Source organism: Stenotrophomonas sp. YIM B13575 (assembly GCF_042787595.1).
In the GTDB taxonomy this organism is placed as follows: Bacteria; Pseudomonadota; Gammaproteobacteria; order Xanthomonadales; family Xanthomonadaceae; genus Stenotrophomonas; species Stenotrophomonas lactitubi_B.
Genome location: NZ_JBHZOP010000062.1, coordinates 1 through 57,064 on the forward strand (window position 1 = coordinate 1; position 57,064 = coordinate 57,064).

At 65.0% G+C, this 57,064-nt stretch carries 48 protein-coding genes and 1 riboswitch; of the genes, 21 read left to right on the plus strand and 27 right to left on the minus strand.

The window, feature by feature from the left end; translation table 11 throughout:
* Positions 1-28 precede the first annotated feature (28 nt).
* The 4 genes from ACFX4F_RS11335 to ACFX4F_RS11350 all read right to left on the minus strand — a co-directional run bounded on the left by ACFX4F_RS11335 (position 29) and on the right by ACFX4F_RS11350 (position 5,509).
* A complete protein-coding gene (locus tag ACFX4F_RS11335; protein WP_380655245.1) occupies positions 29-919 on the minus strand; it encodes an alpha/beta fold hydrolase in 891 nt (296 codons plus the stop codon).
* Positions 920-1,060: 141 nt separating this feature from the next.
* Positions 1,061-2,077, minus strand: a complete 1,017-nt coding sequence (locus tag ACFX4F_RS11340) for a 3-oxoacyl-ACP synthase III (protein WP_025875853.1) — start codon at positions 2,075-2,077, stop codon at positions 1,061-1,063.
* A 102-nt stretch (positions 2,078-2,179) separates the two neighbouring features.
* On the minus strand, positions 2,180-2,497 hold the full coding sequence (locus ACFX4F_RS11345; RefSeq protein ID WP_025875855.1) for a DUF4156 domain-containing protein: 318 nt from the start codon (positions 2,495-2,497) through the stop codon (positions 2,180-2,182).
* Between the two features lie 162 nt (positions 2,498-2,659).
* The gene (locus ACFX4F_RS11350) at positions 2,660-5,509 is read right to left on the minus strand and encodes a M16 family metallopeptidase (protein WP_380655249.1); all 2,850 of its coding nucleotides are present in this window, start codon (positions 5,507-5,509) and stop codon (positions 2,660-2,662) included.
* A gap of 404 nt (positions 5,510-5,913) precedes the next feature.
* Here ACFX4F_RS11350 and ACFX4F_RS11355 point away from each other — a divergent pair, with 404 nt between their 5' ends.
* Positions 5,914-6,390 carry a hypothetical protein gene (locus tag ACFX4F_RS11355; RefSeq protein ID WP_380655251.1) on the plus strand — a complete coding sequence of 159 codons (477 nt, stop codon included), beginning with the start codon at positions 5,914-5,916 and terminating at the stop codon, positions 6,388-6,390.
* Positions 6,391-6,460: 70 nt separating this feature from the next.
* Positions 6,461-6,940 (plus strand): tRNA (cytidine(34)-2'-O)-methyltransferase, encoded by a 480-nt coding sequence (locus tag ACFX4F_RS11360; RefSeq protein ID WP_205406435.1) that lies wholly within the window; start codon positions 6,461-6,463, stop codon positions 6,938-6,940.
* A 118-nt stretch (positions 6,941-7,058) separates the two neighbouring features.
* Here ACFX4F_RS11360 and ACFX4F_RS11365 read toward each other — a convergent pair whose 3' ends face one another.
* Entirely contained in the window at positions 7,059-8,222 is a 1,164-nt protein-coding gene (locus ACFX4F_RS11365; protein ID WP_100461852.1) for an acyl-CoA dehydrogenase family protein, read from the minus strand.
* Between the two features lie 303 nt (positions 8,223-8,525).
* Between ACFX4F_RS11365 and ACFX4F_RS11370 the strand changes: the two genes are divergently transcribed.
* Together ACFX4F_RS11370 and ACFX4F_RS11375 are read left to right on the plus strand one after the other, a co-directional pair.
* Positions 8,526-10,202 carry an electron transfer flavoprotein-ubiquinone oxidoreductase gene (locus ACFX4F_RS11370; protein WP_099819553.1) on the plus strand — a complete coding sequence of 559 codons (1,677 nt, stop codon included), beginning with the start codon at positions 8,526-8,528 and terminating at the stop codon, positions 10,200-10,202.
* A 65-nt stretch (positions 10,203-10,267) separates the two neighbouring features.
* On the plus strand, positions 10,268-10,669 hold the full coding sequence (locus tag ACFX4F_RS11375) for a c-type cytochrome (protein WP_380655256.1): 402 nt from the start codon (positions 10,268-10,270) through the stop codon (positions 10,667-10,669).
* Here the strand turns inward: ACFX4F_RS11375 and ACFX4F_RS11380 are convergent.
* Entirely contained in the window at positions 10,663-14,271 is a 3,609-nt protein-coding gene (locus ACFX4F_RS11380; protein WP_380655259.1) for an ATP-binding protein, read from the minus strand. The two genes, ACFX4F_RS11375 and ACFX4F_RS11380, sit on opposite strands and share 7 nt — an antisense overlap.
* A gap of 75 nt (positions 14,272-14,346) precedes the next feature.
* On the opposite strand from ACFX4F_RS11380, the gene ACFX4F_RS11385 reads away from it, so the two are divergent.
* The 7 genes from ACFX4F_RS11385 (at position 14,347) to pnuC (ending at position 23,245) form a co-directional block, all read left to right on the plus strand.
* On the plus strand, positions 14,347-14,985 hold the full coding sequence (locus tag ACFX4F_RS11385) for a response regulator (protein WP_380655262.1): 639 nt from the start codon (positions 14,347-14,349) through the stop codon (positions 14,983-14,985).
* Positions 14,986-15,347: 362 nt separating this feature from the next.
* Positions 15,348-16,124: a hypothetical protein gene (locus ACFX4F_RS11390; RefSeq protein ID WP_380655265.1), complete on the plus strand. Its 777-nt coding sequence runs from the start codon at positions 15,348-15,350 to the stop codon at positions 16,122-16,124.
* 107 nt (positions 16,125-16,231) lie between these two features.
* The gene (locus tag ACFX4F_RS11395; RefSeq protein WP_380655268.1) at positions 16,232-18,253 is read left to right on the plus strand and encodes an XVIPCD domain-containing protein; all 2,022 of its coding nucleotides are present in this window, start codon (positions 16,232-16,234) and stop codon (positions 18,251-18,253) included.
* 244 nt (positions 18,254-18,497) lie between these two features.
* Positions 18,498-18,908, plus strand: coding sequence for a glycine zipper 2TM domain-containing protein (locus ACFX4F_RS11400; RefSeq protein ID WP_380655271.1), 411 nt, complete (start codon positions 18,498-18,500; stop codon positions 18,906-18,908).
* A 129-nt stretch (positions 18,909-19,037) separates the two neighbouring features.
* Complete coding sequence (locus tag ACFX4F_RS11405) at positions 19,038-20,165, plus strand: phosphotransferase enzyme family protein (protein WP_380655274.1); 1,128 nt, start codon at positions 19,038-19,040, stop codon at positions 20,163-20,165.
* A gap of 155 nt (positions 20,166-20,320) precedes the next feature.
* A riboswitch (TPP riboswitch) is annotated at positions 20,321-20,416 on the plus strand.
* A gap of 70 nt (positions 20,417-20,486) precedes the next feature.
* Complete coding sequence (locus ACFX4F_RS11410; protein WP_380655277.1) at positions 20,487-22,667, plus strand: TonB-dependent receptor; 2,181 nt, start codon at positions 20,487-20,489, stop codon at positions 22,665-22,667.
* Complete coding sequence (pnuC, locus tag ACFX4F_RS11415) at positions 22,664-23,245, plus strand: nicotinamide riboside transporter PnuC (protein ID WP_099819546.1); 582 nt, start codon at positions 22,664-22,666, stop codon at positions 23,243-23,245. Before ACFX4F_RS11410 ends, pnuC begins: the two co-directional genes overlap by 4 nt.
* Positions 23,246-23,352: 107 nt before the next feature.
* Here pnuC and ACFX4F_RS11420 read toward each other — a convergent pair whose 3' ends face one another.
* The 7 genes from ACFX4F_RS11420 to ACFX4F_RS11450 all read right to left on the minus strand — a co-directional run bounded on the left by ACFX4F_RS11420 (position 23,353) and on the right by ACFX4F_RS11450 (position 27,558).
* On the minus strand, positions 23,353-23,772 hold the full coding sequence (locus ACFX4F_RS11420) for a hypothetical protein (protein ID WP_380655373.1): 420 nt from the start codon (positions 23,770-23,772) through the stop codon (positions 23,353-23,355).
* 163 nt (positions 23,773-23,935) lie between these two features.
* Entirely contained in the window at positions 23,936-24,910 is a 975-nt protein-coding gene (locus ACFX4F_RS11425) for a Dyp-type peroxidase (protein WP_380655280.1), read from the minus strand.
* Between the two features lie 91 nt (positions 24,911-25,001).
* Positions 25,002-25,268 (minus strand): hypothetical protein, encoded by a 267-nt coding sequence (locus ACFX4F_RS11430; protein ID WP_380655283.1) that lies wholly within the window; start codon positions 25,266-25,268, stop codon positions 25,002-25,004.
* Positions 25,269-25,283: 15 nt separating this feature from the next.
* Positions 25,284-25,610: a hypothetical protein gene (locus ACFX4F_RS11435; protein WP_380655286.1), complete on the minus strand. Its 327-nt coding sequence runs from the start codon at positions 25,608-25,610 to the stop codon at positions 25,284-25,286.
* 54 nt (positions 25,611-25,664) lie between these two features.
* A complete protein-coding gene (locus tag ACFX4F_RS11440; RefSeq protein WP_380655289.1) occupies positions 25,665-26,033 on the minus strand; it encodes a VOC family protein in 369 nt (122 codons plus the stop codon).
* A gap of 69 nt (positions 26,034-26,102) precedes the next feature.
* Entirely contained in the window at positions 26,103-26,870 is a 768-nt protein-coding gene (locus ACFX4F_RS11445) for a DUF6597 domain-containing transcriptional factor (protein WP_380655292.1), read from the minus strand.
* 115 nt (positions 26,871-26,985) lie between these two features.
* A complete protein-coding gene (locus ACFX4F_RS11450; protein WP_176022450.1) occupies positions 26,986-27,558 on the minus strand; it encodes an Ax21 family protein in 573 nt (190 codons plus the stop codon).
* Positions 27,559-27,988: 430 nt separating this feature from the next.
* Here ACFX4F_RS11450 and ACFX4F_RS11455 point away from each other — a divergent pair, with 430 nt between their 5' ends.
* From ACFX4F_RS11455 to ACFX4F_RS11470, 4 genes are all read left to right on the plus strand, one after another.
* The gene (locus ACFX4F_RS11455) at positions 27,989-28,252 is read left to right on the plus strand and encodes a helix-turn-helix domain-containing protein (RefSeq protein ID WP_380655295.1); all 264 of its coding nucleotides are present in this window, start codon (positions 27,989-27,991) and stop codon (positions 28,250-28,252) included.
* Positions 28,249-29,622 (plus strand): HipA domain-containing protein, encoded by a 1,374-nt coding sequence (locus tag ACFX4F_RS11460; protein ID WP_380655298.1) that lies wholly within the window; start codon positions 28,249-28,251, stop codon positions 29,620-29,622. The genes ACFX4F_RS11455 and ACFX4F_RS11460 overlap by 4 nt, the downstream gene beginning before the upstream one ends.
* Before the next feature lie 306 nt (positions 29,623-29,928).
* The gene (locus tag ACFX4F_RS11465) at positions 29,929-30,198 is read left to right on the plus strand and encodes a hypothetical protein (RefSeq protein WP_099819538.1); all 270 of its coding nucleotides are present in this window, start codon (positions 29,929-29,931) and stop codon (positions 30,196-30,198) included.
* Positions 30,199-30,354: 156 nt separating this feature from the next.
* Positions 30,355-31,056, plus strand: a complete 702-nt coding sequence (locus ACFX4F_RS11470; RefSeq protein WP_251477467.1) for a hypothetical protein — start codon at positions 30,355-30,357, stop codon at positions 31,054-31,056.
* Between the two features lie 58 nt (positions 31,057-31,114).
* Here ACFX4F_RS11470 and ACFX4F_RS11475 read toward each other — a convergent pair whose 3' ends face one another.
* Both ACFX4F_RS11475 and ACFX4F_RS11480 read right to left on the minus strand, forming a co-directional pair.
* Positions 31,115-32,311: an ATP-binding protein gene (locus ACFX4F_RS11475; RefSeq protein WP_380655302.1), complete on the minus strand. Its 1,197-nt coding sequence runs from the start codon at positions 32,309-32,311 to the stop codon at positions 31,115-31,117.
* A 201-nt stretch (positions 32,312-32,512) separates the two neighbouring features.
* The gene (locus ACFX4F_RS11480) at positions 32,513-33,277 is read right to left on the minus strand and encodes an EAL domain-containing protein (protein WP_380655305.1); all 765 of its coding nucleotides are present in this window, start codon (positions 33,275-33,277) and stop codon (positions 32,513-32,515) included.
* Positions 33,278-33,924: 647 nt separating this feature from the next.
* On the opposite strand from ACFX4F_RS11480, the gene ACFX4F_RS11485 reads away from it, so the two are divergent.
* Positions 33,925-34,293, plus strand: coding sequence for a hypothetical protein (locus tag ACFX4F_RS11485; RefSeq protein WP_380655308.1), 369 nt, complete (start codon positions 33,925-33,927; stop codon positions 34,291-34,293).
* Positions 34,294-34,323: 30 nt separating this feature from the next.
* Here the strand turns inward: ACFX4F_RS11485 and ACFX4F_RS11490 are convergent, their stop codons facing one another.
* Positions 34,324-35,010: a hypothetical protein gene (locus ACFX4F_RS11490; protein ID WP_380655311.1), complete on the minus strand. Its 687-nt coding sequence runs from the start codon at positions 35,008-35,010 to the stop codon at positions 34,324-34,326.
* A 108-nt stretch (positions 35,011-35,118) separates the two neighbouring features.
* Between ACFX4F_RS11490 and ACFX4F_RS11495 the strand changes: the two genes are divergently transcribed.
* Positions 35,119-35,580, plus strand: coding sequence for a YybH family protein (locus ACFX4F_RS11495; RefSeq protein WP_380655314.1), 462 nt, complete (start codon positions 35,119-35,121; stop codon positions 35,578-35,580).
* A gap of 94 nt (positions 35,581-35,674) precedes the next feature.
* Here the strand turns inward: ACFX4F_RS11495 and ACFX4F_RS11500 are convergent, their stop codons facing one another.
* From ACFX4F_RS11500 to ACFX4F_RS11520, 5 genes are all read right to left on the minus strand, one after another.
* Positions 35,675-36,700 carry an NAD(P)H-dependent glycerol-3-phosphate dehydrogenase gene (locus tag ACFX4F_RS11500; RefSeq protein ID WP_025875929.1) on the minus strand — a complete coding sequence of 342 codons (1,026 nt, stop codon included), beginning with the start codon at positions 36,698-36,700 and terminating at the stop codon, positions 35,675-35,677.
* Positions 36,701-36,720: 20 nt separating this feature from the next.
* A complete protein-coding gene (gene secB / locus ACFX4F_RS11505) occupies positions 36,721-37,239 on the minus strand; it encodes a protein-export chaperone SecB (protein ID WP_025875931.1) in 519 nt (172 codons plus the stop codon).
* A 99-nt stretch (positions 37,240-37,338) separates the two neighbouring features.
* Positions 37,339-37,776 carry a rhodanese-like domain-containing protein gene (locus tag ACFX4F_RS11510; RefSeq protein ID WP_025875933.1) on the minus strand — a complete coding sequence of 146 codons (438 nt, stop codon included), beginning with the start codon at positions 37,774-37,776 and terminating at the stop codon, positions 37,339-37,341.
* A gap of 57 nt (positions 37,777-37,833) precedes the next feature.
* On the minus strand, positions 37,834-38,265 hold the full coding sequence (locus tag ACFX4F_RS11515) for a hypothetical protein (protein WP_099819532.1): 432 nt from the start codon (positions 38,263-38,265) through the stop codon (positions 37,834-37,836).
* 32 nt (positions 38,266-38,297) lie between these two features.
* Positions 38,298-38,765, minus strand: a complete 468-nt coding sequence (locus tag ACFX4F_RS11520) for a YiiD C-terminal domain-containing protein (RefSeq protein WP_089242022.1) — start codon at positions 38,763-38,765, stop codon at positions 38,298-38,300.
* Between the two features lie 33 nt (positions 38,766-38,798).
* Between ACFX4F_RS11520 and ACFX4F_RS11525 the strand changes: the two genes are divergently transcribed.
* The 3 genes from ACFX4F_RS11525 (at position 38,799) to ACFX4F_RS11535 (ending at position 41,986) form a co-directional block, all read left to right on the plus strand.
* Positions 38,799-39,587, plus strand: coding sequence for a uroporphyrinogen-III synthase (locus ACFX4F_RS11525; protein ID WP_099819531.1), 789 nt, complete (start codon positions 38,799-38,801; stop codon positions 39,585-39,587).
* A 104-nt stretch (positions 39,588-39,691) separates the two neighbouring features.
* Positions 39,692-40,672, plus strand: a complete 981-nt coding sequence (locus ACFX4F_RS11530) for a uroporphyrinogen-III C-methyltransferase (protein ID WP_099819530.1) — start codon at positions 39,692-39,694, stop codon at positions 40,670-40,672.
* Between the two features lie 6 nt (positions 40,673-40,678).
* Positions 40,679-41,986 (plus strand): heme biosynthesis HemY N-terminal domain-containing protein, encoded by a 1,308-nt coding sequence (locus ACFX4F_RS11535; RefSeq protein ID WP_380655322.1) that lies wholly within the window; start codon positions 40,679-40,681, stop codon positions 41,984-41,986.
* Between the two features lie 160 nt (positions 41,987-42,146).
* Here the strand turns inward: ACFX4F_RS11535 and ACFX4F_RS11540 are convergent, their stop codons facing one another.
* Positions 42,147-43,442 carry an acetyl-CoA C-acetyltransferase gene (locus ACFX4F_RS11540; protein ID WP_088100805.1) on the minus strand — a complete coding sequence of 432 codons (1,296 nt, stop codon included), beginning with the start codon at positions 43,440-43,442 and terminating at the stop codon, positions 42,147-42,149.
* 93 nt (positions 43,443-43,535) lie between these two features.
* On the opposite strand from ACFX4F_RS11540, the gene ACFX4F_RS11545 reads away from it, so the two are divergent.
* A complete protein-coding gene (locus ACFX4F_RS11545) occupies positions 43,536-44,423 on the plus strand; it encodes a hypothetical protein (RefSeq protein WP_380655326.1) in 888 nt (295 codons plus the stop codon).
* A 141-nt stretch (positions 44,424-44,564) separates the two neighbouring features.
* Here the strand turns inward: ACFX4F_RS11545 and ACFX4F_RS11550 are convergent, their stop codons facing one another.
* The 5 genes from ACFX4F_RS11550 to ACFX4F_RS11570 all read right to left on the minus strand — a co-directional run bounded on the left by ACFX4F_RS11550 (position 44,565) and on the right by ACFX4F_RS11570 (position 56,354).
* On the minus strand, positions 44,565-45,197 hold the full coding sequence (locus tag ACFX4F_RS11550; RefSeq protein WP_380655329.1) for a superoxide dismutase family protein: 633 nt from the start codon (positions 45,195-45,197) through the stop codon (positions 44,565-44,567).
* A 33-nt stretch (positions 45,198-45,230) separates the two neighbouring features.
* Complete coding sequence (locus tag ACFX4F_RS11555) at positions 45,231-45,800, minus strand: superoxide dismutase family protein (protein ID WP_100554361.1); 570 nt, start codon at positions 45,798-45,800, stop codon at positions 45,231-45,233.
* Between the two features lie 93 nt (positions 45,801-45,893).
* Positions 45,894-47,342, minus strand: coding sequence for a nitrogen regulation protein NR(I) (gene ntrC, locus ACFX4F_RS11560; RefSeq protein ID WP_380655332.1), 1,449 nt, complete (start codon positions 47,340-47,342; stop codon positions 45,894-45,896).
* Positions 47,335-48,396, minus strand: coding sequence for a nitrogen regulation protein NR(II) (locus ACFX4F_RS11565; RefSeq protein WP_099819524.1), 1,062 nt, complete (start codon positions 48,394-48,396; stop codon positions 47,335-47,337). Before ACFX4F_RS11565 ends, ntrC begins: the two co-directional genes overlap by 8 nt.
* A 341-nt stretch (positions 48,397-48,737) precedes the next feature.
* Entirely contained in the window at positions 48,738-56,354 is a 7,617-nt protein-coding gene (locus ACFX4F_RS11570; RefSeq protein WP_380655336.1) for a CHC2 zinc finger domain-containing protein, read from the minus strand.
* Positions 56,355-57,064 lie beyond the last annotated feature (710 nt).

Sequence of the window (57,064 nt, forward strand, 5' to 3'; positions counted from 1 at the left end):
GGGTGCCGACCGTTGGTCGGCACACCTCTCAGATCGGATTCGCGTCCAGGAACGCGCGGATTTCCGGCACCAGCACTTCATGCTTGTCTTCCAGCACGTAGTGACCGGCATCTTCAAACGCGTGTACCTGCGCCTGCGGCAGTGCGGCCTGGAAGCCCTTCAGGAAGTGGTGGTCGAACACGAAGTCGCGCAGGCCCCAGCCGAGGAAGGCCGGGCGATCGGCGAAGGACGGCAGCGCCTTGCCCGCGCGCTCCAGCAGTGACCACGCCTTGTCGGCCGGCGACAGCGGGATGTCCTGCATGAAGCGGATGGTGCTGATGCGGTTGGCGTAGCTGTTGTATGGCGACACGTAGGCGCGGCGCACATCGGCCGGCATCTTCCGCTCCACGCCCAGCCACGACGCGCCGGAGGAGAACGCATTGAAGGTGCGGATGATCCACTCACCGATCTTCCAGTGCCGCCCCAGCGCGATCTGCCACGGCATCTTCTTGGCCGCCGGCATCGGGAACGCGGCGGTGTTGAGCACCACCAGGCGCTTGACCTGGTCGTGGTGCGACAGCGCCCAGCCGAAGCCGATCATGCCGCCCCAGTCGTGCACGGCCAGGGTCACCGGGCCGGTGATGCCCAGATGCTTCAGCAGCGCATCCAGATCATCCACGCGCGACTGCAGCGTGTACTCGTAGCGACGGTCGTCGGGCTTGTCCGACAGGCCCATGCCGATATGGTCCGGCACGATGCAGCGGTAGCGGTCCGACAGGCCGGCCACCAGTGTGCGCCAGTAATAGCTCCACGACGGGTTGCCGTGCACCATCACCACCACCTCGCCGTCGCGCGGGCCTTCGTCGAGATAGTTCATCGACAGGCCGGGGCGGACCTCGAAGCGCTGCGGGTGGGCGGGGTAACCGGGAAGATCGCGCATGCGGAGCACCTTGGAAGAATCGCGGCGCAGTGTAGAGCCGAGCCGATGCTCGGCTGCTCTCCGGTCAGGCCGCGGAAGAACCGCGCTGCGCGCGTGAGCCGAGCGTGGGCTCGGCTCTACAGGGAGTCTGGCAGAAGGGTCTTACCAGACCACTTCGGCCATCGAGCAGTTCAGGCCCGAGCCGATGCCCAGAAGCGCGATGCGGTCGCCCTTCTTCAGCTTGCCCAGCTGCTTGAGCTTGCTCAGCACGATCGGCACCGAGGCCGGACCGATGTTGCCGTGCTCGCCGAAGATGGTCATGACCTTCTTCGGGTCGATGCCGAAATTCTTGATGAACGCCGCGGTGTGCGGCTGGCTGACCTGGTGGATGACGAACTGGTCCAGCTCTTCCACGGCCCAGCCCAAGGCGATCTTGGCGGCGGTGAAGGTCTTCTGGGCCAGCTTGATGCCCTCGATCAGCAGCATGCGGGTGTCGGTGACCATGCGGTCCAGGTTGCCCAGGCACAGCTGGTTCCACTCGGTGGCCGAGCGGGTCACGCCACCCTTGTAGCGCGGTGCGTCGGGGACCAGCTCGGAACGGGCCATCACCATCGCAGCCGCACCGGAACCGGTGGTCAGCGCCGCCAGCTCATTGCGGAAGTCATCGGCGGTGACGTCCGGCGCGGTCATCCGCTCCAGGGTCTTTTCGTACACCAGGTTGGCGGTTTCGCCATCCACCACCAGCGCGTAGTCGATCTCGCCGCGCTCGAGCATGCGCGCCGCGATGTCCATGCCGTTGATGAAGGCCAGGCAGGCATTGGCGACGTCGAAGGTCATGCACTCGTCGCTGACACCGAGGTTGCCGGACACGATGGACGCGGTCGACGGCTCCAGGTAGTCACGGCTGACCGAGGTGTTGATCAACAGGCCCACCTGCGTCGCATCGATGCCTGCGTCTTCCAGCGCCTTGCGGCCGGCCATGGTGGCCGCGTCGGACGCCAGTACGCCGTTGTCCCACAGGCGGCGCGCGTGGATGCCGGCGATGTCGCCGAGGACATCGGTACGGATACCAAGGCGATCCAGCGTCGGCTGCAGCCGTTCGTTGATTTCCTTGGTCGTCAGCGTGTGCGGCGCATCAACGTGAGCCAGGCCGGCAATCGAGACATTCTTGAAGAGCATCGAGGTTAGCGCCAAGGCTCAGGCAAAGGGGGCGCTATTCTATAACCCCCCGGGCCTTCACCGCATCTTTACGAATTCAGCCTTGGCCGTATGGTGAAGGATTCAGCGCGGCGGGCACTGGAAAGCAGCGAAGCGCTGGCTGCCATCGGCCGGGGCCGCAGCGGCCTGCACGGCGTTGGCGCCGGTGGTCGGGGCCTCGTTGCGGGCCAGGGTCTCCAGCTCTTCCTGCACGCGCAGCGGGTTGCGGTTGTAGAAGCCGACCTTGCTCTTCACGGTCACCACCACTTCGCCCTTGGAGATGCACCCGGCCGGTACCGGGCCTGCCGGCAGCACGCGGGTCGCCTTGCCGGCCGGTTCGATCGGCACCCAGGTGCAGGCGGTGACGGTGAGCAACAGGGACGACAGCAGCAGAACGCGCATGGGCAGGATCCTGGAAGGGAATGTCAGGAGTGTGCCTGAACCGTCTGAATCAGGGATAGCCGGGACGGGGTCGGATCCCCCGCAGGGGGCTCTGACCCCAGAGTACGACGGGGTCGGAGCCCTCCCTGGGGGAGGGATCCGACCCCAGGCCGGCGTATTGCCTTATTTCTTGACCGGGTTGCCTTCGGCATCGATCACGGTCACTTCGCCCAGGTTCAAGGCGCGTACGGCCGCTTCGGTCTGCTTGAGGTCACCCACCACCACCCAGGTCAGCGCCTGCGGCTTGATCTCCGCGGCCGCCTGCTGCACCTGTGCCGGGGTCATCGCTTCGATCTCGGCCTTGCGGCGCAGCACGTAGTCGTCCGGGCGCTTGAACTGCACGATCGTGCCGATGGTCGCGGCCACCGCGCTGGCGGTCTCGTAGGCACCGGGCAGGCTCAGGGTCTGGATGTTGCGGATGCGCGCCACTTCAGCGTCGGTCGCCGGCTTGCTGCCGTTGGCGAACTCGGCGATCTCCTTGCGCATTTCGGCCATGGCCGGGCCGGTCTTGTCGATCTGCACCGGTGCCATCGCCATCCACGGGCGCTGGCCCACGGTGTTGCTGGCGCTGGTGCGGGCACCGTAGGACCAGTGCTTGTCCTCGCGCAGGTTCATGTTCAGGCGCGAGGTGAAGTCGCCACCGATCACACCGTTGGCGATGTCGAAGCGGGTCGAGCTGGCGTCGCTGGACGGCGGCACGACCTGGCCGGCGAACAGGTTGGCCTGCACCGCGCCCGGCTGGTCGATCAGGAACACCCGCGGGCTCTTCGGCAGTGCCACGGCGGTGGTGGCCTTGATCGTCGGTGCATCACCGGTGGCCTTCCAGTCGCCCAGCTGCTTGTCCAGCAGCGGCACGATCTCGGCCAGGGTGGTATCGCCGACCACGATCAGGGTGCCGTCCTGCGGACGCAGCCAGTCGCGGTGGAAGTCGACCAGGTCCTCGCGGCCCAGGCTGCTGATCGCCGCTTCATCACCGCTGCCGGTGAACGGAATCGCGTAGGGGTGGCCCTTGCCGTACAGCAGCGGCGGCAGCACGCGCATCGCTACCGCACCCGGGTTGACCTTCTCCTGCTGGATACCGGCGATCCAGGTCGCCTTGACCCGGTCGATCTCGCTCTGCTCGAAGCGCGGCTCGCGCAGCAGGCTGGCATACAGCGCCAGCGACGGCACCAGGTTCTCCTTCAGCGCGGACAGTTCCACGTCCACCGAATCCAGGCCGGCGGAAGCATCCAGGTCCGCACCCAGCGCATCGGCCGCATCGGCGAAGGCCAGCGAACCCAGCTTGCCAGCGCCTTCGGTCATCAGGCTCATGGTGAAGTTGGCGGTGCCCGGCTTGCGACCCTGGTCAGCGGTGAAGCCGCCCGGGAACTGGTAGCTGAACTGCACCACCGGAATCTCATGGCGCTCGGCCAGCACCACCTGGGTGCCGTTCTTCAGCGTGGCGCGCTGCAGTGCCGGGAACTTCAACTGCGGGAACTCGCGGGTCTGCGGCACGCCGGCCTTGCGGTCCACCTGCTCGGGCAGGGTGCTGTACCTGCTGTCCACCGCCGGCACGTTGAACGGCTTCGGCGCCTGCGACGGATCTTCCTTCAGCGCTACGCGTTCACCGGGCTCGACCACCAGGGTGTGGCTGCCCTTGTCCAGCCACTGCGCGCCCAGGCGCTTGAGGTCGGCAGCGGTGGCCTTGTCGATGTTGGCCAGCGAGGTGCGGAAGCAGCCCGGGTCGCCGGTGTACACCGTGCATTCGGCCAGCGCGTCGGCCTTGCCGCCGAAGCCGCCGATGCGCTCGATGCCGCGGATGAAAGCAGCGCGCGAGCCGGTCTTGGCGCGTGCCAGTTCTTCGGCGGTCGGGCCCTCCTTGAGCAGGCGCTCGATTTCCTCATCGATGATCTTTTCGACCTTGGCCGGATCCTGGCCCTGCTTCACCGTGGCCATCACCATGAAATTGGACCCCAGCTGCGAGGCATAGGCGCCAGCGCTGATGTTGTCCACCAGCTTGTCCTGGTGCTGCAGGCGCTGGCTCAGGCGCGAAGACTTGGCACCGCCGAGCACGTAGGCCAGCAACTGCAGCTGGTCGACGTCGGTGGTGCCGACCTGGGCCACGTTCCAGGCGCGGTAGATGCGCGCCTGCGGCACCTTGTCGGTCATCACTTCGCGGGTGTCGGCTGGCCGCTTGGCCACGTCCACCTTCGGCTGCGCCATGGTCGGGCCGGCCGGGATGCTGCCGAAGTACTTCGCCGCCTTTTCCTTGGCCGTGACCAGATCGATGTCACCGGCCAGCACCAGCACTGCGTTGTTCGGGCCATACCAGGTGCGGAACCAGGTCTTGACGTCGTACAGCGAGGCGGCGTTGAGATCGTTCATCGAGCCGATCACGCTGTGGTGGTACGGATGGCCCACCGGATACAGCGCGCGGTTGAGCTGTTCCCACACCTGGCCGTAGGGCTGGTTCTCGCCCTGGCGCTTCTCGTTCTGCACCACACCACGCTGCTCGTCGAGCGCGGCCTGGTCGATCGCGCCGACCAGATGGCCCATGCGATCCGATTCCATCCACAGCGCCATGTCCAGCGCGGTGGTCGGCACGTTCTCGAAGTAATTGGTGCGGTCGGTATTGGTGGTGCCGTTCTGGCCGGTGGCACCCACCTGCTTGAAGGGCTCGAAGTACTCGCCGTCGTGGTTCTCGCTGCTCTGGAACATCAGGTGCTCGAACAGATGCGCGAAGCCGGTGCGGCCGGCCGGCTCATCCTTGCTGCCGACGTGGTACCAGATGTTGACCGCAACGATCGGTGCCTTGCGATCGGTATGCACCACCACGCGCAGGCCGTTGGGCAGGGTGAACTGCTCGAACGGGATATCGACCTTGCTGGTCGCGGCCGGCTTGGCCGCCAGCGCGTAGGTCGGCGCGAGCGTGCCGAGAGCAGTACTGAGAGCAACAGCGAGCAGCGCGGCGCGCGGGCGCAGGGTGAGCGACATATCCGGGTCCTTGGTCACATAGGTGAATCCCGATCCTAGCGCGGGCGTGCGGCCACCGGTATCGGCCACCAGTCACTGGGGGTGATCGGCCACATCGGCCATCGCCATCACGTTTTCAGGGTCACGAACGGCGGTGATTCACGTCCGGACAGTGTCCGCGGCACCCCGAATGGACAGGTGTCCGCCCGGCGGACACTTTTCATACGCCATAAAACCCTTATAAATCAATGATTAAAAGTTGGCACGGGGATTGCTTTGTCCTTCCTGCGCCAGCAAGGGCTTCAGACAAAACCTGACTGAAGACTGAACAGAAGCAGGAAATCGAAAATTCCGCTTGCATCCCCAGAACTGGTGTTCTACCTTACTACCACACCACTGCTCACCAACACTAAACAGGCCCCGTCATGAACGCCAAGACCATTGCCATCGCCATCGCCCTGATCGCCGGCACCGCGGTTGTTTCGTCGGTGCAGGCCTCCGAATCCATCAAGACCCTGTCCACCGTGCAGGTCCGCCCGGCCGCCGACCAGCTGGTCCAGCAGGCCTGGGAACAGGCCAGCGGCATCCGCACCCTGGCCACCGTTGAAGTGCGCCCGAGCGCGGACCAGCTGAGCGAGCGCGACGGCTTCATCGCCGCCCCGGTCGCCGCCGCGCTGCCGATCACCACCCTGGCCTCGGTTGAAGTGCGCCCGAGCCTGGAGCAGCGTGTCGCCCTGGCTGCCGAGCAGGAAGCCCAGCGCTACGCCGCCACCCTGGCCGCCGCCGCCACCAGCGTCGCCAACCAGGTGATCGTCAACCTGCCGGCCCTGCAGGTGCGTCCGAGCGCCGCCCAGCTGCAGGCCTTCGCTGCCGAAACCGCCCAGGTCCTGCTGCGCCCGTAAGCGACGTCCGCCCTGCCCATCGCAGGGCGTGCGTCGTAAAGGCGGCGGCCGTCGCAGGTACACTGCGCCGATGAATGCCGCGCCCCAGTTCCACGTGATCCTGTTCCAACCGGAAATCCCGCCCAACACGGGCAATGTGATCCGGCTCTGCGCCAACACCGGCGCGCAGCTGCACCTGGTCGAGCCGCTTGGCTTCGCACTGGAAGACAAGCAGCTCAAGCGCGCCGGCCTGGACTACCACGAGTACTCGCGCCTGCAGGTGCATCCCGACCTGGACACTGCGCTGGCACGGATCGCACCGAAGCGGTTGTTCGCCCTGAGTACGCGTGCCAGCGTCCGCTATGACAGCGTGGCGTTCGAAGACGGTGATGCCTTCCTGTTCGGCCCGGAAAGTCGTGGCCTGCCGCAGGAGGTGCTCGATGCCCTGCCCGATGGTTGTCGCCTGCGCCTGCCGATGCGGCCGGACAACCGCAGCCTCAACCTGTCAAACACCGTTGCGGTGGTGATGTACGAAGCGTGGCGCCAGCACGGGTTTGCCGGCGGCCAGTAGATCCACGCCATGCGTGGATGATCGTCTGGTAGATGCCGACCTTGGTCGGCACCGGAGCGCCAACCAAGGTTGGCGACTACCGCCATCCTGCTAGATCCACGCCATGCGTGGAGGGCTTTCAGAACGCGTTGATGCCGGTCAGCTCGCGCCCGATCACCAGCTGATGCACGGTCTCGGTGCCTTCATAGGTGATCACCGATTCCAGGTTCAGCGCATGGCGGATCGCCACGTGCTCGGTGGTGATGCCGGCGCCACCCAGCAGATCGCGACACTCGCGGGCGATATCGATCGCCATGCGGCAGTTGTTCCACTTGGCCAGGCTGACCTGCTGCGGCTGCACCTGACCGGCTTCCTTCAAGCGGCCCAGCTGCAGAGCCAGCAGCTGCGCCATGGTGATGCGCCGGGCCATGTCGGCCAGCTTGATCTGCGCGCTCTGCGTGGCGGCCAGCGGACGACCGAACAGCACGCGCTCCTTGGCATAGCCCAGCGCTTCGTCCAGGCAGGCGATGGCCGAGCCGATCGGGCCCCAGCTGATGCCGAAACGCGCCTGGGTCAGGCAGCCCAGCGGCCCCTTCAGGCCCTTTACATTCGGCAGCCGGTGGCTGTCGGGCACGCGCACGTCGTCGAAGAACAGCGCGCCGGTCAGCGACGCACGCAGGCTCATCTTGTGCTTGATTTCCTGCGTGGTGAAGCCGGCCATGCCCTTTTCCAGCACGAAGCCCTGGATGCCGTCTTCGGTCTGCGCCCAGATGATGGCCAGGTCGGCCACCGGGCCGCTGGTGATCCACATCTTGCTGCCGCTGATGCGCCAGTCGCTGCCATCGCGCACCGCGCGGGTCTTCATGCTGGCCGGATCGGAACCGCCGTGCGCCTCGGTCAGGCCGAAGCAACCGATCAGTTCGCCGCGCGCCATCGCCGGCAGCCACTGCCGGCGTTGCTCTTCGCTGCCGTACGCATAGATCGGATACATGCACAGCGAGCTCTGCACCGACACGAAGCTGCGCAGGCCCGAATCACCGCGCTCCAGCTCCTGGCAGATCAGGCCGTAACTGACTGCGCCCAGGTCACCGCCGCCGTACTCGGCCGGCAGGGTGGCGCCGAGCAGGCCAAGCGAGGCGATCTCCGGCACCAGTTCCGACGGGAAGCGCGCCTGGTCGAAGGCATCGCCGATGATCGGCAGCACGCGCTCGTTGGTGAAGCGGGCCACGCTTTCCTGGACTGCGCGCTCTTCCTCGCTGAGCAGGGAACGGACATCGAACAGGTCGTACGGATCCAAAGCCATGGCACTCACACGCAGACGGGACCTGGCCATTGTCGGTCATCCGGGTGGGTTTGGTGTGCCGGTAGAGACCGACCTCGGTCGGCGCTGGCGTTTCCGCGGACGCCAACCCAGGTGGGCGGCTACCGACGCTGCGTACGCTGCACTGCAGCAATCGCGGTGTGAACATCGGCGATCTAGCTCGATCACGCGCAGCCCGGTACCCTGACAACATTCAAACAACCGTTTCGCCCGTGGCTGCACGCGCGATTCCCAGGCAACCGCCGGTGGCCCCGATGCCGGCACTACCCACGAGTCATGCAATCGATGAGTGCTGAAGCCAACGCCCTGCCCCCGCGTGAAGTCATGGAATTCGACGTGGTCATCGTCGGTGCCGGCCCGGCCGGCCTGGCCACCGCGATCCGTCTGCGCCAACGCGCGATCGAAGCCGGTCGCGAACTGTCGGTCTGTGTGCTGGAGAAGGGCTCCGAGCCCGGTGCGCACGTGCTGTCCGGCGCAGTGATGGACCCGCGCGCGCTGACCGAACTGTTCCCGGACTGGGCCGAGCGCGGCGCACCGCTGAAGCAGAAGGTCACCCGCGACGAGTTCCTGTTCCTCAGCGAGACCGGCGCGCGCACCACCCCGCACGCGCTGTTGCCCGAGTGCTTCCACAACGAAGGCAACTACATCATCAGCCTGGGCGAGGTCACCCGCTGGCTGGCGCAGCAGGCCGAAGCGCTGGAAGTGGCGATCTTCCCCGGCTTTGCCGCCGCCGAAGTGCTGTACGGCGACGACGGCGCGGTGATCGGCGTGGCCACCGGCGACATGGGCATCGAAAAGGACGGCAGCATCGGCCCGGCCTTCGAACGCGGCATGGCGCTGCAGGCAAAGTACACGATCTTCGCCGAAGGCGCGCGCGGCCATCTGGGCCGCCAGCTGATCAGCCGCTTCAAGCTGGACGAAGGCAAGGATCCGCAGGCCTACGGCATCGGCATCAAGGAGTTGTGGCAGATCGACCCGGCCAAGCATGAGCCGGGCCTGGTGGTGCACGCCGCCGGCTGGCCGCTGGACACCGATACCTACGGCGGTGCGTTCCTGTACCACGCCGACGGCGGCAAGGTCGCCATCGGCTACGTGGTCGGCCTGGACTACAAGAACCCGTGGCTGAGCCCGTTCGAAGAGTTCCAGCGCTTCAAGACCCATCCGTCGATCCGCAAGCACCTGGAAGGTGGCACCCGCATCGGCTACGGCGCGCGTGCAATCACCGCCGGCGGCCTGATGTCGCTGCCGAAGACCGTGTTCCCCGGCGGTGCACTGGTCGGCTGCGAGGCCGGCTACCTCAACGTCAGCCGCATCAAGGGCAGCCACGCGGCGATCAAGACCGGCATGCTGTGCGCCGATGCCGCCTTCGACGCGCTGGTGGCCGATCGCCAGCACGACGAGCTCAGCGCCTACCCGGCCGCCTTTGAAAGCAGCTGGCTGCACGACGAACTGAAGCTGTCGAAGAACTTCAAGCAGTGGTTCAAGAAGGGCCAGACCGTGGCCACGCTGATGACCGGCATCGAGCAGTGGCTGCTGCCGAAGCTGGGCGTGCGCAATCCGCCGTGGACCCTGCGCCACAGCATCCCGGACCATGCCTGCCTGGAGCCGGCATCCAAGCACGCGCGCATTGCCTATCCCAAGCCCGATGGCGTGCTGACCTTCGACCGCCTCAGCTCGGTGTTCCTCAGCAGCACCAACCACGACGAGAACCAGCCCAGCCACCTGACGCTGAAGGATGCGAGCATCCCGGTGAAGGTGAACCTGGCCGAGTACGCCGGCCCGGAAGCACGTTATTGCCCGGCGGGCGTGTACGAGTTCGTCGGCGACGGCAACGATGCGCGGCTGCAGATCAACGCGCAGAACTGCGTGCACTGCAAGACCTGCGACATCAAGGATCCGACCCAGAACATCGTCTGGGTGACCCCGCAGGGCGGCGGTGGACCGAACTACTCCGGCATGTGACCGGTGAGGGGGCTGCGACCGGCGGTCACAGCCCCACGTTGCGTGCGACCGGTATCCTGCCCGCCATGCGCGCCTTTCATCTGCTTCTTGTTGTTGCCACGACCCTGGCCTCCAGCGCGTGCCAGCGCCCACCGGCTGCGCCCAGCACGCCGGAACAGGCGCGCCAGCAGGCGATGCAGCAGGCGTTCGAACTGTGTGCCGGCTGCCACACCGTCAAGGCCGGCGGCATCCACCGCTACGGGCCCAACCTGCACGGAGTGCTCGGCCGTCGTGCAGGCAGCCTGCCCGATTACGGCTATTCCCCGGCCATGCGCCGCGCCGACATCGTATGGAGTGCGCAGACGCTGGACACCTTCCTGCAGTCGCCCACCCATCTGGTACCCGGCACCCGCATGTACAACGCGTTCCCCAGCGCGGAGCGTCGCGCGCTGGTGATCGCCTACCTGCAGGAACACGCAGCTCAGTGAGCCAGGCGCTGCAGCTGCTGCTGCAGATGCGCCACGAACTGCCCGGCCTCGGCGATCGCCGCTGCGATCTCTTCCTCGCCTGCAGCCTGCAACCGTTCCACCAGCGCGTTGGCGCGATCGGCCAGGCCGCGTGCACCCACCGCCCCCAGCGCACCGGCCTGCCGATGCAGGTGCAGCGCGGCCGTCACCCGGTCGCCTTCGTGCAGCGCGCGCTGCAGGACCGCGATGTCCTCGTCACTGGCCTTCAGCAGGCTGTCGCGCAGTTGCCGGGCGATCTCGCGTGAACCAAAGCGCCGCTGCAGGGTCGCCAGGTTGGGGAGTCCCTCATCGCCATCGGGTTCATCGTCGCTGTCCACGGCGGCCTGCTCATCCTCCGCACCGTCGGCGCGCGGAAGCCAGCGCAGCAGCGCCTGTCGCAGCGTCGCCAACGACAACGGCTTGGCCAGCATGTCATCCATGCCGGCTTCGCGGCAGCGGCGCGCGTCGTCGTCGAGCACGCTGGCGGTCAGCGCCAGCACCGGCATCCGCGGCTGGCCGTTACGCCCCTCGCGCTCGCGCAGCAGGCGGGTGAAACCGAATCCATCCAGCACCGGCATGCGGCAATCGGTGATGACCAGATCGAAGGATTCCTCCGCCAGCCGGTCCAGTGCCTGCTGCCCGTCATCGACCAGCACATGCGGCACGCCCAGCTGCTGCAGGCGCCAGGCCATCATGGCCTGGTTGGTGGGATGGTCTTCAATGACCATCACCCGCGCCTGGCGCAGATCAGGGGGCAGCAGCGCGCTCTGCTGATGCTCGGCCTGCAGCGCCATCACATCCTCGCTGCGCGCCTCCACCAGCGACAGTAGTACTTCAACCCGCGTCCCTTCGCCCAGCGTGCTTTCCAGCTTCAGTTCGCCGTCCATCTTCTGCACCAGGCGCCGGCAGATGCTCAGGCCCAGCCCGGTGCCCCCGTGGTCGCGCTGGATGTACGCGCCGGCCTGGGTGAAGGGTTCGAACAGGGTCGGCAACTGCTCCGGCGCAATGCCGATGCCGGTATCGGTGACGCTCAGGCGCAGCGGCTGGCTGCCATCCTCCGCAGTGGGGCCCAGCACCTCCAGCTGCAGCCGCACCGTGCCCTTCACAGTGAACTTGATGGCATTGCTGAGCAGGTTGAACACGATCTGCCGAAAACGCACGCCATCCACTTCATGCGCCTGCGCCAGCTGTTCGTCGATGTGCAGCTGCAGGTCCAGGCCGCGCGCCGTGGCCTGCGGCAGCAACAATCGATGGACCCCCTCCAGCAGTGGCCGCACCGGTAGCGGTACCGGCTCCAGGCGCAGTGCGCCCGCTTCCATCCGCGAATAGTCGAGGATGTCGTCCAGGATCTGCCGCAGCATCTGCGCGGAGTCTTCGATCACGCCGAGGATGCGTTGCTGTTCGGCGTCCAGCGGCGAATGCGCCAGCACTTCCAGCATGCCCAGCACACCGCTCATCGGCGTGCGGATTTCATGGCTCATGGTGGCCAGGAAGCGCGACTTCGCTGCCGCTGCCTGTTCGGCTTCGACCATCGCCGCGGCAAGTGCGTCGGCCTGCGCGCGCGCCTGGCTCACGTCCACCCAGTAACCGCTCCAAGTCACCGCGCCCGCTTCGGTGGAATACGGGTGCGCCTGGCTGCGCACCCAGCAGGGTGCGCTTCCTTCACGATGGACCTGGAACTCGAAGGAAAGCGGTGCGAAATTGCGCGCCGCCAGTTCCATCGCGCGCAACACCTTTTCGCGGTCATCGGCATTGATGCATGCCAGCAGCGCCTGCCCATCCGTCTCCGCCTGCTGGCGGCTGATGCCGAACATCGACTGCACATCGCCGGCGATGAAGGGGAAGCTCAAGGTGCCGTCCGCTTCGCGGCGGGCCTGGTAGACGATGGCAGGCAGGTTGTCGGTCACCTCGGCCAAGCGCTGCTCCAGCTCGCGGCGGCCGGCCACCTCGCGGCGCAACCGCCAGTGGCCCAGCCCGTGCACCGCCACTGCAGTGGCCAGCACCAGCAGCAGCGGAAGGCCCCAGCGCAGGAGGGTGCGCCAGTCCACCCCATCGCGGTATTCCACCGACAGCCAATCGCCACGCAGGGCCTCGCGCTGGCGTGGCCCCATCTGCAGCAGCAGGCGGTCGAAGGTGGTGGCCAACGCCGCATGACGACGTTCCACCGCCAGCACCAGCTGGTCGTTGAACCCGGCGGGCGCGGCCAGTTGCAGGCGCCCCGGGAAGCGGTTGCGCAGCAGTTGGTCGACCAGCGCCAGGTTGCCCACGTAGGCATCGGCCTCCCCATCAGCAAGACGTTGCAGGGCCTGCTCGGCGCTGCGCGCAGCGACGATCTTCACCGACGGCGCCTGCTGCTGCACGTAGCCACGGACGCGCTCCGGATCGGACAGCAGCACGCGTTTGCCGTCCAGGTCCGACAAGCCCAGCATCGACGGACTGTCGGTGCGGGTGACGATCACATTGGGCACGGTGATGAAGGGCTGGCTGAACACCCATTCCGGGCCCAGATAGCGCGAATCGGCAGGAATGCCGATCACCGCCTGCAGTTCCCCGCGACGCGCCTTCTCGCGCACCTCGTACCAGTCATGGCTGTTTTCAACCTGCAGGTTGGCGCCGGCCTGCAGCAGGCGCTGCAGGTACTCATTGGTCAGGCCACTGGGCTTGCCATGCCTGTCGGCGAACGACAGCGGTGCGGCATTGGGCGCAAAACCAATCTTCAACGGCTGCTGCAGCACGCGTTTTTCGGCCTGGCTCAACGCCAGCTGCGCCGATGCCGACCATTGCGGAGGCGGCAGCCAGCGCTGCGCGAGGGCGTCGCGCTGGGCCTCGCTGATGGCGGCGAGCGCCAGATCCAGTGCTTCGGACAACGGCTGCTTGCTGTTGGGCACACCGAAATGCAACTGCTCCGGGGGCAGATCGCTGGGCCGCAGCAACGCCACACCCTTCAATCCGGTGGCGGCGATCAGTTCGGTTGCCACGTAGGCATTGCCGATGAAAATGTCGGCTTTGTCGTCTCTGACCATATTCAAGGCGGTCAGCGTGTTGTCTGCGACAAGTTGGCGTGCCCGTGGGAACCGTGCACGCACCTGCGGTCCGGTCATGAAGTCCTGCTCGACCACGACGCGCAGCCCATCCAGATCGGGTGCCTCCGAGGCACGCAGGTCCTGGGGCCGCCCAACCATGGCCAGCGGTGCTTCGGCATAGGCGGCGGTGTAGACCATGCAACGGGTACGCTCGGCACTGAGCGCGATGTTCATCACCACGTCGATCTCGCCGCGGCATGCCGCATCCAGCACCGAAGGCCAGTCCGGATAGCGGCGCGTCTCCACCTTCAGGCCAAGCTGACGGGTCGAAAGCGTCAGGTAGTCGGGGCCGAGCCCCACCTGCTTGCCGTCCTGGATCGACTCAAAAGGAGGCCAGCCACTGTCATACTGTCCAACAACGACAACAGGATGTGCGGCCAGGTATTCGCGCTGCAGGGGGCTGAGCGGCAACGGCCCCGGTACGGACGCGGACTGGGCCAGCGCCGGCAGAGCCAGCAGGGTCGTCAACAGGATCAGTCCACGAGCCGCCCAGCTGCACATCTGCAACGATCTCCTGGAAGTCCTGCCAGGGACCGCGACGGTCGCGGTCCGGCGTGCCGGTGGCCATACTAGAGCATGACCTTGCGCATCATCATCGCAGACGATCACCCCGTGGTCCGCATCGGTACCCGCGCCGTCATCGAGTCCAGCGGCGTTGGCAAAGTCGTTGGCGAGGCCGACAACGCCCAGGCGCTGATGACGCTGCTGACCACCCAGGCCTGCGATCTGCTGGTTACCGACTATTCGATGCCCGGCAGCCCCCAGGCCGATGGCTTCGCCATGATCGGCATGATCCGCCGCCGCCATCCCGACCTGCCGGTGCTCATGCTCAGCGTCTCCAACAACCTGGCGATCCTGCGCATGGTGCTCGACAGCGGCGTGCTCGGCCTGGTCGACAGGAGTTCGTCGATGGATGAACTGCCGCAGGCGATCCAGGCGGTCTACCGCGGCCAGTCCTACATCAGCCGCAGCCTGCGCGAGCGGGTGGAGGAAGCCGGCAGCTGGCGCATGCGCGAGGGCGACGGCAAGCCGTTGTCGCCGCGCGAAGTGGAGGTGCTGCGCCTGCTCGGTACCGGCATGACGGTGAAGGAAATCTCGCTGCAGCTGCACAAGAGCGTCAGCACCATCAGCCGCCAGAAGGGTGATGCCATGCTCAAGCTGGGGCTGAAGGGCGATGCGGAACTGTTCGACTACCTGCGCGACGGCAGGATCTGAGACACCGTTCACAGCTCTCTGGGGGAGGCTCCCCCTGCCCCCCTGTGATCGCCGTCGCATCTGTGCCATCATCCGCCCCGATGGGTTTTCCTATGCGAGGTCGAAGGAATCGACCGGCTCATCACGACGTTCCCCCTCATCGAGGGCGGGGCGTGTTCTGCGTTGGCCTTCCTGCCCGACGCCCGCAAACCATGGAGAGGTGCATGAAAATCCTTCCGCAATCCCGCTTGGCCCGTGTCCGCCCACGCCTGTGTGCGACGTTCGCTGGCCTGCTCGTTGCGTTGCTTGCCAGCGCCTGCACCCCCTCGACTTCGACCGCGTCACCACAGGGCGCCACCGCGCCACGACAGGATGTTGCCCCGATGCAGAGCTCCGCCACACCCGCCACCACGGCCACCGCCACGCCCCCCGATGCCGGCAGCGTGCTGTATTTCATCTACGACGTGGACGGCGATGGTGCCGTTTCGTACGAAGTAGCCAATGGCAGTGTCGCCACCTTCTGGTTCGGCCATGCCTTCGAAGTGGCCGGCACCCGCTATTACACCGGCTTTGCCTGGAACACACCACAGAAGTACGGCAAGCCGGGCGAAGACGATGTCGGTCCGGACAGCCAGGTCACGCTGACCGAGGCCACCTTCACCCTGACCGGCGACAAGCCGGACCGGCCGTGGGTGTTCAAGGGTGCCGAGCCGTGGATCGGCACCGTCGGCGCCAACGGCACCGCGCCGGACATCGACAGCAAGCGCAAGCCGCTGGAGTACCGCACCCCGGCCGGCAAGCTGGTGCTGGCGGTGCCGACCAGCACCTTCGCCACCGGTACCAGCATCGAAAGCTACACCGTGCTGGTGTTCAACCCGGACTATGAGAAATCCGAAGAAGGCCAGGTCTGGGCCAGCCTGGGCACGGTGATCACCGGCGAAGACAATTCGGCCGCCTGCGACGACGGCCAGGTGATGCCGTGCGTCAGCAACCGGGGCGTTCTGGCCTTCAACGCCGTCGCCGGCAGCGACCTGCCCAGCATCAGTGTCACCGCCACCGGCACCACCATTTCCGGCCCGGGCCAGACCCGTGCCTTGGGTGCGGCCGATGCACGCCAGTACCACTACGACGCCGCCCGCAAGGCCTACGTCGAAAAGTAAGACGCACCACCCCGCAGCACCTGTTGACCGACATGTTGAAGACTCACGGATGAGTCCGGTTGGCGTATCGCGGCAAAGGCCGCACCATCAACCCCAGAGGAAGTGTCATGGCACAACGTGACTACAGCAGAAAGGAAGTTCTCGACATCATCGAGCAGGTTGCACAGCGCAAGGGCATCGCCAGCGAAGACTTCCTGCGCTTTGCCCACATCGAGACCGGTGGCCGCTTCAACGAACGCGCGCACAACGACAAGACCGATGCCAAGGGCCTCTTCCAGTTCCTGCCGTCGTCGGCCAAGCAGTACGGCCTGAGCGGCCACGAGTACGACCCGACCCGCAACACCGAAGCGGCAGCGGAGATGTTCAAGCGCAACCTGGTGGACATGGAAAAGCGCCATGACCGCACCGGCCACCCGTACCTGTCCGGTGATGACAAGCCGAGCGGCCTGGACCTGTATCTGGCACACCAGCAGGGTGCGGCCGGCTACGGTTCGATCCAGACCGCAATCGCCACCGGCACGTTCGGCCTGGTGCGCGACGGCCACGGCGATCCGATCGACATGCGCCCGCGCATCATGGGCCAGATCGGCGGTGACGTGGAAGCGCTGACCGGGCATACGCGCGCCGAGATGCGCACGATGAATGATCGTGACCTGGCCAGCACCTTCGCCCAGTACTACGACCGCAAGTACGACGCGATCAGCATCCCGGAAAAGAACATCGCGCCGATCACCGAGGCCCAGGCACGTCCGGCACCGGTGCAGGCCGCACCGACGCAGACCGTGACCCCGGCCGCGCAGGCCGCTGTTGCCGCCGGTGCCGCGACCATCGCCGCCACGGCTGCCGCAGCCAAGCCGGATGCACCCGGCATTTCGCTGGATGCGGCCTACAACGCCGGCGTGAAGTACGACAACGTCAAGTACGCGATCAACATCGAATCCAGCCAGTACTACCGTGGCAAGGGCGTCACCGGCAAGAACGTCGAGCAGGGCTACATCGACTGCTCCGGCTGGGTCGGCACGATGCTCAACAAGACCCAGGACGAGATCAACCAGAAGGCCGGCCACGCGGTGTTCGCCGACGCCGACAAGATCAAGCTGGGCTTCGCCGGCTCCGGCGGGATCGTGCACGAGGCCTACAAGGACTCGGGCGTGCTGCTCAAGCGCGACGACATCCTCAAGCCGGGTGCGCTGAAGGAAGGCATGGTGATCGGCCTGGATACGGCCAAGACCAAGCACGAGCACTGGAATGGCATCGACCACATCGTGATGGTGGTGCGTGACCCGAACACCGACAAGCTGCTGATCAGCCAGTCCACCGGCAAGCTGGGCGTGCACACGATGCCGGTGGAGGATTACCTCAAGCAGGTGAAGGACCACCCGAACTGGAAGCTGTTCGCCTCCGATCCGCTGCACCAGGCACGCGACCTGCTGGAAAACCGCAGCCAGACGCATGAGCAGGCGCAGGCCAAGGGCGCGGCCGAGCCGAAGCCGGCGGCGCAGGAAAAGCCGCAGGCCGGCAACGAAGTGCATAAGCAGGGTGCGCACGGCGAAGGTGTGCGCAGGGCACAGGAACAGCTGGGCCACCTGGGGTATGTGGGTGCCGACGGCAAGCCGCTGGTCGAGGACGGAAAGTTCGGTCGCAACACCGAGGCTGCCGTGCGCCAGCTGCAGAAGGACAACGGCCTGGCGGTGGACGGCATCATCGGCCCGAAGACGCTGGATGCGATCAAGGACGCGCGCGAGCGCCCGCTGCTCAATGACGAGCGCCATCCGCAGAACCCTATGTACAACCAGGCCGTGAAGGGCATGGAAGGCCTGCCGGCAGGCACCTTCAAGGACCGCCATGCACTGGAGGCCGCTGCCGCCGCACTGACCAAGGAAGCGCAGGCCAGCGGCATGCAGCGCATCGACTCGGTGGTGCCCAGCACCAATGGTGAGCGCATGTTTGCCGTACAGGGTACCGCCGGCGACCCGGCCGCCTGCCGCGCGGCGGTGGACACCCGCGCTGCCAGCGAGCAGAGCATGGCGCTCAGCAGTGGTGCGGTGCACGGTGCACCGAATGTCCTGCAGCAGCAGGACGCCCAGCAGGAGCAGGTGAAGCAGGCCCAGCGCGCCATGGGCCACTGAGCCAGGCAGGGGCAGACCAGGGGAAGGGCCGCGTACTGCGGCCCTTTTCCTTTCTGGCAGCTGAGCGGCCGCGGCGCTTTCAGCCTCGCTTCATGCCGCCTGACGCTAGATGAATGCGCAAGCCGCACGGGGATCGCGCGCAATGTTCCGGCAATGTCCGGGCACCAGCGTGGTCCCTACGGCAGCCGGGGCGCCCAGCGCCCTCCCTGCCCACCGTGGCATGCACCTCACAGGAGAACCCAACATGCTCAGCACTTCCGCACTCAGCTTCCGTGGTCTGGCGATGGCCCTGGCGCTGCTTGCCGGCGTGGCCGTGGTCAGTGATGCCAGCGCGATGTCGAGGAAGGACAAGCGCACCGTGGTCGGTGCCGTGGTCGGCGGCGTGGCGGGTCACCTGCTCTCCAACGGCGACCCGGCCGCCACCGTCGGCGGCGCGGTTGCCGGCGGGGCCATCGGCAACCTGACCACCTCCGACCGCCATGATCGCCGTTACGACGGGCGCTATGACCGCCGTTACGACCGTGGCTACGACCGCCGTTATGACCGGGGCTACAACCGCGGTTATGGCTACGACCGCCGCGATGACCGTCGCTGGCAGCGCGAGCGCCATGACAACCGTTACTACCACGACCGCGGCCGCCATCGCGGCTGGTAAGCGTGCCGGCCGCAGGCCGCACATGATGTCCCTGACGGGCGGGTCGATGACCCGCCCGTTTGCGTCTGTGGCGTCCATGGCGTTGAATGCGCAGCCTTGGATGTTCCTTTACTCAGCAGCGGCCGTGGCATGACTTCTTCCCCCCATCGCGTGCAGGGCCTCAACAACGACGAGGTCGCCGCCGACTGGCCGGCGATCGACGCGCAGGAGATCACCTGGCTGCGTGGCCACTTTCCGCAGCTGGGCGCGGACAGCACGCTGCGCTGGCACAGCCCGCGTCCGTTGTCGGCCGCGGCCATCGTCGACGGCACGCGCGGCCCGGTCTTCATCAAGCGCCACCACCACAGCGTGCGCAGCGCGCGAAGCCTGCAAGAAGAGCACCGTTTCATCGCGCATCTTGCAACTGCCGGCATGCCGGTGGTGCAGGTGCTGGCCAGCAACGACGGCCGCACCGCACTCGAACACGGCCAGTGGACCTACGAACTGCATGCGGTGGGCGTCGGCAAGGACCTGTATCGCGAGCTGCCGTCATGGTCGCCGCTGACCGACGTCGCCCAGGCCCACGAGTCAGGGCGCATGCTGGCCACGCTGCACCGCGCGGCAGCCAGCTACCAGGCCCCGCAACGCAGCACCCACCTGCTGGTGGCACGCGACGACCTGATCCGCGCCGATGACCCGATCACCGCGCTGAAGGCCGACCTCGGCAACCGCCCCGGGTTGGCCCGCTACCTGGCGCGCATTCCCTGGGAAGAACAGCTGCGCCGCGACGTGCTGCGCTGGCACCATGGCCTGACCGCGCGCCTGCAGGACGAACCACGGCTGTGGGCGCACAACGACTGGCACGTCTCCAACCTGCTGTGGAACGACGACGGCACGATTGCCACGGTGCTCGATTTCGGCCTGGCCTCGCCGACCAGCGCGCTGTTCGACCTGGCCACCGCCATCGAACGCAACGCGGTGGCCTGGCTGCAGCTGGAGCGCGGCACCGACGCGGTACGCATCGATATCGCCCTGGCCCTGCTGGACGGCTACCGGCAGGAACTGCCGCTGTCGCCCACGCGCGTGCACCTGCTGGCCGACCTGCTGCCGATGGTGCATTTCGACTTCGCTCTGTCCGAAGTGGAGTACTTCGAGGGCGTCACCGGCTCCACCGCGAATGCCGACGTCGCCTGGCAGCCGTTCATGCTCGGGCATCCGGCCTGGTTCGCCACGCCCCCTGGCCAGGCCCTGCTGGCGGCCCTGCACGCCGCCGCGTAAGCCGCGAGCCACCCAACACGCTGGGTACCCAGTAGATCGACGCCATGCGTCGATGATGCGCTCGGCCGGGATCAGATCCCGTTCCGCTGGAAAGGGATCTGACCCCGGCTGAAGAGCGGTAGCTCGCAAATCCGTACCATTTGTAGTGAAATGGTCACCTGAAGCGGGGGTGCCTGGATCTGCCAGGCTGAGAGAGTCCCTTGGAACCTGATCCGGTTTGCACCGGCGTAGGGAGCTTTGAGCCGCAGCCACACCCCCGTCATGGGTCGGTGCACCTGCGCGCCGTCGCTTCGTCTCCCTTGTTGTCTGAAGACGAATCGAATGAACCGCTGCCTGCGCCCCACCCTGCTCGCCCTTGCCCTCTGCGCCGCCCTGCCGCTGTACGCCAGCGAGGCAGGCACCGACGCCGTTGATGCTCCGCCGTCCTCGCCCACCGAGCTGGCGGCAGTGCGCGTGCAGGCCGGCAAGCCGGCCACCGACACCTCGCGCGTCAACGCCTTCGGCGGCGGCTCCTGGAAGGACACCCCCGCCTCGGTGAATGTGCTGGAGCGCGACTACCTCGACCGTCGCCAGGTGCGTTCGCTGTCCGAGCTGGCCAGCAATGACGCCTCGCTGGGCGATGCCTATGCGCCGGTGGGTTACTACCAGAACATCGCCATCCGCGGCTTCGCGCTGGATGCGGCCACCGGCTACCGCTTCAACGGCATGTCCATCGCCGGCGAACAGCGGTTGGCGCTGGAGAACATCCAGGAAGTGCAGATCCTGAAGGGCGAAGCCGGCCTGGCGGCTGGCGTGATGGCGCCCGGCGGCATCATCAACTACGTGGGCAAGCGCCCGGCGGAAGTGCGCACGGTCACTCTGGGCACGGATTCGGAAGGCTCGCGCTATGCCGCCGTGGATGTCGGTCATTGGCTGACCCCGCGCTTCGGCGTCCGCTTCAATGCCGCCTGGGATGCCAGTGATTCCTACGTCGAGCATGCCGACGGTCGCCGCAACTTCTATTCGCTGGCCACCGACTGGCTGATCGGCGAACACGGCAAGCTGGAAGTGGATGCCAACTACCAGACCAGCGCGCAGCGCTCGGTGTCCGGCTTCCAGCTGCTGGGCGCGCGCCAGCTGCCGCGCGGCGTCGATCGCGAGCGCCTGCTCGGCTACCAGCCGTGGCAGCGGCCGGTGGACATCGCCAGCACCAACATCACCGCCCTGCACACCTACGACTTCAACGACGCGTGGCAGTCGCGGCTGTCGATCGGTCACAGCCGCTCGGTGATCGATGACAACGTCGCCTTCGCCTATGGCTGCTACTACACCGCTGGGTGCGCAGACGGCAGTGTGCCGGGCAACTATTTCGCCCCCAACGGCGACTACGACATCTACGACTACCGCAGCCCGGATGACACCCGCCGCAACCAGCAGGCGCGTGCCGAACTGCGCGGCAGCTTCGACACCGGCAGCGTCGGCCACCAGCTGAGCATCGGCGCGGACTACTTCCGCCGCACCGTCGACAAGCGCCCGAGCGTCAACGAGTACGTCGGCACCAGCAACATCCACGATGCGCAGGTGCCGGTGTTCGAGCCCTCGCCGAAGATGCCGGGTGCATCGGCACGGCGCCTGGACAGCCGCCAGACCGCGTTCTTCGCACTGGACCGGATGAGCTTCGGCGATGACTGGCAGTGGCTGGCCGGTGGCCGCTTCGTGCGCCTGGACGAGCGCGCCTACGACAAGCGCGGCATGCCGCAGCGCCACAGCCGCCTGTCGCGCTTCCTGCCGCAGACCGCGCTGGTGTGGAAGGCTACTGACCAGCTCAACGCCTACGCCAGCTACGTGCGTGGCATTTCGCTGGGCCAGGAAGCACCGTTCTGGACGTCCAACGCCGATACCTTCCTGCCGTCGATGCAGTCACGGCAGCTGGAAGTGGGTGTGAAGTACGTGCCGGTGGACGCCCTCACCCTGGGTGCCGCGGTGTTCCGCACCACCCAGCCCTACCAGTACGCAAAGCCCGACGGCAGTGATGCCGGCTACACCTTCGTCGAAGAAGGCCAGCAGACCCATACCGGGCTGGAACTGACCGCCAACGGCCAGCTGACCGACGCGCTGCAGATCGTCGCCAGCGCCAGCGTGCTGCAGGCGCGCGCCCGCGACACCGGCACCCCGGCCTATGAAGGCCATCAGCTGGTGAACGTGCCGAAGGTGCGCGCCAGCGTGCACCTGGCCTACGCGCTGCCGTTCGTTGAAGGCCTGGATGTGACCGGTGGCTGGCGCTATGCCGCCGCCAACGTCGCCCGCGCCGACGGCGGTGTGCGCGCACCGGACTACTCGGTGTTCGACGCTGGCCTGCGCTTCCAGCACCGCCTGCACGAGCGTGCCGTGACCTGGAACCTGTCGGTGGACAACCTGTTCAACCGCTTCTACTGGCGCGACACCGGCAGCAGCGGCGGTGACTACTACCTGTTCCCGGGTGCGCCGCGACAGGCTCGCCTGTCGGTGACGTTCGCACTGTGAGCGGCGTCGCGCTCGAGTGGACTGCGGCCCTCTTCAGCATCCTCGGGGTGTGGCTGATGGCGAAGCGGCGGCTGGCCGCGTGGCCGGTCGGCCTGCTGTCGGTCGCGCTGTATGGCGCAGTGTTCGCCGAGGCCAAGCTGTACTCGGACACACTGCTGCAGGTCGCCTTCGGTGGTTTCCTGGTCTACGGCTGGATCAACTGGCGCCAGCACGCGGCCGATGAAGGCAGCATCCGCATCGTGCCGCTGGCGCGCGGCACGATGCTGCGCGACCTCGCCATCGGCCTGTGTGGCGGCGTCGCGCTTGGCGCCGGCATGCACACCTTCACCGACGCGGCGCTGCCGTGGCTGGACGCGATGCTGACCGCGCTGAGCCTGGTCGGGCAATGGTGGCAGGCACGCCGACACGCCGCCTGCTGGTGGGTGTGGATCGTGGTGGACGTGGTCTACGTGGGCGCGTACCTGTTCAAGTCGCTGCACGTGACTGCTGCGTTGTACGTGTTCTTCCTGGGCCTGGCGCTGTTCGGGCTGCGGGCGTGGCGTGCCGCCGCACGGGAACCGCAGTTGGCAACGCGGTAGCGCCACGCCATGCGTGGCTGGCGGGCCCGGTAGACGCCAACCTTGGTTGGCGCGCTGCCGCCGACCCAGGTCGGCATCCATCAGGCTCATCCACGCATGGCGTGGATCTACCGGGGTTGCAGTACCAGCCCCAAGCGCAGCGGTTGGCGCATGTCCTTCGGCGGCGCCGCCGGCAACGCCGTGGCCTGCAGCGTCGCGCGCAGATCGGCATCCACCTGGACATCACCCAGGCTGTCGAATTCCAGTTTGGAGATCGCGCCATCGTGGGTGATCCACACGCTCACCACCAACGGCGCCGGCGTATCGGGATGCTCCTGCAGCCAGGCCAGCAGGCGCTGGGCGCGTGGATCCTGTTCCTGCTGCAGGCGCTGCTGCAGTTCGCCGCTGACGGAGGCGGCATAGGCCATCCAATGCGCAGGCGCGTCCTGTGCGGACACGCTGGCGCTGCCCAGCGCCAGCAGGCCCAGCAACCATGCCAACGGGCGCCAGCCACGGCGCGTGCTGCGCCTGTTGCCTGCAGAAACCATCACCCACGCCTCCACTGCCGTCCAACGCATCATGGTCGGCGCTGTAGATGACAGGCAGATGGCGGAGGCGGCAGTAGAGCCACGCCATGCGTGGCTGTTCTGGGCAACCGGTTGATCCATCCACGCATGGCGTGGATCTACCTGGCTGCCCCACCCGGCGTGATCAGTCGCCCAGGTCGGCCAGCACCTTGCGCGAGGGGGCGAAGAAGGTGACGCCGGTGGTCGCGGTGGAGAAATCGAGGATGCGGTCGTGCAACGGCGCGGGATTGCCGATGAACATCCGCTCCAGCATCTGCTCGATCACCCACAGCCGACGCGTGTAGCCGATGAAGTAGGTGCCGTACTCGCCGCGCCCCGGATTGGCGAAGGGCATGTTGTCGCGCAGGATCTCGTGCTCGCCGTCGGCATCCTCGATGGTGCACAGCGTCTTGTGCGACTTCTGCGCGTCGGCCGGCGCGTCGTCCAGTTCGATGTTGTCGTGCTTGGTGCGGCCGATGATCGCTTCCTGCGCTTCGGTCTTCTGCGCACGCCAGGCATCGAGGTTGTGCAGGTACTTCTGCACCACCACGTAGCTGCCGCCGGCATGGTCGGGATCCTCGTCGCCGACGATGGTCGCCGCCGGCAGCGACAGTCCCTCCGGGTTGGCGGTGCCGTCGACGAAATCGAGCAGGTCGCGGCCGTCGAAGTAACGGAAACCGGCCACGTCATCCACCGCTTCCACGGCATCACCAAAGGCCAGCAGCAGATTCTTCTCGAACGCCACGATCAGGTCCATCGTGCGTGCACGGATGTGGTACAGCAGGTCGCCCGGCGTGGAGACTGCCGTGTGGGTCGCCCCCTTCACTTCCTGGAACGGCTTCAACTCGCGCGGCGGCGTGCTGCCCACCAGCGGCGCCCACACGCGGTGGCCAATGGCCACGTTGCAGGTGAAGGTGCGCTCGATCTCGCGGATGGCGGTGTTCTTGATCAGGTCATCGGTGCTGGCCAGCACCTCGCGCACTTTCGCCCGCGACGCTTCATCGTCCTTCACCGTCAGCACCAGGAACGCGGCCGAATGGGTCAGCGGCGCGGTGATCTGCTGCGGCTCGTTATCGAGCGTGTGGTTGAGGGCGGTGATGAGGGCGGGCTGGGCGTTCACGGCAGTTCCTGCTGGCTTGAGGCGGACACATCGCATGCGGCGATGTGCGGGCGATCATAGCGGAACGGCCTGGCCGGCGACGGAGCGGTTCTCAGTTCGCGGCGAGCGTGAGCCATTCGTTGGCGAGCGCGCGTGCCCGCTGTTCGCTGTCGGTGATCGAATGCTCCGGCTGCTGCAGCCACCACTCTCCCTGCCATTGCGGCAGCATGTGTCCGCGCAGGAAACGCGCGACGCGGAAGCTCTGCCCGACAGCATGGATGCAGACCAGCCGGATGCCGTCCTGGGAGACAACAGCGTCCAGCAGCTGCCAGCCATCCGCCGCATCGCGCAGCAGATGCGCCCCGGCGATTTCGATCACGTCCATCCTGTGCGGCTACGCCGTGGTCACGGTGAACTGTTGCGGCGTGCACCACGCAACCCGGAGGTAGGCGCCCTGCAGCAAGCCGCCATCGCGAAAGTGTTCGAACACGTCGGCCGGGCACCACTCCCTGCCTGCCGAGAAGGCAACGCCGAGGTCACGCAGACGGATGAAGACGGTGGCCTTGGCTGCGTCGTCGGCGACCGGCAGGGTGAGGGTGTCTGCCTCGCCAGCGGTGAAGCCCAGCGCCTGCAGCGAGGTCCGCGGGCGGCCGTTCAACAACATCACCTTGATGCAGTTGCCGTCGGCCTGCCTCACGTAGGCGTCGATGTGCGTGTCCATTGGCGGATTGTAGAGGCAGCGCGCGCCCAGAGGCATCGCGCTGCTGACCGCACATCAGGTGGCATCGCTCCACACCGCCAGCACGTAACCGTCCAGATCGCGGAAGTGGAAGCGACGGCCACCGGGGAAAGCGAACACGTCCTGCACGATCTCACCGCCGGCGGCGAGGATGCGCTGCTGTGCATCGGCCAGATCCGAACAGTAGAGAATCACCAGCGCGCCTCCCGTGGCTGTCACCGCCTCGTCAGCAACAAAACCACCTTTGAGACGACCATCATCGAACTCGGTATAGGCCGGGCCGTAGTCGGTGAACGACCAACCGAACACCTGCCCATAGAACTGTTTGCTGCGGGCGATGTCGGCGACGTTGAATTCGATGTTGTCGATGCGGCGTTCGGCATCGGTGGTGTCTGCGTGGCTCATGGTGCGGCTCCGTGGTTGGAGCGCACAGCATCGGTCAGCGCTGGGCTGCGGTCTTGAACGAAACGGCCATCAACGCCCCCACTCCTGGCGCAGCGCACTGGCGGTCAGGCCGGACAGCTCGCGGGCCTCGCGGCTGAGATGCGCCTGATCGGCATAGCCTGCCTCTGCGGCCAGCATCGCCAGGCTGTGCGCGGGCTGCGCCTGGCTGCAGCGCAGGAACCGTTGCAGGCGCAGGATCCGCTCCAGTGACTTTGCACCGTAACCGAACTGCACCTGGCTGAAGCGACGCAGGGTCCGCGGGCTCATCGCCAGATGTGCGGCCAGTGCGTCGAGGCTGGCGTCGCCCCTGGCAGCGTGCGCGAACAGCGCATGCGCACGTTTCGTCTGTTCGTCCGCCACGGCCGCAGGCATGTTCTGTTGCAGGCTGTCGGCCAGGCGTTGCAGGCGCTGCTCAGGCGCGGCCTCACCAATCGAGGCCGCAACCTGCGTTGCCCATCGGGCATTGAATTCAATCAGCGGCACGGCTTGGCCGACGATGTCGGACAAGTCGATGCCAAGCGTGGCCGATGCCTGCCCGGGCCGGAAACGCGCGCCCAGCACCTGCGCACCGGGCGCCAGTTGCGGGTGTGCGGCGGTCCGGTCCGGCCCCACCACGAACAACGCGCCATCACGCCAGAGGATATCCACGCAGCCATCCGGCAGCACGGTGATGCTGCCACTGGCGTCGGCCGACAAGTGGCTCTGCCAGAGCTGGCCGAACTGGCCACGCAGCGGCATGGGCGCCAGGTGTTCCTGGTAGGCCGTGCCGGTGCCAGCGAGAGAGGAAGGTTCGCCCATGCCCCATTGTGGCAAAGCGAAACCGGAAAAAGAGAAGCCCGGCACGAGGCCGGGCTTCACTGGCGTATGGGAGAGAGGTCACACGCCAGTTACACGCACTAACGACAGGCGTTTGTTACCAGCTGAAGCGCGGGCCCACGAACCACTCGCGGTCGCCGGCCTTGGCCAGCTTCACTTCGCCACTCAGGCCCCAGTTCTGATTGAACTTGGCGGTGGCGCCGACGCGGCCGTAGAACTCGCCATCCGGGTTGATACCGTGCTTCTTGCTGTAATCCTCGTAACCGGCCAGCGCATAGCCTTCCAGGTACGGGTTGAACGCGGTGCGCACGCCCACTTCAGTGGAGTAGCCGTTGAAGTCCAGGCCATGCTTCATATCAAACTTCTGGTACGCAACACGAGCCACCAGGTCGGTGTTCGGTGCGATGCCGTAGTTGTAGCCAGCACCGATGCGCCACTGGGCGACATCGTTCTTGAAGGTGTCGGTTTCCTGCTTGCTGTAATCACCGAAGACATGGAAGTTCGGATGCACGGCAACCGAGCCCTTCACGCCCCAGCCATCAGCGTCGCCGCCCTTGGCATCGGTGTTCACATAGCCGCCTTCAACGTAGTTGTACGACAGACCATCGGCAGCCGATGCGGCGAACGGCAGCGCGGCCAACAGACCCAGGGCAAGCAGCGAATTCTTGATCATCGGGATACACCTTTAATTATTTTGGTTTCGTCGAACGCCCCTCGGGAGGGGAGGGATAAGGGGCGTTCGACAGGTGTGAATTATCCGTTTGTTGATGAAATCAGCCCTGAATATTGAACTGACCGGTACATGAATGAGCTTCCTGTTCAGGGAACTTGCTGATCCTCCATCAGCAAAGCGCTAGGTGGCTTGTCAAAAAATCCTTATATTCAAAAGGATTTTTCGTAATTTCTGTTTCTTTTCAAAGAAATCCTGACTTTGTTGAGGATTTTCCGGGAGTCGAGCATCTTTCTAAAGAAATCCTCGCGAAGGAAAGGATTTTAATGAAAGCGATGGGGTTCGAGGAAGAATCCTTCCGATCATCAGGATTCAAGGGTATAGACTGTCCGCTGGATACAGAAAGTCACACGCTCATGAGGATTTCCCCTTGAAGATCAGGTTGGAGAACGCTGAAGCACTGGGGCCACTGGTCAGGGCTGCGCGCAAGCACCAAGGCCTCCGCCAGGACGCAACTGCAGAGAGCATCGGTGTCAGCGAGAATTTCCTGGCCAAGATCGAGCGCGGCGGCACCACGGTGCAATGGGGCAAGCTGTTCACCGTGCTCCATGAGCTGGGACTGCATGTCGAAATCGACGTCCCGGAAGAGGCGATGGCCGCCCCGGCCAAGCGTCACAAGAAGACATCCCGATGAGCGCCTCCCACATCGATCTCAAGGATGTAGTGAAGGTGACCACGCTGTCTGGGCTCCACTATCCGCGCCAATTGCAAGTCAGCATTGACGACACACCGGTAGGCGTCCTAGCCGAGGCCGCCAATCTCTGGCGCTTCACCTACTCATCCCAGTGGCTGACCAACGCGAGCGCCTTCTCGCTGGCGCCCGCGTTGCCGCTGCAGGACAACGCCATCATCGATGGCGGCAGCGAGCGCCCCGTGCAGTGGTACTTCGACAATCTTTTGCCAGAAGAGCAGCAGCGCATGCTGATGGCCACGGACGCCCACCTGGACAGTGCCGATGCCTTCGCACTGCTGAAGCACTACGGCGCAGAGTCTGCGGGCTCACTCACGCTGCTGCCACCAGGTCAGCCCCTCCCCCCAGGCAGCCTTGCGGACCTCCCCGATGCGGAGCTCTCACAACGCATCCAGGGGTTGCCACACACATCTCTGGCCGCAGGTGCCGCCAAGCGCATGTCGCTGGCCGGCGCCCAGCACAAGCTGGCAATCATCGAGCGCGCGGGACACATCTACCAACCGCTGGGCACCCAGCCCTCGACCCATATTCTCAAGCCAGACAGCACCAACGAGGGTTACCCGCACAGCGTGGCCAATGAATGGTTCGTGATGCGCCTTGCGCAGCGCATGGGCCTGCTGGTTCCGCACGTGGAACGGCGCTACGTGCCGGAGCCGGTCTTCATCATCGAGCGCTTTGATCGTGTCATCACGCCCAGCGCCATTCATCGCCGGCACGCGATCGATGCATGCCAGCTGCTGAACCTGGCCGGCAGCTTCAAGTACGCGCTTGGCAGCATCGAGACATTGGCCGCTATCGTCCAGCAGTGCAGAAGCAAGCTCAGAACACGCATGCGGCTGTTCGACTGGCTGGTCTTCAATGTACTCACCGGCAACAACGATGCCCACCTGAAGAACCTGAGCTTCTTGGTCGACAACGCGGGCATCGAGCTGGCGCCGCACTATGACCTGCTCTCCACCGCATGCTATGAGACCCGCGCATACGAGGGTGAGGGCGCCCGCTGGCCCGAGAGTTCGGCGTTGGCATGGCCCATTCTCGGCGTTAGGCATTTCCGCGACATGCGCTTCCAGCATCTGGTGGAAGCAGGTGAAGCGTTGGGCCTGACACGACAGGCAGCCACCAGGCAGTTGATGCGACAGCTTCAGCACATTGCCGGCGAAGCCCGGTCGTTGTATGAGCAAACACAGAGAGAGAACGAGCAATGGATGCACCGATTCGACATCGGTGCAACCGTGGAGGGCGAAGCGCGGTTCCTGCGTACGCTGACGCACGTGATCATCAACGAAATGGTCGGGCAGCTTGCACCGGCGTGAGGCGGAAATCAGGGCCGGATACCAGTACCGACAACGCTGGCCCCGCCTTCGTGTTGCGCGACGCTCATCTGCGCCCATTCATTAGGACAGCGTGAGTCCGCTTCATCCTGATGAATTGGCTGTATCGAAGCGGCGCAAGGGCATCGACCGATGCAGCACAGCGCGCGTATTCCCGCTTGTTAAGGTTGGCTGCTTGCCGCACCTTCACAGCCCATCCACGTCTTCCAACTGCAGCTGAAAGCACTTCGCAGCGGCGGGAACAAACGCCGCTATATTCCAGACTCCCCAGACGAAGGAGGGAGTGGAATGTTCCTGACCAAGCAGCACATCAACGCGGCACGTGCCGTCACCGTAGCCATCGTTGCTACCGTAAGCCTCGGTGCTTGCGCCACCTACAAAGACGAATTTGCAACGATCAACTCGCGTCTCGACCAGCTCGACGTGAAGGTGCAGGGCGCGGCGCAGAGCGCCGAATCCGCCAACCAGTCCGCACAGCAGGCCAACCAGCGTCTGGATCAGATTGAAGGCCGCGTCCAGCAGCTCGAAAGGGTCCCGGGCCGCAAGCCGCGCGGGTAACCGCTCTCCCACCCACTTTGATGAACGCTTGAACCAGACACCAGTGGCCTTCACCGGCCACTGGTGTCTTTCAGCCTCCCGGTCTTGATCCGAAGGAGCCGACCCATTCGTACGTACTCATTCCCTGCACGCCGGGCCGTGTCGGCCGCGCTGACCATCGCGCTGGCATTGGCAGGCACCAGCGTGGCCAGTGCCAAGAATGGCAAGGAAGCAAAAGAAGCACCTGCCGCAGAAGCGGCGAACGCCGCCGATGAACTTCCGCAGGGCCAGGAAGTATCCGAGACCGTGATTGCACTGGCCGGCTGGGTAGTCGCCAGCAAGGACAACCAGGGCTATCCGTTCGCGATCATGGACAAGGCCGCTGCACAGGTCCTGGTCTTCGGCGGTGACGGCAAGCTGCGTGGCGCGGCGCCGGCATTGTTTGGTTCGGCCATCGGCGATCACTCGGCGCCCGGCGTCGCCAAGCTCGCGCTGAGCGCGATTCCAGGCCACGACCGCACTACCCCGGCCGGCCGTTTCATTGGTGGCTATGGCCCGTCAGAGGACGCCGGACGCGTGCTGTGGGTGGACTACGATTCCGCCGTGTCGATGCACCCGCTCCCCCCGGGCACCCCGAAAGAGAAGCGCAGCGAACGACTGGCATCCGCCACGCCGGACGACAACCGCGTCACCCACGGCTGTATCAACGTCTCGCCCGGGTTCTACGAGCAGATCGTGCATTCCACGTTCGAGAAGGGCGGCGTGTTCTACGTGCTGCCGGACAAGGACTCGATCGAGGAAACGTTCCCGGAGTTCGCGAAGAGTCGCGCAGCTGCGAAGGGCGACGATGAGAAAGACGCACGCCACGCCCGCAAATGAAGCGCGGTTGTGAAGGCTGAGGAAGCAGTCACGGCGGAGCGCAGCGAGACGTGCTTCGCTACGCAAGCTCCAGCCGCGGCATCTTGAACGTGAACAAGGTGCCGGTGGCCGCGCTGGACTCCACCTCCAGCGTGCCGCCATGAGCGCGCGCAATCTCCGACGCAATGTAGATGCCGAGGCCGAGGCCGGGCCGTGGCTGCTCACTCTTCTCGCGAGAGAACGGACTGAATATGGCCTCCATCCTCTCTGATGGAATGTGTCCGTCGTTGTGTACGTCGAGCGTAAGCATTTCGGGCGTGGCGTTGACGGTCAGCGCAATTGGCGACGAGCGCACTCCGTGTTCGGCTGCATTGGTGAGCAGGTTGGCCAGGAGCTGCGCCAATCTGCTCGGATCACAGACCACGTTGTCGTCCATCTGCATGCGGACCTTGAGGTCCTGGCGGCCGGTGGCGATGGCCACCTCTTCCACAACCTTTTTCAGGTCTTCTTCCAGCGTGCTGGTCAGCTGCAGCGCGATGGGAATGCCGCCACCCAGGCGCCCCCTGGCGAAATCAAGCACGTCGTTGATCAGTCCATCCATTCTGGCAACGCCCGAGGCGATGTGCGCGAGCATTCGTTGCTGACGCTCAGCGTTCAGCTCACATGCCAGCGAATCCGCAGCCATGCTGATTGCCTGCAGAGGGCTGCGCAGGTCATGACCCAGCACGGCAATGAACTGGTCGCGCAGGTCGGCGACGCGGTGCGCGTCGGAGAGCGCAGTTTCCGCTCGCTCGAGGCGATCTTCCTTGTCGAGGTAGCTTCCTACCAGATCGGCCAGCAGCTCCATGGATCGTTGGACATGGGCTACGTCGAAGCTGGCCGGTGCCGAGTCAATCGCGCAGAGTGTGCCGAAGAAACTTCCGTCCGGCCGATGGATGGGAACGGACGCATAACTCTCGAGCCCGTAGATCCGCGGCGTGTGATGCGTGCAGTAAACCGGGTGCTTGCTCGCATGCGCAAATACCACCGACGTTGCCGACTGCCTGATCTCATCGCAGATGGTTGTCTCGAGCACCAGTTGGCCACCGGGAACCAGCCCAAACCCCAGGGTGTCGAATGTGGCGCAGGCGGTCCAGGTGGTCTGGGTCACACGGGCAATGGCGGTGAATCGGGAGCCCGTGATGTGGGCTACGGTCTCCAGGATGCGCGGCACGGCCTGGATTCGACCAATCTCGGCGATGTCGTCCAGCAGATGGGGGTCCGTCAGCTTCTGCATGGTCGTTCGTCCGGTGGGCAGCGCATCATCCCATGGAACCCGGGCGAAGGCTGATGCGAGGGCGATTGCCGCCTTTTCAGGCCAAGCCGTGACGGGCCCTGGGTCGAATACCCGGATCTGCCAGGCCAATCCATGGGTTGGCACGGGCATGGGGGACGCAGGCGGCTGCACCTGGCCGGGATCGGAAGCGCCATGTGCCGATCACATTGTCCAGGTGATGTCAGCCTCGCGCGCGGCACACTCGAACTGCGGCCGACCGAACCAATAGCCCTGCATCAGGCTGATGCCGAGATCCGACAGGCAGTGCGCCTCATCGCGGGTTTCTATGCCCTCGGCAATGACATTGATGGCCAGTTGCCCGCACATGGACACCACGCCCGCTACGATCGCGCGACGCGAGGGGCTATGGTCGATTCCCCGGATCAGCGCCATATCCAGCTTGACCATGTCCGGCTGGAAGTCGGCCAGCAGATTCAGGCCGGCAAAACCGGCACCGAAATCATCAATGGCCGTCTTGAAGCCGATACGTTTGTACTCGCTCAGGATCTCGGCCAACCATTTTCCATCGCTGATCTGCTCTCCCTCCACGGTTTCAAAGATGATCCGCTCAACAGGAAAACCATGCCGAGCCGCAGCTTGCAGCGTGGAACGGATGCACACCTCGGGCCGATAGATCGCATTGGGCAGGAAATTGATTGAAAGATGAGAGCGCAGATTCAACGACGCCGCGATCCGGATCGCCTTCTCACGGCAGGCCTGGTCGAACGAATAGCGGTTGTCCGCGGTGATACGTGACAGCACCGAACCTGCGGGCTCTCCGGCCGGACCGCGGACCAGCGCTTCATGCGCGAACACCTTGCGTGCATGCACATCGACGATCGGCTGGAATGCGTAACTGAATTCGAACTGCAGCGGATCCGCATTGCGGCACTGTGCACATCCGGCGCGCATATCGGAGGGAGGCATGCGGTTGATTCCATGTTCGGGCTAACGCCACGAGAATAGCCGACGCCCATCAGCGCCATGTGGAGGCCATCGGCGCGCCCGCGCGAACCAGGGAAGGAATGTGAATCCTGCGAAGGCCGCTTCCAGCGGTGACGATCAAGGGCTTTTCCAGAACGACCTCCTGCAGCACCACAGGAGCTTGGTCCAGTTGCGCCCGCCTTTTGGCTGCTCTGTCGTCATTGCCTCGCTGAGGTGACAGCACACTACGCCGGCAACCACGACCCATGTCGCATATTCCTCTATCGCTTAGGGCCCTTGCGCCATCGGCGTCTGGGGCGGCTTAACAGCGTGGGAGAATGCTGAAAGCGTCTTGCATCAAGCGTTGAATGCAACTCTTCTGATTGGCGCTACGCGTCGGCACAGGTACAGATGACGGGCCACCTCATCTGGGGTAGCCGGGCCTCGAAAACCCGTATCGACAATGAAGTGATTACGCTTGCCGGCCGGCGTCACCTCGCGTGGCGCCGGTCGGCAATCCGTCTGCCGGCTGCGGCGGGCGGAGCGTGGAGGCCCTGTGCCTGCCGGTTCATTGTCCCGGTTTTCGAGCCACGTCTCCGCCCGCCACCTTTGTGTGGCGGCTACCGTCTGTCCTGCACGGAGCCCCAGCCATGACTGCACCGGAATTCCCTCGCCCCCAGCCCTATCGCGTTGCGGGCGATGAGGTATCAGAGCAACCACCTGCGCTCGACCCCACGGCTTTCATTGCCACCCTGACGCGGATCGGCAACGGAGCAGCCGCCGACGGCCAGCCCTGGCCGGAGCGTCATCAGATGGCGGGCCGTCGCATGGCACTGGCCGATGCGGACTGCGCACTGGCAGGCCTGCGCATAGCACTGGAAATGCTGCTGGCGGCCGAGCGCGTCCGCCAGAACGGCCCGGACGACGAATACGTGGGCGATCGGGTGATGGAGGGTTTGATGATGGCGTGCCTGGCGCTGACCGCGCAGGTCAGTGCGCGGATGCGACCGGAGGAATAACGCCGGAACCTCTTCCGGCGTTAGCGCCGATCACTCGCAGGAATCGCCTTCTTCCTTCAGCATCGCTTCGTCCACCGGTCGCTCGCGATCGATCAGGGCACGCTGCTCCGCGTTCGGCTCGCCCAGCCACCACACTTTGCAGCGGGCGGTAAGGCGGCCGACCATCTTCGACTGCGTCGGCGAGTACAGCATCGCCAACGCGGTGGTCGGGCACTGGTGCGCCTGGCAGGCGGTGTAGAGCCACCACGGCTCGCCCTGCAGCACCATCAGTTCGCCAGGCCCGCTGGGACCGCTCAGCAGGCGTTCGCGCAGGGAGGGGATGGTCTTGTCGGGCGATTCGGCCGCCGCAGTGTTCTTCATCAGAGCATTGAACGCGGCCAGCACCTTCGGGTCCTTGCGGCCGCAGTCGTCCACGGTGTTGCCGCCGACCAGGGTGAAGAAATAGGTGGCCAGCGGATTGTCCTTGCAGGTGAGCTCCGCGCCGGGCGTCTCAGCTTCCGGCTCACCTTCGTTGTCCCACACCGAGGGGTCCACGCCGTCTTCGATGGAAGGCTCGTTCTCGACCACCGTGGCCGTAGCGGCTGGGGCTTCCGTTGCCGGTGCGGCGGTAGCGGCGGGCGCGGCAGCGGTGCCTGCGTCCGGCGCGGGTGCCGGTGTCTGCGTGCAGGCGGCCAGCAACGCGACCATCGCCGCGATTCCCATCATTCGAGACGTCATTCCCTGTCCTGTGTGCATTCGCCCAGCTGGCGCCCGCGTGATTCTACCCGCCAGCCAAGACGGATACTCTGGCAGTCACGCCTTCCATCGCCGCCAGGATGCAGACGCATGCGCCGTTCAAGACTTGCCGTGATTGTTCTCAGTGGCCTGTTGATAGCCGGGCCGGTCATTGCGAAGGAGTCCGCCGCACGTGTTGCCGATGTCACCCTGCCTGATGCGCTGGATCGCGTGCTGCGCGATTACGAACAGGCGTGGCGCACGGGTGATGCGAAGGCATTGGCAGGGCTTTTCTCCGAGGACGGTTTCATCCTGCAGAGCAACCAGCCGCCTGTGCGCGGGCGCGCAGCCATCGAGGCAGCGTATGCCAGCCAAGGAAGCAGCCCGTTGCGGCTGCGCGCGCTGGCCTATGCCGCCGAGGAAACCACCGGTTACGTCATTGGTGCCTACACCTACGGCAACAACGTGGGCGATACCGGGAAGTTCACGCTGACGTTGAAGCGGGTAGCGGGTGGGCCGTGGATGATCTTTTCGGACATGGACAACACCAACGCGCCGCCGCGGTCGCGATGATGGGCGATACGGGTTCCACAGTAGATCCACACCATGCGTGGATGGGTTCGCGCACGCACAAAAAAAACCCCGGCGCTGGGCCGGGGTTTTCGATTCACTTGAACAGCGTATCCGGATACTCCGGTTTCTGTTCGCGTGCCAACAGCGCACGCAATCCTTCTTCCGGGGTCTGCTCGCCGTGCAACACGGCGCGCACACGGTCGGAGATCGGCAGGTCGATGCCATGACGGCGCGCCTGTCGCATCACTTCGTCGGCGGTCTGCACCGACTCGACCACCTGGCCGATTTCGCGGATGGCGTCCTGCAGCGTCTGACCGCGGCCCAGGGCCAGGCCCAGGCGGCGGTTGCGCGACAGGTCGCCGGTGCAGGTCAGCACCAGGTCGCCCAGGCCAGCAAGGCCCATCAGCGTTTCCGGCTTGGCACCGATCGCTGCGGCCAGGCGCAGCATTTCGTTGAGGCCGCGGGTGATCAGGCCGGCACGGGCGTTCAGGCCCAGCTGCATGCCATCGGCCACGCCGGTGGCCACGGCCAGCACGTTCTTCATCGCACCGCCCAGCTCGGCACCGACCATGTCGTCGCCGGTGTAGGCGCGGAATGCCGGGCCGTGCATCGCCTCGGCCACCGTCTGCGCGAACTCGGGCACGTCGCCGTGCACGGTGATCGCAGTCGGCAGGCCCAGGGTGACTTCCTTGGCGAACGACGGCCCGGTGACAACGGCCAGCGGCACGTCCTCGCCCAGCACTTCGCGCGCCACTTCATGCAGGAAGCGGCCGGAACCGGGCTCGAAGCCCTTGGTCGCCCAGGCCACGCCGGCACCGGCCGGACGCAGCGGCGCCAGCGCGCGCACGGTTTCACCGAATGCGTGCGACGGGGTCACCACCAGGATCCAGGCGGCACCCTCCACCGCCGACGCCAGGTCGGTGGTGGCGCGCAGCGATTCCGGCAACGGAATGCCCGGCAGGTAGCGCGGATTCTCGTGGCGCTGGTCGATGGCTTCAACCACGGCGGCATCGCGCCCCCACAGCACGGTCTGGCGACCGTGCCGGGCGAGCAGCGTAGCCAGCGCGGTTCCCCAGGAACCGGCGCCGAGTACGGCAATCTTGTCAGCGGTAGTGCTCATCCGTGACGTCGCGGCCGGGATCAGGCGTTGCCGGCCGGCTCGGAGTCAGCCAGCGACGGTGCGTCGCCCTGCTCCTGGCGCTGGCGCAGGGTTTCTGCGTACAGGCCTTCGAAGTTGATCGGCTGCAGGAAGAACGGCGGGAAGCCGCCGGCCTGGATCAGGTCGCTGACCAGCTGGCGCACATACGGGAACAGGATGTTCGGGCACTGGGTGCCGAGCAGCACGTCGATCGACTGCGGGTCCAGGCCGACCAGGCCGAACACGCCAGCCTGCTTCACTTCGGCCACGTACGCGGTGCGCTCGCCGGCCTGGCAGGTCAGGGTCACGGCCAGCACGACTTCAAAGGCATTCTCGCCCAGACGCTGGACCTGCTGGTTCAGGTTGAGCTGCAGTTCCGGCTGCACCTGGTCGTTGAAGATCGACGGCGCATTCGGCGACTCGAAGGAAACGTCCTTGACGTAGATCTTCTCGACGGTGAACGCGGGGCCGGTGGCGGCATCGACCGGCGCGACAGCGCCGTTGGTGGTCTCTTCGGACATTTCCAGTAACTCCAGTGAATGCAATGAAAACGATGGTCGAATTACTGCGATGGGGGCGGCGGAGGGCGCAAACAAGGCCACATCCGCCACCGCCTGCGATCAGTTGCGGCCCTTGACCAGCGGCAGTTCTGCCTGCTGCCACGCGGGAATGCCGCCGTCGAGCACGAAGACCTTCTCGAAGCCGGCCTTCTTCAGCGCCTTGGCGGCGGTCTCGGACGCGTTGCCGCTGCGGCACACCAGTACCACCGGGGCCTGCTTGGCGTTGGCCACCAGCTTGTGCTCGGGGCCGAACGCACTGGCCTGGGCACTGCGGCTGCCGGCGATGTGGCCCTTTTCGAAATCGGCGCTGGGCGACAGATCCACCACCACCGTGCCGCCCGCGTTGATCAGCTGGGTCAGTTCGGCGGGCTTGATGCCCTTGAAGCCCCGGAACAGGCGGCGGATTTCGGTGACGATGAGGGCCACGGTCAGGCCGACCAGGGCCGCGGACAGCATCGGGTTTCGGCCTGCGAAGGCCAGCAACTCTTCGTAATTCACTCAGGTCACGGGTCGATTAAGCGGGCGCCGATTGTCGCACAAGCCGGACGCGCGCCGTCACTGCCCCTGCCAGAGGTCCGGCAGGCCTGCACTCTGCCACCAGCGCTTGGCTTCCGGATCCCAGCGCCAGCGCTCGGTGACCACCACGGTGCGCTCGGCCTGGGTGTTCTGGTTGATCACCCCGATTTCGACCCGGCGCTCGACCACGCCACCCTCCAGCGCTGCCGTGCTGCGCTCGCGGTAGGACGACACGCGCAGCTGCGCATAGCGGTTGAGCTCGAACTCGGTCGGCGGCTTGGACTTGCGCAGCTGCGGGTCCAGGTAACCGATGGCATCGTCCATGCTGCCCCAGCGGATGGTGGCGCCGTAGGCGATCTGGGTCTCTTCCAGCAGCTTGCGCTGCTTGCGGCTGAGGTCGTCGGCGGCAGCACCGGCAGCGGCGCTGAGCAGCAGCAGGGAACACAGGAGGATCTGGATGAGGCGGCGCATCGGTGGGTTCCGCAGGGCGTCAGCCTGCCATCCTACCCTTTGGCGAAGGCAACGAAACGACCGCTGAATTCGGCCGCGGCCTTGCCATCGGCGCCGGGCTGGGTCGCAACAATGCTGATGCGGGCCTTGCCGCGCTGGCGGAAGGTGGCCAGGAAGGTGTCCCAGGCGCCGCTTCCGGTGGCTTCGGCGTGGGCATGCAGGTCTTCATAGACCGGCGCCAGGTAGCGCAGGTTGCTGTCGGCCACGTAGACCTCGGCGTCGTGGCCGGCCAGGCGCAGGCGCAGGCTGACCAGCGCCCAGCCGGACAGGGTCAGCACCGAGGCCAGGCTGCCACCGAACGCGTTGCCCTTGTCGTTGACGTTGGCCACCAGCGGCGCGGTGATGCGCAGCACGCCGTCGGCATAGCCATCCAGGCGGATCTGCATCGCGCGGACCGCCGGCATGCAGTCCAGCACGTCCTGCAGGGCAGCCAGCGAAGAGGTCAGGGCATCAACAGCCATCAGCAGCAACCACGACAACAAAGGGCCCGCATAATGACGGGAATGGCCGACCATACGATACCCACTGGCTGGACCCTGATCTCACTGCGCCCGCAGGGTCAGCAGGCGGCGCTGCGCCACGCTGCAGCAGGGCTGGGAGGCCGTACCGTCGCGCTTTCGCCCTGGCGGCTGCAGCGCTTGCAGGACATTGCCGCATTGCAGCAACTACAACGGGCGCTGACCAGCGAGCGGGTGGTGTTCACCAGCCCGGCGGCCGTCGCGGCGGCGGCCAGCCTGATACCGCTGGCAGCTGCGCAACGCAGCCCGTGGCTGACGGTGGGCGAAGGCACCGCGCGCGCGCTGCTGGCGCATGGCGTCGCCGACGTCCATGCGCCCCAGCGGATGGACAGCGAAGGCCTGCTGGCGCTGCCGGTGCTGGGCGATGTACGCGGCATGCGGATCGGGCTGGTGACCGCACCGGGAGGCCGTGGCCTGATTGCTGCCGAACTGCAGGCCGCCGGCGCACAGATCATCCGCGCCGATGTTTACCGACGGCTGCCGCTGCGCTTGTCGCGGCGCATGTTGGCGCGTTTGGCCCGTTCTCCGACGCCCTGGCTGCTGGCCATCAGCAGCGGCGAGGCCTTGCAGCGTTTCTGGCAGCAGCTGCCTGCGCACTGGCAGCAGCGGCTGCAGGCGAACGCGATCGCGCTGGTGGCCAGCGACCGGCTGGGCGTGCAGGCGCAGGCGCTGGGGCTGACCCGGGTAGTACGCAGCGAGGGTCCCACCCACCTTCAGTTGATCGCCGCTGCACACGCTGCGCTCACCGGCCCGGCAGCGACCTGAACAGGCACCCGGCAGCGGCTTGCCGGTGTCGTCGGCAACAGTGATGCTGTGCACAACGCTGCCTGCCGGATCTGTTCCGGTGTTGCCGCCGACAAGGAAGCCCGATGAACGACACTCTGCCGCCCGCTCCATCGCCCCATCGCCCCATGCGCTGGCTGCTGCCGCTTGCCGCGCTGGCGGTGCTGGGCGCGGGCGGCTATGCCGGTTACCACTATTGGCAGAAGCAGCAGAGCGACCAGCTGGCGCAGGCGCAGACCACCGCCGTGCAGCTGAAGGGGCTGGAGGACACGGTCGAGGCCCTGCGCCGCGACCAGCGCGCCGCCAGCCAGCGCCTGCAGGATGCGGCCACCACCAACCGGGTGCTGCGCGACGAAGTGCTGGGCCTGTCGCAGCGCAGCGCCCTGCTCGAAGAAAACCTGGCCAAGCTGGCCGACAGCGCCAACCAGGGCCGCCAGGCGGTGCAGCGTGATGAGGCCGAACTCCTTCTGACCCAGGCTGCGCAGCGTCTGGCCTTCGCCGATGACGTGGAGGGCTCGCGCCGACTGTATGCGCTGGCCGCCGCGGCATTGGCCGATCTTCCCGACAGCGACGGCCTGAACCTGCGCCAGGCACTGGTGCAGGAACGCAACGCGCTGGATGCGTTGGGCGCGGGCCCTCGCGTGCAGTCGCTGCAACGCCTGGACGCACTGGGCAAGGCGCTGCAGGGCCTGCCTTCGCAGATCGCGCAGACGCCGGCCGACAACACCGCAAAACCGTGGTGGCAGGCCGCGCTGGCGCCCTTCGTGGACATCACCCCGAGCCGTCTGAACGGCCCGCTGACCTCGGCCGAGCGCACCTCCATCGACACGGCGCTGCAGCTGGAACTGACCCTGGCCCGCGCCGCGATCGAGCGCGGCGACGGCAGCGGCCGCGACGCCGCGCTGAACAGAATCGATCTCTGGGCGCAGCGGCGCTGGCCGGATTCACCGGACCTGCGCGCGCAACGTGCTGAACTCCATGCCCTGCGCACGCTGCCATTGCAGGCCGACGACACCGTGCTTGGCAGCACCCTGCAACAACTGCGTACCCAGACCGACCGGAGGTAAGCCCGTATGAAACCCCTGCAATCACTGGTCGTGCTGTTGCTGGCAGTGGCCATTGGCGTGGTTGCCGCGCAATGGCTCGGCACCGATGACCTGAACCGCTACGGCGAAGTGACCCTGCGCTACGCCGGCTACGACTACCACAGCAACCTGCCAAAGGTGGCGCTGCTGTCGGTGATCGGCGTGCTGGTGCTGTGGCTGCTGTGGAGCCTGATCGCCGCACCGTTCCGTGCCTGGGGCCGCTACCGCCGCAAGCAGGGCCGGGTGCGCCTGATCGATGGCCTGCTGGCCTACGAGCATGGTCAGTGGCAGCGTGCCGAGAAGCTGCTGGATGGCGCCGCCAAGGATCCGGAAGTCAGTGGCGTTGCACTGGCCAATGCCGTGCGCAGTGCGCAGGTGCGCGCCGATGCACCTGCTGCAGAGGCGCTGCTGCAGCGCCTGGGCGAAAGCGATGCGACCTTGCAGGCGTTGCTGCGCGCCGAACAGCTGCTGGCCAACGATCTGCCGGTGGATGCGATCAACGCACTGGACGTGGCGGCGATCCAGCCGCTGCCGCCGCGCGGTCTGTGGCTGCGTACCGAAGCGCTGGCACGCGCTGGCCGCGCGCACGAGGCTTATGGCCAGCTGGGCGCACTGCGCCAGACCAAGGTGCTGCCGGCCGAGGCCAGCAGCGAACTGGAAGCCCGTCTGGCCGCGCAGGCACTGCTGGAAGCAGGCGACGTCAACGCCCTGGCTACGCAATGGGAAGCCACGCCGAAGGCGCTGCGACCGACCCCGGACGTGGTTGCCGCCTACGCCACCCGTGCGGTTGCACTGGACTGGGACGAACCGGCACTGCTGGCGCTTGAGCAGGCGCTGGACCACCGCTGGGATGACGAACTGGTGGCCGTGTATGGCCGTCTGCCGGCCGAGCGTCTGGCTACACGCCAGGCCAACCTGCAGCGCTGGCGCAACGTGCACGACGATTCGGCCGCCCTGCGCCTGGCTCAGGGCCGCATCGCGCTGGCGCAGCAGCAATGGGACGCCGCCGACGCGTTCCTGCATGAAGCCATCGCCGCGGGTGCCGGCGCTCCTGCATGGGAGGCGCTGGGTGAAGCCTTCGCACAACGTGGCGAGCACGTGCTGGCCGCGCAGTGCCTGACCAACGCACTGCGCCTGCAGCGTGGCGAGGACAGCGTGGCGCTGGTGCGCGCATCGGCAGCAGTGGTCGACCCGCCGCTGCATGCGACCGTTGAAGAGCAGTCGATTGCACCGTTGCCGCCGGTGTATGACGCCAACGAGGAACGCGACGAATTCGGCAACCCGCGGATGCCGTAACCATGGTTGAAGTGTGCCGACCAACGGTCGGCACCCACCAGAGGATGCAATCAACGAAAACGCCGCCCATCGGGCGGCGTTTTCGTGTGTAGATCCACGCCATGCGTGGATGCTCTTCGAGCAGTGCCAAGCGAGCTTGGCATCTACCCGAGCAGTCCCATCAACGTTCGACGATCGCCACCACGCCCATGCCGCCGGCGGTGCAGATCGACACCAGCGCACGGCCACCGCCGCGCTCGGCCAGCTGCTTGGCGGCCGTGGCGATCACGCGTGCGCCGGTAGCGGCGAACGGATGCCCGGTGGCCAGCGACGAGCCCAGCAGGTTGATCTTGTCCGGGTCGATGCGGCCCATCGGCGCATCCAGGCCCAACCGGTTGCGGCAGTAATCCTCGCTCTCCCACGCACGCAGGGTGCACAGCACCTGTGCGGCGAAGGCTTCGTGGATCTCGTAGATGTCGAAGTCCTGCAGGGTCAGGCCGTTGCGCTTGAGCATCTCCGGCACGGCCACGGTCGGTGCCATCAACAGGCCTTCGCCGTGCACGAAATCGACGGCCGACACGTGTGCGTCGCGCAGGTAGGCCTGCGGCTCGTGGCCATGCGCCCGCGCCCACTCTTCGCTGGCCAGCAGCACGGCGGCGGCGCCGTCGGTCAGCGGGGTGGAATTGGCAGCGGTCAGGGTGCCGCGGCCGGACACCTTGTCGAAGGCCGGCTTCAGCGTGGCCAGCTTCTCCAGCGAGGTGTCGGCGCGCAGGATGTTGTCGCGCTCGACGCCGCGGAACGGTGCGATCAGGTCGTTGAAGAAGCCGCGCTCATAAGCAGCAGCCAGCTTCTTGTGCGAGGACACCGCCCACTCGTCCTGCGAATCGCGCGAGATGTTCCACTCCTTGGCCATGTCCTCGCAATGGTCGCCCATGCTCTTGCCGGTACGCGGCTCGGCCACGCCCGGGAACTCCGGCTTGAGCTCGGCGAACTTGAAGCCGGAGGTCAGCGCGCGGATCTTGTCGCCGGTGCTCTTGGCACGGTTGGCCGCCAGCAGGCGCGCACGCAGCTTCTTGCCGTACACGATCGGCACGTCGGAGGTGGTATCGGAACCGCCGCCGATGCCGGACTCGATCTGGCCCAGCGCAATCTTGTTGGCGACCGTGATGATGCTGTCCAGCGAGGTACCGCAGGCACGCTGCAGGGTGATGCCGGGGGTCAACGGCGACAGGCCCGAGGACAGCGTGGCTTCGCGGCCCAGGTTCCAGTCGCTGGAGTGCTTGATGACCGCACCCATCGCTACTTCGCCCAGCTGCTGGCCGTGCAGGCCGAAGCGCTCGACCAGCGCTCCCAGCGTGCGCACCGACATGCCGAGGTTGCCGACATCCGAATACGCGGTGTTCTGGCGGCAGAACGGAATGCGGACGCCACCGAGGATGGCGACGGGACGAGCGTTGGGCATGGAGATACCTGGCATGGATGAGGGTGTCTGCAACATGGCCTGCACGACAGAGCAGGCATAATGGGGCCAAGTGTAGCTGCCGCCCTGTGATGGGCCAACCGTGGAACCATGAGCAAACCCGACCCTGCGATGAATGCCCTTGGCGTGCTGGCCCTGGAACTGGCCGGCGGCGAAATCCCCCGCCAGGCGGTGCTCAGCGCTGAACAGGCCGGTGAACTGGCCGAACGCGTCGGCCGCGACCTGTCCAAGCTGGTGCCACAGGTGGCCGAGCTGGACCTGGTGTTCGCCGCCGCCCATTTCGATCCGGCCGAAGTGCTTCGCCCGGGCTGGCCGATCCATCGCCGCCTGGAAGAACTGCAGATGCGTGCGCCCGGCCGCAACCAGGGCCCGCGCGTACTGGCCTTCGGCGCCGATGCCAACGGTGATGTGCCGCTGCCGTTCCAGGCCGACGCCACCCTGGTCGGCGGTGGCCTGCGGGTGGTGCCGTTCCTGCTGACCGGCAGCGAGGTGGCAACCACGTCGGCCGTGGCCGATGCACTGGAAGAGGTGCTGCTGGCCAATGGCATGGCCCATGCCGATACCGCGCTGATGGCACAGAACACGTTCGGTGCGCGCGTCGAGCACGCGCGCTATTTCACCGTGAACGACCTGGCCGCGATGATGTCGATGCAGTACGACAACCAAGGCCTGGCCGCGCTGTGGCCGCTGATTGAAACCGCGATCATGGCTCCGGGTCAGGACGAGTGGTTGAGTGACGCGCCCGAGCCGTTGCTGCGCTATACGCAGGGTGAAGCACGCATGGCGCTGTTCGACCCGGCCGGCTGGTGCGCGCATTACAACCACGGCAAGGGTGACTGCGAACGCCTGCAGGGCATCTACGAGCAGTTCCTGATGCGCCAGCGGCAGATGGCCGCAGTGCTGGAAGCGCACGGTGTGCCGGTGCTGTTCGTGCATTGCGAAGCTGGGCAGGACGCACGCGAGCTGCTGGCGCGCTGATAGGAAACGGTGGCCGCGACGTGTTGTGGAGCCGAGCCCATGCTCGGCTCAGGGCCCCGGAAGAGCAGCCGAGCCTGGGCTCGGCTCTACAGGAAGCAGTGCAAAGAAAAACGCCGGCTTGCGCCGGCGTTTTCCGTTTTCTTACGGAGCCTTGTTGATCACCGCGCACGCCAGGCGCGCACCGGCGTTGCCGGTCGGCTGGGTCTTGTAGTCGTCTGCGTCGGCGTGGACGATCAGGCCGCGGCCGATGATGTCGAAATCATCACCCTTGCCGATGTTGACGTTGCTCGACACCGGGCCATCGATGGTGGCCACACCCTTGTCGTCGGCCTTGATGTTGGGCATGTCACCGCCGTGGTGCGGATCGGTGGCCACGTTGCCGTGGTCCTGCTTGCCCGGGTTGAAGTGGCCGCCGGCGCTCATGCCGTCCGGCGCGCTGCAGTCGCCCTTCTCGTGGATATGGAAGCCGTGCTCGCTGCCCGGCTTCAGGCCGGTGATCTGGCCGGATGCGTGAACCTTGCCGTCGACCAGCTTGAAGGTGATCGAGCCCTTGGTTTCATTGCCCTGGGTCGGTGCCAGCTCGGCGGTAGCCGAGGCATTGGCTGCCGGGGCCGCTGCGGTAGCCGGTGCAGTGGCCGGATCGGCCGGTGCTGCCGAACCTTCGGCCGGAGTGGTGGCCGGGGCTTCGGCGGCCGGTGCGGCCGGTTGCTGGTTGCAGGCGGCCAGGCCCAGTGCAGCGATGGCGGCGAACAGCGAAGTGTGGATCAGACGCATGGAAACTCTCCTTGGAAAATGCCGGGGGTGTGATCAGCGGGTTACCCGGATCACGCCGCAGGCGATGCGGACGCCGGCATTGCCGGCGGGCTGGCTGCGATAGTCGTCGGCCCTGGCGTGCACCACCAGTGCACGTCCGGCGATATCCGTGGCGGCGCCTCCGCCCAGGGTAACGCCCTTCAGGTGCACATCGATGTTGGCGCGGCCCTGCGCATCGGCCTGCAGGTTGTCGATGTCGCCCAGGTGGTGCTTGCCGCTGCCGGCACGACCGTGCGCGACACCGGCGGGATTGAAGTGGTTGCCGGCGCTGCTGGCATCCACCGCGCTGCAGTCGCCGCGCTCATGGATGTGGAAACCGGCCTGCTGCATCGGCTGCAGGCCTCCCACCAGACCGGTGAGGTGCACGCCACCGGGTTCCACCATCAACGCCAGGCGGCCACTGACGATGCTGGCCGAGGCAGGCGCCAGATTGGCTTCGGCCTGCTTGGCGGTGCTGACCACCGTTGCCGGCGGAGGTGTGGGCTGCGGCTTCTTCGGCGCGCTGCCACAGGCAGACAGGAGCACGGCGGCGGACAGCGGCAGAAGGGCGAAGGACAAACGCATCGAGGACTCCTTGCAGGTAACACTACGGACGGCATCGTCCATGGAGGATCAACAGTTCGGCAAGCGGGTGCGAGGATCGCGTGCAGGTACCGTTCAATGGCCACCGCGGCGGCGGCCGGCGCCCAGCTTGCGGGTAAGCGTATTGCGGCCGAGGCCCAGCCGCGCGGCGGCTTCGGCGCGACGGCCGTGGGTGATCTGCAGCGCCGCCTCCAGCAGGGCGTGGTCGACCCGTTCGCGGACCTGCGCGTGCAGGCCCTCGGTGCCTTCGGCCAGCTGCCGGCGTGCCCATTCGGACAGCAGCGCTTCCCATTGGCCTGGATCGCCGGCGGCCGTGCTGCTGCGTCGGCTGCGGGTGCGGTTGAGCGCGGTATCGACATCGGCCACGCCGATCGTGTCTGCAGCAGCCAGTGCAGCCATCCGCCAGCACACGTTTTCCAGTTCGCGGACGTTGCCCGGCCAGTCGTGCTCGCGCAGCGCCTGCAATGCAGCCGCAGTCAGGCGCTTGGGCGGCGTATCGAGCTTGCGTGCGGCCGCGGCCAGGAAGGTGGTGGCCAGTTGTGCGATGTCCTCGCGGCGCTCGCGCAGCGGCGGCAGCTGCAGGCGCACCACGTCCAGGCGGTGCAGCAGGTCTGCGCGGAATTTTCCCTGCGCGACCAGGCCTTCCAGATCCTGATGAGTAGCGGCGACGACACGCACATCGACGCGGATCAGTTCGCGCCCACCCACGCGGAAGAATTCGCCCTGGGCGAGCACGCGCAGCAGGCGCGTCTGCAGCGGCAACGGCATGTCGCCGATTTCATCGAGGAACAAGGTGCCGCCGTTGGCCTGCTCGAAGCGGCCGATGTGGCGCCGCTGCGCGCCGGTGAACGCACCCGCCTCGTGACCGAACAGCTCGCTTTCCAGCAGCTCGGCGGGAATGGCGGCGGTGTTCAGGGCGACGAACGGATGCTGCGCTCGCGGCGACTCGCGGTGCAGCGCGTTGGCCACCAGCTCCTTGCCGGTACCGGTCTCGCCAATGATCAACACCGCCAGCGGCGCCTGCGCAAGGCGGCCGATGGCGCGGAACAGCGCGCGCATCGGTGGCGTGTCGCCCACCAGCTGCGGCGGCTGGTCGCTGGCTGCTTCTGCGGCGGGGGTGGGCGCGGCCAGCGCTGGCGCCACTGCAGGCAGCACGCGCTGGGCCAGCGCCACCGCATCGTCCAGGTCGAACGGTTTGGACAGGAACTCGTGCGCACCGCCGCGGAACGCACCGGCAGTACTGGCGACATCGGTGTAGGCCGACATCACCACCACCGGCAGTTGCGGCAGCGCGGCCTTCAGCTTGTCCAGCAGCACCAGGCCATCGTCGCCGGGCATGCGCACGTCGGTGAACAGCAGCGCCGGCGGCGGGCTTTGGGCCAGCGCTTTCAACGCGGGTGCCGCGCTGTCGAAGTCGACCACCTGGTAGCCGGCTTCGCGCAGCGCGGTGCACAGCACGAAGCGCACGGCGCGGTCATCGTCGACGACCCAGATGCACGGCGCGGACGAGGAAGACTCAGACATCGCGCGGGGCCTCCTCGGCGGCAGCGGTGCCGTTGCCGATCGGCAGCAGCAGGGTGAATACGGTATGGCCCGGACGCGACCGGTAGGTCAGCGTGCCGCGATGCTCGCGTGCGACCTGCTGGGCCAGCGCCAGGCCCAGGCCAGTGCCTTCGGCGCGGCCGCTGACCAGCGGCAGGAACAGGTGTTCGGCCAGTTCCTCGGGCACGCCACGGCCGTCGTCGGCGATTTCCAGGCGCAACGCCAGGGTGTGCAGCTGTTCGGCGATGCGCACCCCGTGTTCAACGCGGGTGCGCAGGGTGATGTTGCCGGCGCCGGCCTGGATGGCATTGCGCACCAGGTTCCATACCGCCTGGGTGAGGCGGTCGGCGTCGCCGTCGAATTCGGGGATGCTGGGATCGTAGTCGCGCTGCAGGCGCACCGCCCAGCCGGCCTCGTTCTCGGCCAGGCGCAGCACGCGCTCCAACGCGGCGTGGATGTTCAGCGCCGCGTGCGGTGCGGCCGGCGCCGGTGACAGCAGCTGCTCCAACAGGCCATTGAGCCGCTCGATCTCCGAACCGATCAGATCGATCAGCTCGCGTTCGCTGGCATCGCGCTGCGCCGCGCGGCGCGCCAGCAGCTGCGCGGCGCCCTTCAACCCGGCCAGCGGATTGCGCAGCTCATGCGCCAGACCCTTCAGCGCCGCACTGAGCGCGCTGGGCAGGGCCTGGGTCGGGTCAAGCCCGGGGAACTCATCGACCGGATGCGCCTCCAGCAGCCAGCCGCCATCGTCGCGGCGGCTCATCCAGCCTTCGGCGAAACGCGCCGCCTCGCCGGGCAAGGCCAGCGCCAGCCGGTTCAGGCGCAGGCTGTCGCGCTCGTCGCGGGCCAGGAAATGGGCCAGCGCCTCACCCTGCACTTCCAGCGCGGCCAACGGCTGGCCGAGCAGGCGCCGGCCGCTGACGCCCAGCCAGCGCGCGAAGGCCGGGTTGCAGCCGGCGATGCGGCCATCGGGCCCGGACCAGGCCAGCGGTGTGCCGAGGGCGTCGAGGGACGGCGGGGGTGCGGGGTCGGACATTGCACCAATGTAGTGCAAAACAGGGGCACGGGGTCAGCGCCCTTTCCGGTCGGAAAGGTGGACGGTTTGGCAAAGTCTGTGCTGTTCGCACCAACTATGGTGATCCGCGTGACTACAGACTTTGCCGCATTCGGGCGATTTATTCATTGGTTCGGTCACATGAGGGGCAAAAGCAGACAACCTAGGGAGTCAAAGCAAGAACTCCCGCGCCGTTCCGAAGCAAATAGGCCGATGAGCAGGGAAACGGCCTCCGCTGGCGCGAATTACCACCAAGCCGTAGTGTGCTTAGTCCTCGATCGAAGGCGAGGGCTAAGCTCTGGCTTTCTCCTCCATCCGAGTCCTTAACACTCGCCACCGGTGTCTGGATCAGACCACGCTGGCACGTGCAACTCCGGAAGGCTTCCGTAGCAAGTGAGGTCCGCCACCAAGAAATCTACCCAAGCGGGTTCATTGCTGTTGTCCAGCATCCTCACGCTAGGCTGCTGATGCCTATTTCTAGACCAAGCGTCAAAACGCCGACAGATTGCTTCACTATTGCCGAAGAGCTTGGAGAAATCCTCAAGCATTCGAACATAATCTGCTTTTTCAGTCTTCTTTGACTTAATCTCCTCCAGCTTCTGATACTTCTTCTGGAATTTGCTTTTTGGGTGAGGAGCACCACCTGATTTGAAAGATCCCGGCTGCGTCAGCAATCGTTCCGATTCTTTAACCTTCCCAGCCGCCTTTTCCAGCCAAGTGGCCTCCTCTTCAGGTGTCATTCCGTGAGGCTTATCAGCATGCGCCAGCGCCACTGCCAGCCCTTTGCAGTGCTCGGATTGGTCCACAACCTCAACCACAGGCATGTACGCGACCAGAGCCATTGGCTCAGGCAATAACTGAGGACGCGGCTTTCCACTTACCACGTGCACCGGATCGATATCTACAACTACAAGCGCCTGATCCTTGTTTGACAGGGCACCCTCACCGTTTGATTGGAGGATGCCCGTATGCCATCCGTGGTAAGGGGTAAGGAGCTTCACTACTCCGGCCGGTGACGGTGACCGGGTAACCGACTCAATACCAATAAAACAGCTCTCTCCGCTGGCACCATCGAGCACAGCGTTGCAGAAAACAGTGGCCGTCCCTGACGCCAGAACGCTTGCCTGGCCCGCGTGCCAATAATCATTGCTGCGAGTTGTGTGGGCAGGCACCAATAGAACCGAGCGCCGCTCGCGCCGCCGTTGAACAAGTGTAAGAAGCTCCCCGACTGCCTGCAGATCGTCCTCGACGAGGGTGCGAGCCACCTTGCCTGCGTCCGGCTGTCCGAAAAGAGTAAGTATTCTTTCCAACTCTTGAACCAATGGCTCGCGATTTGCTGGGCTAGTCAAAAGAAAAAGCTCTGAGCAGATCAGTTCCATGCAGTAGCGGAGCTTGGGGGAACTACTGGCAAATGCGCTTACCAAGCTTCTGATCTGATCCGAACTCCAAGTCTCTTCAGTTTTTAGTCTCAACAGCTCATCCAGTACGCGCTCGTCTGAGTAAAGGGGTGCCAGTGTCGCGGCATCTGGATTGAATAGCTCATGCGCTGCAACCGACCTGTACTTCTTCCCTCTCGACAGCTCAATGACCTTTTCACTTTTCAGTCCGAACTTATCCAGAAGCGACTTCTCGGGCCGCCACAGCAGAGTGAGCATTTCTTTTAAATGCTCCGAGCCGGAGCCTGAGGAGAAGTTGCGATAGGTGCCAGCAAGTACCGAAAGTCCAGGATAGTGCTTGGTCAACTCAGCCTTCATCCACTCAATCGTCTCCTTGCGAAGGCTCACCTCAGGGAGTACCAGCAGCTCGACCCCGAGCTTATGGGAGGCGTTGAGCGCCTCGCGCAGAACGGCACGCCGCCGGTGTTCTGGCCACGAGATGACATTCACCGATTGCTTCCAGTGATGCTCGTCCCCGCGAAGTCCTGCTGTTCTCACATCGTTGAACCGATCATTCTTCAGTACAGATTGCAAGTCATCGCATGTGCCCCCTGTAAGTGGCAGCCCATCAATACCAACTTCAACCACCGGGTGGCAGTAACTGTCTGGTGCGCTGAGCTGCAGCAATGCCACGCGGAAGTGGCACGATTTAGCTTCGGGGCCATCGGCTCCCGATCGTCGACGGATAGCAAAGGAACCTGCTTGAATCTCGCGTAGCCTCGCGAAGAATTCATCAGTACTGACGCTGGCGTTGCCCTCTTGATCAGGTGCCCGCCCACCATCCGCAGATGCACCTACATCTGCATTTGCGACTGCACCTTGGTCGCGGTCCAAGCGGTGAGTGGCCATTTCAGACTCTGGTGCGACAATGCCGCCACCACGCATCAAGAGTCCATGATCCTGCACCACCAATGGCGGCCGTTCATCAGGAGCAGTAGCTTGTCCACTTAGTAGGTCTGGCCGTTGTACTGGGCTGACAGGCGCGCGCTTCTCATGTAGCCCAAGCCATTTCCCCAACTTCCCCCCAAGCCAATGAACGGCTACTAGCTCACCATCCTCCTTCCTCCGAGTCTCGGTCCAAGCGGATAACCTACGAGTACCAATCAGTACTCGTTCAACGCCACCCCCACCGAGGCACGTGTACTGGGCCTTGGACAGCTGCCAGCCTACATCCTTGGCATCCGTGAACTCATCGGTATGCGCATCTCTGCGAAAACTCGGTGCCTCCACAGGAACGACGCAGAGGCCAAGCAGCGCGTCAACACGAACCGCTGCATCGGCGATTGCGCGGACCAATTCATCACAGTCCGATAGGCTGAGCGCGGGGAGATCGTCAAATGGCCACACGTTGGCTTCGTAATGCACATCTGCCGATTCGGACCCAGCATCACCATATCGCCACGCACTGATCACGGAGAAGGCCCTGCTAAGCTCTGGAATCTCCAAGGCCCGGGGGAAGGTGGAGTCCAGCAACCCAACAAGGACTAGCATCCAGTGCCAAGGCGTTGCACGTTCGAGCGCCTCACCATTGGCATCGGTCAGCCATGTACAGATCGCGCGATAGTCACCCTGCGGATCAGCACGCTGCTCGTCCGGTAGTACCCACGTGGTGGGCAGGCTGAGGCTGTCTTTCAGCCGGTTCTCGTTACCTTGTGTAAGCCCCCACATTGCGGCAACGCAACCCCGTAGCCCCGCCGTGGCAACCGCGAGTGCCAGTGCAAGCCGCAACATTGGCACGCCATCGATACCCTGTCCGGATTCGCTACCTTGCGGCATTTCCTGCATCGCGCCGTAGAGAGCTTGCAACAACAAAAGCTCAGGACGGATCTCACGACCAACTGATCCCGCTAGCCTAAGATCAACGCCTTGCAGTAGCCACAAGGGAAGGCGCCCAATAGCTTCGGGGAACACTAGGTGCAAAGTGTTGCGTAGACCTGCGGCACCGCCAGGGCGCAGGCGAGCTGCCATGGCCCGGGTATGCGCCTCCATGAGCAACACATACCATGTCCTAGTCCGCAGATCCTCGTCTGCGGGATAATTTCTTAACAGGTCCAATGCCCGCCGTACTGTTCTGGGCAGCGTCCTTTCGCCCAATCCAGCAGTGGAAATGTCAACTTGCGCCTCTGACAAATAGGCACCCTGCAACTTCCGAAGCTGCTGCCTAAGGACATAGCCTTCAATGAGCTCAGCGTGCGCCTGCTTCCGGCGCTCACCGGAGGATTCGACCGAGAGGGCCTCTTCGGCCAACGTCTCTTCACGGTTTCCCGTCTCCCCCGACATATCTGCCGCAACACCAAGGAGATCGGCTACCGTCCACCCGACCCGCCATATATCAGCATGCGCCATGGGAACGCTCGTGGTACGGACCCGGCCGTCCCAATCATGGAACCATGCATTGACACCCAAAGACTCCCGCTTCATCGGCTCGCCGAGTAGATGGATCAGAACTTGGTCGTCACGCTCTTGGTGTACCAACTGCGGCATGAAGGGTACATAGGCAGCCTCTTCACCCCTACTGACGTCAAGATGAATTGCGTACAAACCATCAAATAGCCTGGCAGCTGCCCTTGTTGTGGAGCCAAGCGACTTGACCAACTCTGGGCCGGCGAGCGCCCATGGGACCACGTCCTCGCTTCTCTCCACACCTAAACGTGTGGCCTCACTTTCTTCAGGACTGAACTTTAACGTTGAGAATTCAGGTGTGAGCTGCTCCTCACCCAATGCTGCACCAATGAATGTCCGTGATCGCGTCGTCGTGCGCGGCGCCGTGTACACATACACCCGCTTACCTTGAGAGGTAGAAGTACTTTCCAATGCATAGAGCGAGCTAGCTCCATCCGAAACCGGAAGGTGCGCAATCAGCTCTATATCGCCAGCCCCTGGCACCTTGAACAGATTATCGAACCCGATCAGAATTTCTAGGCCCTTGCACCCGGGAGCGCTGTTCAAGACGAAGTCTATGGCCAACCCTCGGACGACATCATCTCGTGGCTCATCCTCAGGTCGATTGACTTTATTCTTCAGTAGATCTCTAACGGCATCTGCAAGACGCAGGCCATCATCTCCGTACGAGCGAGAATTCTCTCGATTCCTTAGTTCGTTCAATGGCTCCCAATCTGCAAGCTCACCTGAATGAGGGATGGAGTACAGCGCTTCAGCAGCCAGACAGAGCCATTCCACGGAGGTCACCGCCCCTGCATGATGGATGCTAACTGACTGCCCACATGAGCTGTTACGCGACAGCCTTCGAGCCTTTGCCACGATCAACCACGCGCGGCGTCGCAAGTGTGATTGGTTCTCCTTAGCGGCGAGATCTCTGAAGAAGTCCGTGCGGCATACAGCTTGCGCCAATGACTGACGACGCGCCCGGCTTTGTGGGATCTCCTCAATCGTCTGGCCATTCTCGACCCATGGATTCGGGTCAAGCAGCCGATCCAATCCCTCAATGGCATACAGCCAGTGATAACCCCGTTCTTTGAAGGCGGGGTACCAATCTCCTCCGTCTTTGGTCCGCTGGCGCTCGTCGTAAGCTCTGTCCCACGTCGCCCAGAACTTGCTCCAGATCTCCGAGCTCGGCCGCTCTGCTAGGCCATTGGTCTCGCACGCGACCAGCCACCAAAGCCAGCGGGCGCAGAGGCCAAGATCGTTCGGCCGCAGATCCTTGGCAGCCATTGCGGCCCTTACTTGGGGAAGAATGGCTGGCGGATTTGCAACTAGATCTGGATGGCGCAACATCCGAAGTGCACACTGCCGGTTAACGTTCAGCGCATCCCGAGCCAAGCCCCACCCAGCTTCTCCGTCGCCTACAAGCGGGGCTTCCAAACCTGGAACCGACGCAGCGAGCCCACGGCCCTCGTTCAACTGCCTCATCACTTCCTGTGGCGAACCTGCGCGCACGCGATCGCCTTTGTGAATCAAGGCAACCGAAGACAGCCGCGCTTCCGCTTGAAGGGCCTCGCGTAGGTCACCAAGTAGCTGTGCACTCTCGGCAAAAATGACGATGTCATCAACGTAACGGGCGTAGCCTGCTCGAGGAAGCGTCTGCCCGCTTTCCGATACCCTAGAACTTTCCCGAATGAATTTTCGAGCACAGTTATCTACTGGAAATAGCGCGATGGTCCCGATGTACGCAGAAATCACTGGGCCCTGAGGGATCCCCACGGTCTCTTCACCGCGGCTGTCGAGCCCGTCTTGCTCTGGGTTCCGATAGGCGTACCCGAACTGGAACCCCATCAACAGTCGCTCCAACGATGCCGCCCATTCATCGCTCCCCTGCTCCTCTTTCAAACCGAGGATGTCTGAGAAACCGGCTGGCAACCCTGAAGCGTTGATCTCCTCGATCAATGGTGCGAGTAGACGATCTCGGACTACAAACCGCTGCACGGTATCGTAATAGCGCCGAACATCTAGCCGAAGCACGTGGACCTGAGAGCCTATGGAGCGGCATTGCCCACCCAAGCACTGCATGAAGTCGCGCCAGCATTGGCTGAAAGGGCGGAACATGCCTTGGTCTGAGGGCGTCTTGTGCCCCTCTAAAACCTCCATGTCGATCTGGTAGCCAAAACTCAACGTCGCCGGCTCACCAGCTTGTCGGTCGGGTTCATTTAGAGCAGAGAAGGGCCCGGTGACAATCACCTCGTCCCGTGACGAGTACCATCTGACTGCAGGAATGCTGGAGGAGAACGTTCTTCCTCCCGCGCTAATACGATCATGCCTCTCAGTAAGCAATTCATTGAGAAAAATTTGTTGAACGTGCAAGTCGGCCGGATGCGGCATTACTTTGAGCCGCGGGTCATTCAATGCGCTCTCTTCGCTACTCAGCTTTCTGGGTAGGTTGACCGCATCAAACGGAGCTGCTTGCCGCCAGGAAGAGCCTTCGGCGGTTACGCTCTTCAATCTATCAAGCGCGACTGTGTCGAATAGGCGCGCGTTCGCGCCAAGCGTTATCCAAGCCTCCTCGTCACACGGCAGTTCTCCCCGACGAGAACCACAATATGCCAAAGTGCGGGCCAATGCTGTCCGTTCAAATTCACCGTTAAGATAGACGGCAGCGGAAATCCTCGCTAGAGCACTATCATCCTCTGCCAGCACTTGCCCCAGCTCATCTGCCCAGATCGACTCAACGTAGGCAAGACGTGCGAAAAAAGAACTGTGTTGCCGCTTGCCACGGGACCTATTTATCGCAACCGCCGCCCGAAAGAGCGCTCGTTCTTTCACCGCCGCAGGCAGGATCTTCCAGTTATCGTCGGCGAGTACCGAACTATCTTTACCCCCAAGCGATGAAATCAAAAGCGCCGCTTCAGCGGGTAGACTGTACTCTGCCAGCCACGCATCAGCATGCTCGTCTCCAGATATATCGCGCAGACACGCATCCGGATCTTTTCCAATGCTGGGCCGTGTTTTCCAAGGGACACCCATCCACTGGAGGTCCACACCGACCATGCCCAATAGATCGCGGACGAGCCGCTCCGCCCCACGAAACCCAGCAACATCATTATCAAGAAATGCGCATATCCGAAGTGGCTGCGCGTTGTCCGGCCGAGTCTCCACAAAATCCGACAACAGCCTGAACTGATCTTTACTCAGACTCGTGCCCATCAAGCCAATCGCGTGTTGGCCAAGTGATTCTAGACGCAACGCATCCAAGAACCCTTCGACTATATACAGCTTCGATGGCCTGTCTTCCTTTAGCTCATCGGTAACCGCCGAAAAGGCGGAATCCGCATTGAATAGATAATCTGATTTCTTGAAACCTGGCGTAAGACGATACTTCGGAACGTCGCCTGCCGCCACGTCATCGAGGAGCCTCCCCGCAAATCCAACCGCGCGCGAGCTCCCTTTCCCGGCCTCGTATACGGGAATTATAATGCGACCATCATCAAAGTAGTCGCTAAACTGATCGCCGTAATCCAGTTTGTGCTGGTCAATTCCACCAAGTGTTCGCAGCCGCCGGACCAGACCTAGCCCCAGCAAGCCGTCTAACAACTCCAGCCTTTCTCCAACTCCCAACTTATCCGCCGCGGTAACCAGCACCGCCTGCGGTATGCACCTCAATCCCTTGCCATACAAGAACGCCGTATCAAACCCGCGATCGGAGCACCAGCGCTCGAATCGTCCCACGTCGTGATGCAGGTTGAACTGTCGAATGGCAAAATCTAACGCCGATACTCTATTACTCCTCGAGTAGGCCGCCTCGGGCTTTCCCCTCACGGGCTGGACGTCGTAGAGCCGAGCAAGCCACTCAACACTACCCTTGAAGTCACTCCCGTTAATCTCTTTTACCAGATCGACTGCATTACCGTGTGCACCGCAGGCAAAACAGTGGAAATGGGGGAGACCCCCCTTCGCTGCAGGGTAAAAGCTGAGGGAGGGCCGTGTGTCCTGGTGGAATGGGCAGAGGGCGCTAACTTGATGATTGCGGCGCTCCATCCTCAGACCCAGGCGAGCTGCAAGATCCTCCAGCGGCACCTTCATCAACAGGTCGCCTACGTCATACCACGCCATTCCCAACCCCCTGCCTATTCAGCCATCGTCCGCGGAGCTTAGCAGCTCGCCTTGTACATTCAATCCAGCCTGATGACGTGTACCACGGAATTTTTACCCATCTATCTTATGAGATTGATTTCTAGGCCGATTCGCAGCTTTCCAGAACGCCCTCAATTCGACCAAGGACCTACCTAACAGCCTATTCGACAGGAAGCTGGCTTTTTACTTCCTGGGTGTTGCGCGCTCGGCTGCCGCAGTTCGGTGCGCCCATCCCGCCGGATGACGAGACGGGCGGGCGCATCGAACGCTGGATGGATCGGAATTGGTCGCAGAGGTCAAGGCGGCGATCTCGCCGCTGCCCAGCCACGGCTATCACCGCACATACGCCCTGGTGTGTCGCCAGCGCGTCCAGCAAGGGTTCTCAGCGATCAACTTGAAGCGAATCTATCGGGTCATGCGCGCGCATCGGTTGCTGCTGGCGTCGCCGCTTCGACCAACGCGCCCGGTGCGGCGCCACGATGGGCGTGTGGCTTGCGCGTATCGCCTGTTCCACTTGCAGCGGTTGGCTGACCGCCAGTGGTATGCAGCAAATCACATGATTCGATCACTGTCTGGAGCATGCAGAGGCCCTAGAGTACGTCCATACGCCCATGAGTTGATCATGCAGACGAAGCAACTTCTTCGCCTGCTGCCGGACACGAGCTTTCCCATTCACGTGAATGACAGTG

Excerpts from the sequence above, each read along its gene's own strand:
- ACFX4F_RS11555 (WP_100554361.1), bottom strand. The coding sequence starts at position 45,800 with ATGCGTTTGTCCTTCGCCCTTCTGCCGCTGTCCGCCGCCGTGCTCCTG.
- ACFX4F_RS11365 (WP_100461852.1), bottom strand. The coding sequence starts at position 8,222 with ATGGCTTTGGATCCGTACGACCTGTTCGATGTCCGTTCCCTGCTCAGC.
- ACFX4F_RS11500 (WP_025875929.1), bottom strand. The coding sequence starts at position 36,700 with ATGAGCACTACCGCTGACAAGATTGCCGTACTCGGCGCCGGTTCCTGG.
- ACFX4F_RS11540 (WP_088100805.1), bottom strand. The coding sequence starts at position 43,442 with ATGCCAGGTATCTCCATGCCCAACGCTCGTCCCGTCGCCATCCTCGGT.
- ACFX4F_RS11395 (WP_380655268.1), top strand. The coding sequence starts at position 16,232 with ATGGCACAACGTGACTACAGCAGAAAGGAAGTTCTCGACATCATCGAG.
- ACFX4F_RS11335 (WP_380655245.1), bottom strand. The coding sequence starts at position 919 with ATGCGCGATCTTCCCGGTTACCCCGCCCACCCGCAGCGCTTCGAGGTC.
- ACFX4F_RS11570 (WP_380655336.1), bottom strand. The coding sequence starts at position 56,354 with ATGGCGTGGTATGACGTAGGCGACCTGTTGATGAAGGTGCCGCTGGAG.
- ACFX4F_RS11480 (WP_380655305.1), bottom strand. The coding sequence starts at position 33,277 with ATGCCTCCCTCCGATATGCGCGCCGGATGTGCACAGTGCCGCAATGCG.
- ACFX4F_RS11340 (WP_025875853.1), bottom strand. The coding sequence starts at position 2,077 with ATGCTCTTCAAGAATGTCTCGATTGCCGGCCTGGCTCACGTTGATGCG.
- ACFX4F_RS11475 (WP_380655302.1), bottom strand. The coding sequence starts at position 32,311 with ATGCAGAAGCTGACGGACCCCCATCTGCTGGACGACATCGCCGAGATT.
- ACFX4F_RS11390 (WP_380655265.1), top strand. The coding sequence starts at position 15,348 with ATGCAGAGCTCCGCCACACCCGCCACCACGGCCACCGCCACGCCCCCC.
- ACFX4F_RS11360 (WP_205406435.1), top strand. The coding sequence starts at position 6,461 with ATGAATGCCGCGCCCCAGTTCCACGTGATCCTGTTCCAACCGGAAATC.
- ACFX4F_RS11485 (WP_380655308.1), top strand. The coding sequence starts at position 33,925 with ATGACTGCACCGGAATTCCCTCGCCCCCAGCCCTATCGCGTTGCGGGC.
- ACFX4F_RS11535 (WP_380655322.1), top strand. The coding sequence starts at position 40,679 with ATGAAACCCCTGCAATCACTGGTCGTGCTGTTGCTGGCAGTGGCCATT.
- ACFX4F_RS11435 (WP_380655286.1), bottom strand. The coding sequence starts at position 25,610 with ATGGACACGCACATCGACGCCTACGTGAGGCAGGCCGACGGCAACTGC.
- ACFX4F_RS11345 (WP_025875855.1), bottom strand. The coding sequence starts at position 2,497 with ATGCGCGTTCTGCTGCTGTCGTCCCTGTTGCTCACCGTCACCGCCTGC.
- ACFX4F_RS11375 (WP_380655256.1), top strand. The coding sequence starts at position 10,268 with ATGCGCGCCTTTCATCTGCTTCTTGTTGTTGCCACGACCCTGGCCTCC.
- ACFX4F_RS11385 (WP_380655262.1), top strand. The coding sequence starts at position 14,347 with ATGACCTTGCGCATCATCATCGCAGACGATCACCCCGTGGTCCGCATC.
- ACFX4F_RS11465 (WP_099819538.1), top strand. The coding sequence starts at position 29,929 with ATGTTCCTGACCAAGCAGCACATCAACGCGGCACGTGCCGTCACCGTA.
- ACFX4F_RS11380 (WP_380655259.1), bottom strand. The coding sequence starts at position 14,271 with ATGTGCAGCTGGGCGGCTCGTGGACTGATCCTGTTGACGACCCTGCTG.
- ACFX4F_RS11490 (WP_380655311.1), bottom strand. The coding sequence starts at position 35,010 with ATGACGTCTCGAATGATGGGAATCGCGGCGATGGTCGCGTTGCTGGCC.
- ACFX4F_RS11545 (WP_380655326.1), top strand. The coding sequence starts at position 43,536 with ATGAGCAAACCCGACCCTGCGATGAATGCCCTTGGCGTGCTGGCCCTG.
- ACFX4F_RS11445 (WP_380655292.1), bottom strand. The coding sequence starts at position 26,870 with ATGGGCGAACCTTCCTCTCTCGCTGGCACCGGCACGGCCTACCAGGAA.
- ACFX4F_RS11495 (WP_380655314.1), top strand. The coding sequence starts at position 35,119 with ATGCGCCGTTCAAGACTTGCCGTGATTGTTCTCAGTGGCCTGTTGATA.
- ACFX4F_RS11550 (WP_380655329.1), bottom strand. The coding sequence starts at position 45,197 with ATGCGTCTGATCCACACTTCGCTGTTCGCCGCCATCGCTGCACTGGGC.
- ACFX4F_RS11405 (WP_380655274.1), top strand. The coding sequence starts at position 19,038 with ATGACTTCTTCCCCCCATCGCGTGCAGGGCCTCAACAACGACGAGGTC.
- ACFX4F_RS11565 (WP_099819524.1), bottom strand. The coding sequence starts at position 48,396 with ATGTCCGACCCCGCACCCCCGCCGTCCCTCGACGCCCTCGGCACACCG.
- ntrC (WP_380655332.1), bottom strand. The coding sequence starts at position 47,342 with ATGTCTGAGTCTTCCTCGTCCGCGCCGTGCATCTGGGTCGTCGACGAT.
- ACFX4F_RS11520 (WP_089242022.1), bottom strand. The coding sequence starts at position 38,765 with ATGGCTGTTGATGCCCTGACCTCTTCGCTGGCTGCCCTGCAGGACGTG.
- secB (WP_025875931.1), bottom strand. The coding sequence starts at position 37,239 with ATGTCCGAAGAGACCACCAACGGCGCTGTCGCGCCGGTCGATGCCGCC.
- ACFX4F_RS11355 (WP_380655251.1), top strand. The coding sequence starts at position 5,914 with ATGAACGCCAAGACCATTGCCATCGCCATCGCCCTGATCGCCGGCACC.
- ACFX4F_RS11420 (WP_380655373.1), bottom strand. The coding sequence starts at position 23,772 with ATGGTTTCTGCAGGCAACAGGCGCAGCACGCGCCGTGGCTGGCGCCCG.
- ACFX4F_RS11350 (WP_380655249.1), bottom strand. The coding sequence starts at position 5,509 with ATGTCGCTCACCCTGCGCCCGCGCGCCGCGCTGCTCGCTGTTGCTCTC.
- ACFX4F_RS11515 (WP_099819532.1), bottom strand. The coding sequence starts at position 38,265 with ATGCGCCGCCTCATCCAGATCCTCCTGTGTTCCCTGCTGCTGCTCAGC.
- ACFX4F_RS11400 (WP_380655271.1), top strand. The coding sequence starts at position 18,498 with ATGCTCAGCACTTCCGCACTCAGCTTCCGTGGTCTGGCGATGGCCCTG.
- ACFX4F_RS11410 (WP_380655277.1), top strand. The coding sequence starts at position 20,487 with ATGAACCGCTGCCTGCGCCCCACCCTGCTCGCCCTTGCCCTCTGCGCC.
- ACFX4F_RS11460 (WP_380655298.1), top strand. The coding sequence starts at position 28,249 with ATGAGCGCCTCCCACATCGATCTCAAGGATGTAGTGAAGGTGACCACG.
- ACFX4F_RS11370 (WP_099819553.1), top strand. The coding sequence starts at position 8,526 with ATGAGTGCTGAAGCCAACGCCCTGCCCCCGCGTGAAGTCATGGAATTC.
- ACFX4F_RS11530 (WP_099819530.1), top strand. The coding sequence starts at position 39,692 with ATGAACGACACTCTGCCGCCCGCTCCATCGCCCCATCGCCCCATGCGC.
- ACFX4F_RS11440 (WP_380655289.1), bottom strand. The coding sequence starts at position 26,033 with ATGAGCCACGCAGACACCACCGATGCCGAACGCCGCATCGACAACATC.
- ACFX4F_RS11525 (WP_099819531.1), top strand. The coding sequence starts at position 38,799 with ATGACGGGAATGGCCGACCATACGATACCCACTGGCTGGACCCTGATC.